The 52,040-nt window shown below is 63.9% G+C and carries 47 protein-coding genes (1 of these 47 only partly in view); 21 read left to right on the top strand and 26 right to left on the bottom strand.

Going from position 1 to position 52,040, the window contains the following annotated elements; translation table 11 throughout:
* On the top strand, positions 1–51 hold the final stretch of the coding sequence (locus A9762_RS11440; RefSeq protein ID WP_069342166.1) for an aldo/keto reductase. It extends 948 nt beyond the left edge of the window; only the last 51 of its 999 coding nucleotides appear in the window; its start codon lies beyond the left edge, outside the window; it ends in the stop codon at positions 49–51.
* An 86-nt stretch (positions 52–137) separates the two neighbouring features.
* Here A9762_RS11440 and A9762_RS11445 read toward each other — a convergent pair whose 3' ends face one another.
* On the bottom strand, positions 138–1,136 hold the full coding sequence (locus tag A9762_RS11445) for a sigma-54-dependent Fis family transcriptional regulator (RefSeq protein ID WP_371442813.1): 999 nt from the start codon (positions 1,134–1,136) through the stop codon (positions 138–140).
* Positions 1,137–1,437: 301 nt separating this feature from the next.
* Here A9762_RS11445 and A9762_RS11450 point away from each other — a divergent pair, with 301 nt between their 5' ends.
* A complete protein-coding gene (locus A9762_RS11450; protein WP_069342168.1) occupies positions 1,438–2,352 on the top strand; it encodes a LysR family transcriptional regulator in 915 nt (304 codons plus the stop codon).
* A 57-nt stretch (positions 2,353–2,409) separates the two neighbouring features.
* Here the strand turns inward: A9762_RS11450 and A9762_RS11455 are convergent, their stop codons facing one another.
* The 7 genes from A9762_RS11455 to A9762_RS11480 all read right to left on the bottom strand — a co-directional run bounded on the left by A9762_RS11455 (position 2,410) and on the right by A9762_RS11480 (position 10,954).
* Positions 2,410–3,636: a PLP-dependent aminotransferase family protein gene (locus A9762_RS11455; RefSeq protein ID WP_069342169.1), complete on the bottom strand. Its 1,227-nt coding sequence runs from the start codon at positions 3,634–3,636 to the stop codon at positions 2,410–2,412.
* A gap of 149 nt (positions 3,637–3,785) precedes the next feature.
* Entirely contained in the window at positions 3,786–4,277 is a 492-nt protein-coding gene (locus tag A9762_RS11460; RefSeq protein ID WP_069342170.1) for an SRPBCC family protein, read from the bottom strand.
* A 68-nt stretch (positions 4,278–4,345) separates the two neighbouring features.
* Positions 4,346–7,945, bottom strand: coding sequence for an amino acid adenylation domain-containing protein (locus A9762_RS11465; protein WP_069342171.1), 3,600 nt, complete (start codon positions 7,943–7,945; stop codon positions 4,346–4,348).
* 10 nt (positions 7,946–7,955) lie between these two features.
* On the bottom strand, positions 7,956–8,879 hold the full coding sequence (locus A9762_RS11470) for a diiron oxygenase (protein WP_069342172.1): 924 nt from the start codon (positions 8,877–8,879) through the stop codon (positions 7,956–7,958).
* Between the two features lie 150 nt (positions 8,880–9,029).
* Positions 9,030–9,815, bottom strand: a complete 786-nt coding sequence (locus A9762_RS11475) for a DUF3050 domain-containing protein (RefSeq protein WP_069342173.1) — start codon at positions 9,813–9,815, stop codon at positions 9,030–9,032.
* 186 nt (positions 9,816–10,001) lie between these two features.
* Positions 10,002–10,157 (bottom strand): hypothetical protein, encoded by a 156-nt coding sequence (locus A9762_RS28510; RefSeq protein ID WP_371442815.1) that lies wholly within the window; start codon positions 10,155–10,157, stop codon positions 10,002–10,004.
* Between the two features lie 32 nt (positions 10,158–10,189).
* Positions 10,190–10,954 carry an IclR family transcriptional regulator gene (locus A9762_RS11480; protein ID WP_069342174.1) on the bottom strand — a complete coding sequence of 255 codons (765 nt, stop codon included), beginning with the start codon at positions 10,952–10,954 and terminating at the stop codon, positions 10,190–10,192.
* A gap of 260 nt (positions 10,955–11,214) precedes the next feature.
* On the opposite strand from A9762_RS11480, the gene A9762_RS11485 reads away from it, so the two are divergent.
* The 3 genes from A9762_RS11485 to A9762_RS11495 all read left to right on the top strand — a co-directional run bounded on the left by A9762_RS11485 (position 11,215) and on the right by A9762_RS11495 (position 15,802).
* Positions 11,215–12,690, top strand: coding sequence for an aldehyde dehydrogenase family protein (locus A9762_RS11485; protein WP_069342175.1), 1,476 nt, complete (start codon positions 11,215–11,217; stop codon positions 12,688–12,690).
* Positions 12,687–14,318 carry an AMP-binding protein gene (locus A9762_RS11490; protein WP_240493518.1) on the top strand — a complete coding sequence of 544 codons (1,632 nt, stop codon included), beginning with the start codon at positions 12,687–12,689 and terminating at the stop codon, positions 14,316–14,318. Before A9762_RS11485 ends, A9762_RS11490 begins: the two co-directional genes overlap by 4 nt.
* Before the next feature lie 89 nt (positions 14,319–14,407).
* Entirely contained in the window at positions 14,408–15,802 is a 1,395-nt protein-coding gene (locus tag A9762_RS11495; protein ID WP_069342176.1) for an MFS transporter, read from the top strand.
* Between the two features lie 81 nt (positions 15,803–15,883).
* Here the strand turns inward: A9762_RS11495 and A9762_RS11500 are convergent, their stop codons facing one another.
* The 6 genes from A9762_RS11500 to A9762_RS11525 form a co-directional block, all read right to left on the bottom strand.
* Complete coding sequence (locus A9762_RS11500) at positions 15,884–17,545, bottom strand: iron ABC transporter permease (RefSeq protein WP_069342177.1); 1,662 nt, start codon at positions 17,543–17,545, stop codon at positions 15,884–15,886.
* A gap of 2 nt (positions 17,546–17,547) precedes the next feature.
* On the bottom strand, positions 17,548–18,486 hold the full coding sequence (locus A9762_RS11505; RefSeq protein WP_240493519.1) for an ABC transporter substrate-binding protein: 939 nt from the start codon (positions 18,484–18,486) through the stop codon (positions 17,548–17,550).
* Between the two features lie 39 nt (positions 18,487–18,525).
* The gene (locus A9762_RS11510) at positions 18,526–19,245 is read right to left on the bottom strand and encodes an ABC transporter ATP-binding protein (protein WP_069342179.1); all 720 of its coding nucleotides are present in this window, start codon (positions 19,243–19,245) and stop codon (positions 18,526–18,528) included.
* A complete protein-coding gene (locus A9762_RS11515) occupies positions 19,245–20,381 on the bottom strand; it encodes a porin (RefSeq protein ID WP_069342180.1) in 1,137 nt (378 codons plus the stop codon). Before A9762_RS11515 ends, A9762_RS11510 begins: the two co-directional genes overlap by 1 nt.
* Before the next feature lie 247 nt (positions 20,382–20,628).
* Positions 20,629–21,948, bottom strand: a complete 1,320-nt coding sequence (locus A9762_RS11520; protein WP_069342181.1) for an ATP-binding protein — start codon at positions 21,946–21,948, stop codon at positions 20,629–20,631.
* A gap of 3 nt (positions 21,949–21,951) precedes the next feature.
* The gene (locus A9762_RS11525; protein WP_069342182.1) at positions 21,952–22,656 is read right to left on the bottom strand and encodes a response regulator transcription factor; all 705 of its coding nucleotides are present in this window, start codon (positions 22,654–22,656) and stop codon (positions 21,952–21,954) included.
* Positions 22,657–22,932: 276 nt separating this feature from the next.
* On the opposite strand from A9762_RS11525, the gene A9762_RS11530 reads away from it, so the two are divergent.
* Both A9762_RS11530 and A9762_RS11535 read left to right on the top strand, forming a co-directional pair.
* Positions 22,933–23,862 (top strand): MipA/OmpV family protein, encoded by a 930-nt coding sequence (locus A9762_RS11530; RefSeq protein ID WP_170836228.1) that lies wholly within the window; start codon positions 22,933–22,935, stop codon positions 23,860–23,862.
* A 41-nt stretch (positions 23,863–23,903) separates the two neighbouring features.
* Positions 23,904–25,010, top strand: a complete 1,107-nt coding sequence (locus tag A9762_RS11535) for an SDR family oxidoreductase (RefSeq protein ID WP_069342183.1) — start codon at positions 23,904–23,906, stop codon at positions 25,008–25,010.
* A 117-nt stretch (positions 25,011–25,127) separates the two neighbouring features.
* Here the strand turns inward: A9762_RS11535 and A9762_RS11540 are convergent, their stop codons facing one another.
* From A9762_RS11540 to A9762_RS11550, 3 genes are all read right to left on the bottom strand, one after another.
* Entirely contained in the window at positions 25,128–26,036 is a 909-nt protein-coding gene (locus A9762_RS11540; protein WP_069342184.1) for a LysR family transcriptional regulator, read from the bottom strand.
* A 92-nt stretch (positions 26,037–26,128) separates the two neighbouring features.
* Positions 26,129–27,076 carry a carbohydrate kinase gene (locus A9762_RS11545; RefSeq protein ID WP_069342185.1) on the bottom strand — a complete coding sequence of 316 codons (948 nt, stop codon included), beginning with the start codon at positions 27,074–27,076 and terminating at the stop codon, positions 26,129–26,131.
* 105 nt (positions 27,077–27,181) lie between these two features.
* Positions 27,182–27,973, bottom strand: a complete 792-nt coding sequence (locus A9762_RS11550; protein WP_083253843.1) for a sulfite exporter TauE/SafE family protein — start codon at positions 27,971–27,973, stop codon at positions 27,182–27,184.
* Positions 27,974–28,118: 145 nt separating this feature from the next.
* Here A9762_RS11550 and A9762_RS11555 point away from each other — a divergent pair, with 145 nt between their 5' ends.
* Both A9762_RS11555 and A9762_RS11560 read left to right on the top strand, forming a co-directional pair.
* A complete protein-coding gene (locus A9762_RS11555; protein WP_240493520.1) occupies positions 28,119–29,060 on the top strand; it encodes a LysR family transcriptional regulator in 942 nt (313 codons plus the stop codon).
* Positions 29,061–29,339: 279 nt separating this feature from the next.
* A complete protein-coding gene (locus A9762_RS11560; protein WP_069342186.1) occupies positions 29,340–30,752 on the top strand; it encodes a methyl-accepting chemotaxis protein in 1,413 nt (470 codons plus the stop codon).
* Positions 30,753–30,853: 101 nt separating this feature from the next.
* Here A9762_RS11560 and A9762_RS11565 read toward each other — a convergent pair whose 3' ends face one another.
* The 5 genes from A9762_RS11565 to A9762_RS11580 form a co-directional block, all read right to left on the bottom strand.
* Positions 30,854–31,162 (bottom strand): hypothetical protein, encoded by a 309-nt coding sequence (locus A9762_RS11565; protein ID WP_069342187.1) that lies wholly within the window; start codon positions 31,160–31,162, stop codon positions 30,854–30,856.
* Positions 31,163–31,665: 503 nt separating this feature from the next.
* Positions 31,666–32,250, bottom strand: a complete 585-nt coding sequence (locus A9762_RS11570) for a hypothetical protein (protein WP_206093575.1) — start codon at positions 32,248–32,250, stop codon at positions 31,666–31,668.
* A gap of 143 nt (positions 32,251–32,393) precedes the next feature.
* The gene (locus A9762_RS28090) at positions 32,394–32,531 is read right to left on the bottom strand and encodes an entericidin A/B family lipoprotein (protein ID WP_039374867.1); all 138 of its coding nucleotides are present in this window, start codon (positions 32,529–32,531) and stop codon (positions 32,394–32,396) included.
* A gap of 132 nt (positions 32,532–32,663) precedes the next feature.
* On the bottom strand, positions 32,664–32,870 hold the full coding sequence (locus tag A9762_RS11575; RefSeq protein WP_039374866.1) for a CsbD family protein: 207 nt from the start codon (positions 32,868–32,870) through the stop codon (positions 32,664–32,666).
* Positions 32,871–33,011: 141 nt separating this feature from the next.
* A complete protein-coding gene (locus tag A9762_RS11580) occupies positions 33,012–34,529 on the bottom strand; it encodes a CHASE3 domain-containing protein (RefSeq protein ID WP_069342188.1) in 1,518 nt (505 codons plus the stop codon).
* 408 nt (positions 34,530–34,937) lie between these two features.
* On the opposite strand from A9762_RS11580, the gene A9762_RS11585 reads away from it, so the two are divergent.
* The 11 genes from A9762_RS11585 (at position 34,938) to A9762_RS11630 (ending at position 43,472) form a co-directional block, all read left to right on the top strand.
* Positions 34,938–35,114, top strand: a complete 177-nt coding sequence (locus tag A9762_RS11585) for a DUF1328 family protein (protein ID WP_042114863.1) — start codon at positions 34,938–34,940, stop codon at positions 35,112–35,114.
* Positions 35,115–35,138: 24 nt separating this feature from the next.
* Positions 35,139–35,300, top strand: coding sequence for a DUF1328 domain-containing protein (locus tag A9762_RS11590; protein WP_039374862.1), 162 nt, complete (start codon positions 35,139–35,141; stop codon positions 35,298–35,300).
* A 247-nt stretch (positions 35,301–35,547) separates the two neighbouring features.
* Positions 35,548–36,045, top strand: coding sequence for a bacterioferritin (locus A9762_RS11595; RefSeq protein WP_371442826.1), 498 nt, complete (start codon positions 35,548–35,550; stop codon positions 36,043–36,045).
* Between the two features lie 72 nt (positions 36,046–36,117).
* Entirely contained in the window at positions 36,118–36,759 is a 642-nt protein-coding gene (locus A9762_RS11600) for a response regulator transcription factor (RefSeq protein ID WP_039400349.1), read from the top strand.
* 13 nt (positions 36,760–36,772) lie between these two features.
* Positions 36,773–37,195, top strand: coding sequence for a response regulator (locus A9762_RS11605; protein WP_069342189.1), 423 nt, complete (start codon positions 36,773–36,775; stop codon positions 37,193–37,195).
* A 172-nt stretch (positions 37,196–37,367) separates the two neighbouring features.
* Positions 37,368–38,402 (top strand): methionine ABC transporter ATP-binding protein, encoded by a 1,035-nt coding sequence (locus tag A9762_RS11610; protein ID WP_069342190.1) that lies wholly within the window; start codon positions 37,368–37,370, stop codon positions 38,400–38,402.
* On the top strand, positions 38,392–39,045 hold the full coding sequence (locus tag A9762_RS11615; protein WP_039400341.1) for a methionine ABC transporter permease: 654 nt from the start codon (positions 38,392–38,394) through the stop codon (positions 39,043–39,045). The genes A9762_RS11610 and A9762_RS11615 overlap by 11 nt, the downstream gene beginning before the upstream one ends.
* 68 nt (positions 39,046–39,113) lie before the next feature.
* The gene (locus A9762_RS11620) at positions 39,114–39,926 is read left to right on the top strand and encodes a MetQ/NlpA family ABC transporter substrate-binding protein (RefSeq protein WP_069342191.1); all 813 of its coding nucleotides are present in this window, start codon (positions 39,114–39,116) and stop codon (positions 39,924–39,926) included.
* Positions 39,927–40,245: 319 nt separating this feature from the next.
* Positions 40,246–41,172, top strand: a complete 927-nt coding sequence (locus A9762_RS11625) for a DMT family transporter (protein WP_069342192.1) — start codon at positions 40,246–40,248, stop codon at positions 41,170–41,172.
* A 257-nt stretch (positions 41,173–41,429) separates the two neighbouring features.
* The gene (locus tag A9762_RS29425) at positions 41,430–41,483 is read left to right on the top strand and encodes a 4Fe-4S binding protein (protein WP_363322037.1); all 54 of its coding nucleotides are present in this window, start codon (positions 41,430–41,432) and stop codon (positions 41,481–41,483) included.
* A 48-nt stretch (positions 41,484–41,531) separates the two neighbouring features.
* Positions 41,532–43,472 carry a GGDEF domain-containing protein gene (locus A9762_RS11630; RefSeq protein WP_069342193.1) on the top strand — a complete coding sequence of 647 codons (1,941 nt, stop codon included), beginning with the start codon at positions 41,532–41,534 and terminating at the stop codon, positions 43,470–43,472.
* A gap of 86 nt (positions 43,473–43,558) precedes the next feature.
* On the opposite strand, the gene A9762_RS11635 is transcribed toward A9762_RS11630, so the two are convergent.
* The 3 genes from A9762_RS11635 to ubiD form a co-directional block, all read right to left on the bottom strand.
* The gene (locus A9762_RS11635; protein WP_069342194.1) at positions 43,559–45,175 is read right to left on the bottom strand and encodes an APC family permease; all 1,617 of its coding nucleotides are present in this window, start codon (positions 45,173–45,175) and stop codon (positions 43,559–43,561) included.
* 405 nt (positions 45,176–45,580) lie between these two features.
* Positions 45,581–47,098 carry an NAD-dependent succinate-semialdehyde dehydrogenase gene (locus tag A9762_RS11640; RefSeq protein ID WP_083253845.1) on the bottom strand — a complete coding sequence of 506 codons (1,518 nt, stop codon included), beginning with the start codon at positions 47,096–47,098 and terminating at the stop codon, positions 45,581–45,583.
* A gap of 378 nt (positions 47,099–47,476) precedes the next feature.
* Positions 47,477–49,027, bottom strand: a complete 1,551-nt coding sequence (gene ubiD / locus A9762_RS11645) for a 4-hydroxy-3-polyprenylbenzoate decarboxylase (RefSeq protein WP_069342195.1) — start codon at positions 49,025–49,027, stop codon at positions 47,477–47,479.
* Positions 49,028–49,596: 569 nt separating this feature from the next.
* Here ubiD and A9762_RS11650 point away from each other — a divergent pair.
* Positions 49,597–50,655, top strand: coding sequence for a lytic transglycosylase domain-containing protein (locus tag A9762_RS11650; protein WP_069342196.1), 1,059 nt, complete (start codon positions 49,597–49,599; stop codon positions 50,653–50,655).
* A 204-nt stretch (positions 50,656–50,859) separates the two neighbouring features.
* Here A9762_RS11650 and A9762_RS11655 read toward each other — a convergent pair.
* Positions 50,860–52,040, bottom strand: a 1,181-nt coding sequence (locus tag A9762_RS11655; protein WP_240493521.1) for a pyridoxal phosphate-dependent aminotransferase, incomplete at its 5' end; no start/stop codon positions are given.

Genomic DNA, 52,040 nt, shown 5'->3' on the forward strand with positions numbered 1-52,040 from the left:
TCTCGTTACAAAGCGACGGCCATGATGGCGCTGCTGGCCGATCCGGCATAAGGCAGAGGAAGTCAGGAAGGACGCAGCAGGGTAGCAAGACAGCAGTCAGGAAGACGGGCGGCACACATCGCCGCCCGTCGACGGGTTCAGCGTTCCGAGCCGAGCAGGACGTCGCTGCCCATGTCGCGCACGTGAGGAATGTGAAGTTCGCGCAGTTTGCGATAGAGCGACGTGCGGCAGATGCCGAGTTCGCGGGAGGCGGCCGAGATGTTCCAGCGCCGCGACGACAGCACGCGAATGATGATTTCGCGCTCGCCGTTGGCAATGGCCGAGAGCGTGGCGATCGGGGCAATCTGAATATTGCCGGGCAGGCTGGGCAGCGCGGTGACCGGCGCCGCTGCACGCGTGGCCGCAGATGTCGCGCTTTGCACGAGATTCGCCGGCAGATCGTGCACCCGGATCGTGTCGTCGCTTTTGACGGCGCACGCGTACTGAACCGCAGCACGCATTTGACGCAGATTGCCCGGCCACGAGTAGGAGAGCAGCAGCTCACGGGTTTCGTTGTCGAGCGATGCGAAGCCGGCGTTGCCGCGCGACTCCGCGACGATCATCGTATCGAGCAACCAGGCGCGGTCTTGCCGTAGTCGTAGTGGAGGTAGATGCACGATGCCGACGGCGACCCGATAGTAAAGGTCCTCGCGAAACGCGCCCGCCTGAACTCGTGATTCCAGGTTCTGGTGCGTCGCACAAATGAGTTGGAGATCGACGGGCACGGGGGTGGCGGAACCAATGGGCGTGACCTCCCGTTCGGAAAGCACACGCAGCAAACGCGTCTGTTGTGCGAACGGCATGTCGCCGATTTCGTCGAGAAACAGTGTGCCGCCATCGGCCTGCACGACCTTGCCTTTCATGCCGGTATTGAGCGCGCCGGAGAATGCGCCGCGTTGATAGCCAAACAGTTCGCTTTCGATGAGGTTTTCCGGGATCGAGCCGCAATTGACCGACACCATGCTGGCGCGACGGCGGGCGCTGTAGTCATGCAGCGCCCGTGAGAGGTATTCCTTGCCGGTACCGGTTTCTCCAAGAATCAGGATGGGAAGCTGGCGATCGATGAGCAGGCGGGCACGGGCAAGGGTCGCCAGCATCGAGGAGTCGTTACCGCAGAGCCGGTCGAGCGACGGCCTGGACGAAGACTGAAAGTTTGCGTTTGAACGGTCCAGCGGATCGTGGGCGTACATAGCGTCTCTCATTGACTTTATTGGAATTGGCGAGCGCTGCGTTTGGCGGCGCGAGATCGCATCGTGGCGAATGCCGTGGGGGGTGCTCCATAAAGCAAAACCAAGGATAGTTCGATTTTCGAGAGGTCTCCAATACCATATGATGCGATGACTGATACCGGTTCGCTATGAATAGAAACCGATGTTCTTTTAAGGGGGAGAAGGCTCCATGGAACTGAGGCAACTTCGCTATTTCGTAGTACTGGCTGAAACACTTCACTTCGGGCGCGCAGCGAACCTGCTGCATATCTCGCAACCGCCGTTATCGCGTCAGATCGCGATGCTCGAAGAGGAGTTGGGCGTTGTACTGTTTCAACGCACACAGCGCAGCGTCGCGCTCACCGCGGCAGGGCAGCGCTTCTACCGCGATGCCCGTTCTGTGCTCGCCACGCTCGATCAGGCACGCTCGCACGCACGCGCTGCCGAGGTCGGCGATTCCGGCATGCTTTGTGCCGGCTTCATGTTTGCTGTCGCGTGCAGTGTGCTGCCGGTGCTCACGCGCGCGTTTGCTGCGGCATTTCCGCGTATCGAAGTCAAACTCAGGGAAACGATTCCGACGGAACTGGCCGATCAGTTGCGCTGCGGGAAAGTGGACGTCGGCATCATGTATTCCTCCGATGCGACCGACGAGCTGTGCACGGAAACCATCTTTCGCGAGCCGCTGGTGGCGGCGCTACCCGCCGGTCATCGGCTTGCGGCCCGCACCGCGATCTCCATCGGTGAGCTGCGTGACGACGCTTTCATCATCTCGCCGCGAGAGGCGTCGCCGTTCATCCACAACACGATCACCGAGCACTGCCGTCAGGCGGGGTTTTCACCACGCGTGCGGCTCGAGACCAACTTCCAGCAAACGATCGTGAATCTCGTCGGACAGCGGCTGGGCGTGGCGCTCGTGCATAGCTCGATGCGCAGCACGCGCGCGGAGAACGTGCAGTTCGTGCCGTTGCTGCACGCGCCGCACATCGACGTGGCACTTGTGTGGAACGAGAAGAGCAGCAATCCCTGCGTGCCGCGCTTCGTGCAGACGGCGCAAAACCTCGGATTGTTCGAGCCGTCCGACGCCACGCTTCAGGCGTGCGCGTGAGACGCCGTCGTCACGGAGATTGCAGGCGTCGACGACGACGGCGTCCGGCGTGGGGCTTCAGGAGGTCGTGAGACAGGCTTCTGTCGTGCGAAGTCGCGCCTTGATGGCCTGTGCGAGACGTGCGATGCCTGTCTCGATCTGCGAAGGCGTCGCGGTCGTGAACGTGAGGCGCATCGTGTTGGCCTTCGGCGCGACGGCGTGGAACGACGCGCCCGGAATGAACGCGACGCCGCGTGCGAGCGCATCGTCGAACAGACTCGCGCTGTCGATACCGGCCGGCAACGTCACCCAGAGGAACATGCCGCCCGTGGGACGCGTCCAGGACACGCCCTCGGGCATCTGTTCGGCGAGGCATTTGAGCATGAGGACGCATTGCGCGCGGTAGCGCAGGCGAATGGCGTCGAGATGGGTGTCGTATTCGCCATCGGTCAACAGGGCGTGCGCGAGCCGTTGCGTGATGCCAGTGGTATGCAGATCGCTCGCCTGCTTGGCTTGCAGCAGCTTGCCCATCAATTCCTCGGGCGCGACGACGTAACCCACGCGCAAGCCGGGCGCGATGACTTTGGAGAACGAGCCGAGATGCACGACGCCATCCGGCGCCATCGAAAGCAGCGACGGTGGCGTGACACCGCTATAGACCAGCTCGCCGTAAGGGTCGTCTTCGACGAGCAGCAAGCCGTTGCGTGAGGCTTTCGACACCAGCGCGATTCGACGATCGAGCGCGAGAGTGCGCCCCGTCGGGTTCTGGAAATTCGGCTGGGTGTAGAGCAGTCGCGCGTTACGCATCGACGCTTCGTCCATGCGCTCGGGAAGCAGCCCGGCGGCGTCCGCAGGCGCCTCTTCGAAGACGGGCTCGTACTGGGCAAGCGCTTGCACGGCGCCGAGGTACGTGGGCGTCTCGATCAGCACGCGCGAGCCCGGATCGACGAGCACGCGTGCGACGAGATCGAGGGCCTGTTGCGAGCCGGTCGTCACGAGCACTTGCGAAGGACTGACGGCGGCGCCCTGACGCGTGAGCCGTGCGGCAATTGCCTCTCGCAACGGCAGGTAGCCCTCGGACGGCCCGTATTGCAGCGCCCCGACCGCGTCGCGTTGCAGAATGCGCTCGACCGACGCCTGAAGGCGTTCGACCGGCAGCGCATACGGCGAGGGCAGACCGCCCGCGAACGAGATGATGTCGGGCCGCTCGGCGACCTTGAGGAGTTCACGCAGCGCCGACGGCTGCATGCGTTGCGCGCGCGCCGCGAGTTGCCAGCGGCCGGCGGGCGGGAGATGTCTGTCCATGAGGCGGTCCGTGACGAAGCGAAATGAGGAGGGATCGCCCCCGCGGTGCGGCGTTTGGGGGCGAGAAGCGTGAGACGAATGCGCGATGCCTGCGAGGGAGATCGACGAGGAAGATCAACGTTGGCACCCGCGCTGGCACCGCCGAACGATCACTCGTTAAACATCTTGCGCAGGTTGTCCATCGCCATCTTGAGGAAGCCGACGGCGAAGGCGTCGAACGCCGGTTGATCCTTCGGATTGCCCGAACGCGCTTCGCCCACGATGCGATAGGTCGCCGTACAGGCCTTGTCGCCGCGCGGCACGACTTCCATCGACGCCCACATGTTGCCGATGTCGAACGTCGTGTAGATCAGCGTCCAGCTCATCGTCATGGCGTCGTCGTCTCGCGTGTTGAGTTGCTCCACGACCAGATCGCCGCCGGTGAAGTGCTTGTGACGCAGCGAGCGCGGCCCCGTCGCGGTGCCGGTCATTTGAATGTATTCCAGCCCCGTGACGAAACGGTTGTAACCGTCGAAGCGGCCCACGATGTTCCAGACGTCGCGCGCAGAGGCATCGAGGTCCGCAACGCCGGCGTGGACCGTCGTCGTCAGGTTGTGGATCAGCGTATCGGGTTGCAGTTCGGTGCGGACTTTTTTCAGCATGATGAACTCCTCGATAGGAAAAAAAGGGACTGCGCGAATATCAGTGGGTATGACGATTGGCCGGGCGATCAGGCGACGGATGCCGTCTCCGTTTCGCGTTCGGTGCGCCGGGTACCGCTGCCGCCCGGCTCGGGCAGGAATCCGCTGTCGATGAGATAGCGGAAGTGATGGGAGAGCAGGGCGTCATCTTTGCGCGGATACGCGATGCCCAGACGTTGAAGGGTTTGCGCGGTCTCCCGGTGGGCGATGCGCGCCATGTCGCCGATGTCCTCCTGACTGTCGTCGAGATAGAACGCGACCACGTCGAACAGCGCATTGCTCTCGTCGATGGACGTCAACCGGTTGCGCCAGTCGGCAGGCTCCTCCAGTGCGAGCGAGTAACCGCATTGCGCGAGCGCGCCGAGATAGTCCTCCCACGTCAGCGGCTGCGGGTTCTGGAGATGGAACACGCGCAGCTCGCGCTGCGGATCGGTCGTGCAGCGCACCATGGCGCGCGCAAGGAAGTCCACCGGCGTGAAGTCGAAGTCGGTGTCGCCGGCGGGCGCGGCGCCCAGTTGCAGCGAGCCTTTGACGAGCAGCAGAATGCGGTTGCGCGTCGGTTGGCACAGCCCCGTGCCCGCGACACCCGTGATGTTGCCGGGGCGCAGGATCGTGGCGTCGATGCCGCGCTCGGCCGCTTCCCAGACCAGATGCTCGGCCACCCACTTCGTCACGTTGTAGCCGTTGTTCACGAAGGCCGGGGCGTTGCGCGCCGGACCCTGCTCCAGCACGTGACCGTTGGCATCCACGGCGCTCGCGGCGGACAGCGTCGAGACGAAGTGCATCGACTTGTTGCGGAACTCGCAGGCGAGGCGCAGCAGTTCGAGCGTCGCGCCGACGTTCGCGTCGTACAGATACGGATAGTCGTAGACGTGGTTGACGTGCGCGCCGTTGTGATAGATCGCGTCGATGTCGTGGGCGAGCGTGCGCCAGGTCTCCGGCGACAGACCGAGCCGGGGCTGGGTCAGGTCGCCGAGAACGACCTTCAGTCGGGGATGTCCGGCGAGTGATGCCAGCCCGTTGGCCTGGAACGCCTGCGCCAGCCGCGCTTCCCCTTCCTTCTGGCTCGCGGCGCGCACCATGCAATGCACGGTCGCCGAGGTCTGCGCGATCAGCTCGGCGGCGATGAACGTGCCGAGGAAGCCGTTCGCGCCGGTAAGCAGCACCGCGCGTGCGCGATCCGCCACCGGACGCAGTCCGTCGACCGGACGGATGTCGTCGGGCAGCGCCATGTCGTCGAAGACCCGCTGCGGAATCCGTTCGCCCTTGTTCACGTCGTCGTTCGCGAGCAGCGAAGCGAGCGCACCGATGGTGGGGCGTTCCATGAAGCGCGCCAGCGGCGCGTTGCCGCCGAACTCCTTCTTGACGGCAAGCATCAGCCGCGAGACGAGCAACGAGTGGCCGCCGAGGTTGAAGAAGGAGTCGTCGCGGCCGATCTCGAACGGTTCGAGATCGAGCAGACGCGCCCACAGCGCACGCAGGTTCGTCTCGGTCTCGGTGAGCGGCTCCTGCGCTGCGGCGTCGGTCGGCAGCGCACGCTGCACGGACAGATGGGCGAGCGCGCTACGGTCGATCTTGCCGTTGTTGGTCGCGGGCAGTGCGTCGAGCACGACGATCTCGAACGGCACCATGTAGTCCGGCAGACGCGCCAAGAGCAGGTCGCGCAGCGCGTCGCCCGTGGCGCCGGCCGTCAGCGTGCGGGCGACGAAGCCCCGGATGCGCTTGCGGTCGTCGACCACGCAGGCGCATTGGCCGAAGAGACCGGTGGCCAGCGCCGCGGATTCGATCTCGCCGAGTTCGACGCGGAAACCGCGAATCTTGACTTGCGCGTCGCGGCGGCCGACGAAGTGCAGCAGACCGTCGTCGTCCCATTGCACGATGTCGCCCGTGCGATAGAGCTTCTCGTCGCGCGCCGAGGGCCAGGTGCCCATCGGGTCAGCGAAGGGATTCGGCACGAAGCTGCGCTCGGTGAGATCCGGGCGGTGCAGATACCCGTCGGCCACACCGGCGCCGGCCACGCACAGTTCGCCCGGCTCGCCGGACAGCGCGGGTTGTCCCGTCTCCGTGAGCACGTAGCAGCGCACGTTCGCGATGGGACGACCGATCAGGCGGTTGCTGTCACCGGCTTTGAGGCGCGCGATGGTGACGAGCACGGTGCACTCTGCCGGGCCGAAGATGTTGTGGAATTCGCGTCCCTGACTCCAGCGGGCGATCGTGTCGGGGAAGCACACGTCGCCACCGGTGAGCAGGTGACGCAGGGCCGGCCACTGCGCGTCGGGCATGACACCGAGCAAGGCGGGCGGCAAGAAGGCGTGCGTGACGGCTTCGCGTTCGATGAGCGTGCTGAGGTCGTCGAGCGCGTGGCGTTGCGCCTCCGTCGGAATCACCAGCGTCGCGCCCGCGAGGAACGTCGGGAAGATGTCGAGCAGCGAGACGTCGAACGCGACCGTGCAGAACTGCAATGCGCGGGAGCTGGCGTCGAGACCGATGTAGTCGCGATACCAGTGGCAGAAGTGAACGATGTTCCGGTGCGTGAGCATCACGCCCTTGGGCGTGCCCGTCGATCCCGATGTGAAGATCGTGATGGCGCAGCGACTGGCGCGGTCCTCGAAACGCTCCACCGGCCATGCCGTCACGCCGATGGCCACGTTCGCGACATTGAGCGAGCGCAGTCGGATGACCTTGATGTCCAGGCCGTCGAGGATGCTCGTGTCGAAATCGTCGTCGGTGATGAGGCAGGCGGCGCGGCTCTGTTCGAGAATCTGGCGCACGCGCTCGGGCGGGAACGACGGGTCGAGCGGCGCATAGGCCGCACCCGCGCCGATCGCGCCGAGGATCGCCGTGTACAGCAGCCGCGATTTGGGCAAGCGTACGGCGACGACATGCGGCGAACCGTCGTCCGGTGTGGTTTTCGGCAGGAGCGCGGCGAGATCGATCGCAAGCTTCATCGACGCCGCGACGAAGGTCCGGTAATCGACGTCGCCGTGTTCGTCGCGCAATGCGATGGCGGTGGGGGCCGCCAGTGCGCGGCGCGAGACCATTTCCGGCAGCGAAGGCTCCAGCGCGATCGTGCGGGCCGTTTCGTTGCTCGCATGCCAGCCGGTCAGACGGTGCAGATCGAGGGCAATGCTGCCCGGCGGCACTTCGGCGATGGCGCGCGAGGCGAGCGCTTCGGGCGTCAGGATGTCGCGGCCGAGCTGGCTGACGATATCCACGAGCATGGCTTCGGCTTCGGCATCGATTTGCGCGATGAGATCGGCGCCGCAACGCGGATTGCCGAAGTCGCATTCGGTCGTGGCCACATCGATGTCGCCCTTCGCCCCGGGCCATTGCCACGTGAGCGATGCGCGTGACGGCGGGAAGGCGGGCGCGAAGGCGCGGAAGGTGAGCACCTGCCGCGCAGTGCAGGCGATTTCCGGGGTGATGTCGCCACAGTCGATGCGCCACTCGACGGCGAGCGGCGCGGTGCCCGGCGTGGGGACGAACGCCCCCAGTTGCTCGGCCATCTCGGTGAGCGGGCCGCCCGTGTGGCTCAACGGGGTGACGTCGTGCCCCATGTCGTGAAGGGCGGCGAACAGACGCGCCCCGAGGCGGTTGTTGCCCGCAATGGCGAAGGAAATCGCTCTCATGACTCGTTCCTCACAGGTATTGCGCGATGGCTGCGCGCGTGGGCTCATGCTCGAGCAGGCCCGCCATCTTCAAGAACTTGCGGATGTTGACGATCATCGGATGCTGATTCGTGATCGGATACGCCCCGACCATGTCGTTCGCGATCTGCTCGCGCGTGGCGGCAGGCAAATCGAGCGTGTCGATCAGACGCCGGTCGAATTCGAGTTGAAGCTCGTTGGTGAGGTATTCGCGCAGGAAGAACGGCAGTCCTTTGCCGAGTTCGACGCGTGCCGTCTCGTCGATCTCCGACCAGTACAGCTTCACCAGATTGATCCAGAAGACCGAGTGGCGGCCTTCGTCGGCCAGATGGTCGGCCATCACGCCCTTGACCGAGCGCTTGAGCGTGGTGTCGCGCGAGAAGGCGGCGACCTCGGCCGTCACGGTGTTCTCGGAGATGGCGACACCGAGCAACTCCATGCCGGCGGCGTATTGCGGCGGCACGTATTCCATGGCGCGGGGAATCGCACGCGAGAGTTCGATTTCCTTGTTCTGCTCAATGGGGCCGATGCCGGTGCTGCGCTCGACCTGATCGAGGTAATCCATAGCGACGTACGCGTGGTAGTTCTCGTCGATGACCACCGACATGGCATCGCTGCGGCAGGCGAACGGGAACTCGAACGGGAAGCGCGACTTGGCGATGGCGAGCGCCGTGCGGTTGACGATTTCCGTCTCGAAGATGATGACGTCGTTGATGTACTTGTAGAAGCTTTGCAGCAGGATGTAGTCCTGCACCTCGCGACCGGCGTCGATCACGGCGGGATGTGCGTACAGCGGCTGGCGCTCGACCGGGTAGTAGCTCAGATCGTCGTCTTCGACGATGCGGCGCGGGCGCGAACGGATCGTGGCGCGTTGTTCCCATTGGTCAGCGTGGCTGACGTAACTCTGCAATGACATGGCGTTGCCTCGGAAGATGGGGGACGGCAGAGGGCATTCGACTGGCAGTTCCCGGCATGCGCTCGGGAAGACGGGGGCGGGACCGGCGTGCGCTGTGCGCGCAGACACCGGAACTTGGCCACCCGTCGAACCTTTTGCAGCCTTCGAAACTCAGGCAGCGACGGCTTCCTTTTGCGTCGCGACGATGTGCTCGTGCAGCCCGTCCCACAGACGCAGGCGTTCGTCGATGGCACGCAGTCCGGCTTCCAGCGCTTCGACGAGCAGACGTTCGTCGTTATGCGCGGACTCGACGATCATGGCGCGCGCGGCCGGGCCGTGTTCGCCGGAGTCCACTTCGATGTGACGTTCGAGATAGAAGGTCAGCAGCGGCACGCTCTTCGGGTCGATCTGCCAGCCGTCGAGCAGCGTGCGGAACATGTCGGGAATCACGTTCTCGCGGCCATAGAAGAAGTTGCCGAGCACCTGGTGGGTCTTGCCTTCATAGCAGGTGGCGAAGGTCGAATTGACGAATCGAAGCACGGGGGCGGGGGCTTCGACGGCGGCAAGTGCGGCGCTCACGCTATGACCGGCGACCAGCAGGTCGATGAGCTTTTCGATCTGACGCGTATCGGCACCCACATCGCGCATCGCGGCAAGGTACAGATCGAAGTGGCTCATCGGCCCTTGCGGCGTCTCGTCGCATTCCTCGCCGAGCACGATCTCGTTGATCAGGCGCGCGGCGTGGATGTTGCGCGGGGCGATCCACGGCAGCGTGATGGTCGTGAGGTCGGCCTGAAGGCGCTTGACCAGCGACATGAAGTCCCAGACAGCGAAGACGTGCCATTCCATGAACGTCTGCAAGCCTTGCATCGATTCGATGGAGTGAAATACCGGGTGATGTGCAAGCGTCGCGTGATGTTCCTTGATCTGACGTTCGAGATGTTCGATCTTGTCCACGATAGGCATCCTTGTGATAACGAAATTGAAATCAACCTGTGCGAGGGGGAATGCGGCGCGACTTTCACGTCGTCGCCCACAGGGATCAGCAAGTTCGGTGCCAGTGTCTCGAAACACCAGTATCTCGATGATTGGAAGGGATTTTCGAACGATCGCAGCGCGTACGAGGGGATGACACCTGTACAACTAATGGACAGGTGTGCACGCGGGTGTCGCGGTGGCGAAACGGGCGATCAGATACGCCGCCGTGCGTCCCGCCGAGCCGTTGTCTAGCCCGATATAGGCGATACGGCGCGAATGGGACAGATCGGACACGAGCGTGAGGGCCGCTACGGCCGCCACGTCCGCATCGCTATCAACGACCCCATCGCGGCTCAGTTACGGAACGTTCTCGCCGTCTCTTCGGCGGCGAAGCGAAGCTCCGGCTCGAAGGCGAGCAGATCGTCGAGCGTCAGCCTGCCGATGGGCGCCTGCACGGCGATGGCGGCGCACGCGCGATTGCGGTTGAGCAGCACCGGCACGGCAATCGCGATCAATCCCTGCAAGTGTTCCTGATTGTTGATGCCCATCTTGCGACGGCGTGTGTGTTGCAACTCCGTGCGCAGTGCGTCGCGATCGGTAAACGTCTGATCGGAGAAACGGCGTAGCGGCAGCGTGTCGATCAGATGTTCGCGCCGTTCCTTCGGCAAGAAACTCAGCAGCAATTTACCGCTCGCCGAGCAGTGCAGCGGGACATGCGATCCCGGTTGCAAATGCATGCGCAGCGGCCACTCCGTCTCCACACGATCCACGTAAATCACATCGTTGCCTGAGAGCATCGTGAGATTGCACGTCTCGCCGATGCTCGCGACGAGTTGTTGCAGCAGGCCGTGACGCGCGGCGGCCGGCCCGGTCTGCATCAAGACGTTCACGGCGAGCGCCCGCACGCGTGGCGAGCATTCGTAGCGCCGATCGTTGTCGCTTCGGGTGATGAGCCAGGCATCCTTGAGCTGGGTCAGGATGCGATGCACCGTCTGCTTCGGCAGACCGAGTGCGTTCACGAGATCCATCATCGACAGCGGACTGCCTGCGTCTGCCAGGGTTTCGAGCACGCGAAACGCACGCACTGCGGCTGCGTTCGATTGATTCGATGCCGTCATGTCGCCTCCTGAGGTCTAGCTTCGTCCCCTTGTCTCTTTGATGCCTTGCCCGCTTGGCAATCTCGTCGTTGCGTGCGGTGCTGAGCCTGATTGTGCATCGGTTTCATCGCTTTTGCGGACTTCATCGGTCCCGAATTTCGAGGCACCCTGTACACCCTCCGACCGTGTCCGGGTTGACCGGGAATTTGAGACCGGCGCCGCCACCGCGGTTGACTAGATTGGTTACGCGAACCCAATCGAAAAACCACAGGAGGCGTCTCATGAATTCACGGGCTCCCGGCGCGGTCATTGCGTCACAGAACCCTCGGTCGTTCCCCACGGATACGCACACTGGCGCACCCGACGTCGATGCCGTGGTCGGGCACCTGATCGCGCGGGCCAGACTGGCGCAGCGCGATTTCGCGGCGGGCGGGCAATCCGCGCTCGATACGGCAGCCAGCGCGGCGGCGTGGGCCATCATGGCGCCGTCGCGCAACCGGCAACTGGCGGAACTGGCCGTGCGCGACACCGGGCTCGGCAACGTCGACGACAAGATCCAGAAGAACTTCCGCAAGACACTCGGCCTGCTGCGCGATCTGCACGGACGCAAGACGCATGGCGTCATTGCAGAGGACACCCGCAAGGGCATCGTGGAGATAGCGCGGCCGGTAGGCGTCGTGGCGGCGATTACGCCATCGACCAACCCGGCGGCCACGCCGGCGAACAAGATCGTCAACGCGCTCAAGTGCGGCAACGCGGTGATCGTCGCGCCGTCGCCCAAGGGCTACAGCGCCTGCGCGTTGCTGCTGCGGTTCATTCACGCCGAGTTCGAGCGGGCCGGTCTGTCGCGGGATCTCGTGCAGATGCTGCCCGAGCCGATCAGCAAGGCGGCGACGGCATCGCTCATGCGCCAGGCGGATCTGATCGTCGCGACCGGATCGCAGGCGAACGTTCGCATGGCTTATACGAGCGGTACCCCGGCGTTCGGCGTCGGGGCGGGGAACGTGGCATCGATCGTCACGTGGAGTGCCGATCTTGCCGATGCCGCCGACAAGATCGCCCGCTCAAAAACCTTCGATAACGCGACCAGTTGCTCGTCGGAGAACAGCGTGGTGATCGAAGACGGTATCTACGGCGCCATGCTCGATGCGCTGCGTCGCGCGGGCGGCGTGTTGCTCGACGCCAGCCAGAAGCGCGCGCTGGCGCAGGTCATGTGGGTGGACGGCAAACTCTCGGGCCAGTGCACGGCGCAGTCGGCGCAACGCATTGCAGAACTCGCCGGGCTCCACGACGTGGCCGCGCAGCGTCCCACTTTTCTGATGGTCGAAGAGACAGGAACGGGCGCGGATCATCCGTTCTCCGGAGAGAAGCTCTCGCCGGTACTGACCGTCTATCGCGCGAAGGACTTCGACGACGCGACGTCGCTTGTCGCACGCCTCTACGACTACATGGGTGCGGGGCATTCGGTCGGATTGCACGGTGCGGACCCGGCGCAGGCGGTGCATCTGGGCGAAACGCTCCCGGTCGCGCGCGTGATCGTGAATCAGGCGCATTGCTTTGCCACCGGCGGCAATTTCGACAATGGTCTGCCGTTCTCGCTCTCGATGGGATGCGGCACCTGGGGGAAGAACAACTTCACCGAGAACCTCGGCTTTCGGCAGTATCTCAACGTCACGCGCGTGGCTTACCCCATCGCCGCCGAAGTCCCCGACGCCGACGATCTGCTCGCCGACTACTTCGGGAGATTCGGACGATGAACGCGCCCATGAATCCGGTCGCGACCGCCGCCGTCGTTACGGCGCGCGAGCCGATCGCCACGCCCGCCGCCACGTTGCGCGAACTGATCGACATGCAGGCGTCGGCGCACGGCCAGCGACCGTACGTGCTCGCTTTGACCGACGGGGAGGGCGAGGGCACGTCGTTGACGTTCGAGGCATTGCGCGACGATTGCCGTGCGCTCGCAGGTCGCTTTGCCGAAGCGGGGCTGCGCGAAGGCGACATCGTCTCTGTCTGTATGGGCAACGGGCCGCAGACGGCGCGCATCATCCTCGCCGCGATGTACAGCGGTCTGATCGTCAATCCCGTCAATCTGCTGTGCCAGCCGACGCAACTGCAATACATCGTCGAGCACTCGGATACGCGTGTGATCTTCGTCTCCGACGCGATGCTTCCGGCGGTGGTGCAGGCGGTGGAGGCCGCACGAGCGCAGGGCATGACGCGGCCTGTGGCGCTGGTGTGCACGTCGCCGGAGGCGTCCGGCTTGCCGGAGATCCAGGCGTTGGATGTGAGCCGCGCCGCTCCCTCGTTGGCCGGTAGCGACATTGCGTTGCTCATGTACACCTCGGGGACGACCGGCGTGCCGAAGGGCGTGCTGCTTTCGCATCGGAATCTGCTCGCCAATGCGGCCTTCATCAGTGCGGAGCATCGGCTGACGCAGGACGATCGCGTGCTGGCGTCGCTGCCGCTGTATCACATCAACGGTCTCGTGGTGACGCTGCTCACACCGCTGTTTCACGGCGGCTCCGTGGTGATGGCACCCCGCTTCTCCGCCCGTACCTTCTGGCGCGACGTCATGGCCACACGCTGCACGTGGATCAACGTCGTGCCGACCATCGTGGCGTATTTGCTCGACGGCGTGCACGACGGCGACGTGCCGGAGCGCGCCGCACTGGCTGGGCTGCGATTCTGCCGCAGCGCATCGGCGGCGTTGCCCGCCGATCACCATCGTGCGTTCGAGGCGCGGTTCGGCATTGGCATCATCGAGACGATGGGCATGACTGAGACGGCCGCGCCGGTCTTCAGCAACCCGTTCGACGCCACGGCAAGACGCATCGGCAGCATCGGATTGCCGTCGGGGGGCGAAGCGAAAGTCGTCCGGCGCGACGGATCGCAAGCCGAGCCGGGCGAGACCGGAGAGCTGGTGCTACGTGGCGCACAGGTCATGCGCGGGTATTACAAGCGGCCGGAGGAGACCGCCGGCGCGTTCACGGCCGACGGCTGGCTGCGTACCGGCGACCTTGGCTATCGCGACGACGACGGCTTCTTCTACATCACCGGGCGCGCCAAGGAGCTGATCATCAAAGGCGGCGAGAACATCGCCCCGCGCGAGATCGACGAAGCGTTGCTGCGTCACCCCGACGTGCTCGAAGCGGCAGCCGTCGGCGTGCCCGACCCCGCCTACGGGCAGGAGATCGTAGCGTTCGTCGTGCTGCGAGAGGCGGCGCATGCCGACGGCAATACGCCACCCGATGTGCAGGCACTTCGCGAGCACTGTCTGCAAACGCTTGGCCGCTACAAGACCCCCAAGGAGTTTCGTTTCGTGACGGAGTTGCCCCGTGGCCCGTCGGGCAAGGTGCAACGGCTGAAACTGCTGCAACCCTCGTGATTCACGGTGCCAGGGGGGCGATGTCCCCCGTCATGCAGGACACGATCGCACGCGCATGACGTGTGCGACGTAAATACATAGGAGACAACATGGACAAGCGTACCGGTCGCGTGAAGACGCGCCACATCATTCTTGCGGTCATGTGCCTGATGTATTTCATCTCGTACATCGATCGCGTCAACATTGCCGTTGCCGGGCCATTCATCCGACAGGAGATGGGGCTCACGACGGTGCAGCTCGGCCTCGTGTTCTCGGCGTTTGCCTATCCGTATGCCGCCATGCAGATCTTCGGCGGATGGCTCGCGGATCGCTACGGACCAAAGCTGGTGCTCACGGTGCTCTCGCTGATCTGGGGCGCGGCCACGCTTGCCACCGGATTTGCCGGCAGCATCGTGACGCTGGTCGTGCTGCGCTTCGTGCTGGGCATTGGCGAGGGCAGTGCGTTCCCCACGGCCACGCGCGCCTTCACTTACTGGATGCCTGTCGGTGAGCGCGGGTTTGCGCAAGGCATCACCCACAGCTTTGCGCGTCTTGGCGGGGCGATTACGCCGCCGGTCGTGCTCGCCATCGTGGTGGCGTTCGGCTGGCGCGAAGCGTTCATCGTGCTCGGTGTGGTGAGCCTCGCGTGGACCGTGCTGTACATGAAGGTGTTCACCAACACGCCGGAGCAGCACCGTCGCGTGACGCCACAAGAGGCTGCGGAGATCGGCTATCGATCGGGAGATTGCGAGCGGGCCAAGCGGGCGTCGACGCCCTGGCGAAAGCTCATCCGCCGCATGTGGCTCGTGACGTTCGTGGACTTTTGCTACGGCTGGCTGCTGTGGGTCTATCTGACGTGGATGCCGTCGTATCTGCGCGAATCGCAGGGCTTCGATCTCAAGCAACTGGCCTTGTTCACAGCGTTGCCGTTGCTTGCCGGTGTGGTGGGCGACACATTGGGTGGGGTCGTCTCCGACAAGCTTTACAAGATGACAGGCCGGTTGCGTTTCGCGCGGGTGTCGGTGCTTGTCGTCGGCATGGGCGGATCGCTGGCGTTCCTGTTGCCCATGACGATGGTGTCCGACCCGATGGTGGCGGTGCTGCTGCTCTCGTCGTCGTTCTTCTTCCTCGAAATCACCAACCCGGTGCTGTGGACGCTCCCGCTCGACATCGCCGGCAAGTATGCCGGCACGGCGGGCGGCATGATGAACACGGGCTTCGGGCTGGCGGGCATGATCTCGCCTGTGGCATTCGGCTATCTGATCGAGACGAGCGGCAGCTACAACGTGCCGTTCGCGATCTCGGCGGCGCTGCTCGGTGCTGGTGTCATTGCGGCGCTATTCATCGACACCAGCAAGACCGTCGACAAGGATGAGGAAGATGAAGCGGCCGCGCTGTCCGGCGAACGGATGGTGGCGGCTGGCGCGGCTGGTGCGACCACGATGTGGGTCGCGACCGGACCGCAGCGGCACCCGTTGCGGCGGCCGCTGCGCTGGCGCCGGTGATAGGGAGATTGCGTGGGCGACTGTGAGGTATGGACAGGGCAGATGGCAGTTGTGAGACTGCCATCTGCCCGTGCTCACCGATCAGGCGGCGCTCTCGCGCTTGCTGCCCAGCAGCGACGCCAGCATGAGCAGCGTGCCGCTCACCGCCATCGACACCACACCCATGGCCATGCCCTGACCGATGGAGCCCTGCTCGAACTGACGCCAGACGAAGATCGAGACGGTCTGCACGCCGCTCGGCGCCAGCAGCAGCGAGGTCACCAGTTCGCGCGAGGCGATGGCGAACACGATCATCAGCGATGCGCCGAGCGCGGGCATCACTAGCGGCAGCGTGATGCGTCGCAGCGTGACGCCCGCGGGCGCGCCATGCACGCGGGCCGCCGCTTCCAGCGAGGCCGCCATCTGACGCAACGCCGCGCTCGTGTATCGCACCGGATACGGCAGGAGCAGGCAACTGTACGAGAGCAGCAGGATGCCCCACGTGTTGTACGGCGTGACCGGCCAGAACGGCAGGTTCCAGGCGAGGATCAGGCCGACACCGACGACGATACCCGGCAGCGCATGCGGCAGTAGCGAGAGACCGTCGATCAGTACCCGTCCACGCATCGTCGACTTCACGACGCACCATGCACACAGGAATCCGAGTACGCCGGTGACCAGCGATGTGCCCAGTGCCAGCGACAGGCTCGTCGCCAGCGCTTCGAGCCCTTCCGCGCCCTGACCGAGCAACGCCGCGAAGTGCGCCGTCGTCAGATTGGCGATCGACAGACCGCCTGAGAGCGTGCCGGAGAAGGCCGTCGCCAGGATCGAGAACAACGGGGCGGCCGTGGCGAGCAACGCCACACCGCCGAAGCCGAGCATGACGGGGGCGTTCCAGCGACCCAGTTCACGGGGCGGCGATGCGATGGGCTTGCCCGTCTGCGTCTCGAAGTCCTTGCCCGCCGCGAGTCGATGCTGCAAGACGAACGCGAACAGCGCGAGCACGGCGAGCACCACGGACAGGATCGACGCGCCCGGCAGATCGATCGGCCAGTCGGCGAAGCGGCCTTCGATGGACGTGACGAGTACGGAGAACCCGGCACGCGCGCCGAGCGCGGCAGGGGCGCCGAACTCTTCGATGGCCATGGTGAACGCGAGCAGCAGACTGGCCGCGAACGCCGGTAACGCGAGCGGCAACGTCACGCGCATGAACGCACGCCATGCCGAGGCGCCGTGCACGCGTGCGACGTCGGCCAGTCGCGAGCCGGTCGTGGCCAATGCGCGCGAGACGGCGAAGTAGACGACGGGGAAGATGTTGAGCGTCATCACGAAGACGAGGCCCGGTAGCGAGAACAGGAACTGTCCGGCGTCGAGTCCGGTGAGTTGCTGGGCATAGCCGCCCGTTTGCAACAGCAGCATCCAGCCCAGTGCCGCGAGGTATGGCGGCACCAGAAACGGCAGCAGGAAGCACAGATCCCAGAGCCGTGCGCCCGGTACATGGAACAGACCGCGAACCGCACCGAGCGCGCCGCCGACCAGCGCCGTGCCGAGCGCCACCGACAGGCCCAGACGCAGCGTGTTGGTGACGAGCGGCAACGTGTCGCCATGCGACAGCGTTGGCCAGACAGCGGAAAAGGGCGCGCGCAGCGAGCCCTGTGCGAGGTACGGGAAGACTGCCTGTAACAGAACGAACGCGACCGGCAACGCCACCACGACGGCGAGCGCTGCAACGGTCGCCGTGGGAAGAAGTCGGAGCGATTTCACCGTTAGTGCTGGCCGTTGAGTTTTGCGAAACGTGCCAGCACTTCGGCGCGCGATGCGCTCGACGATTGCGCGTCGCCTTGCGGCAGCAGACGCAGATCCTTGAACGAGGCGCGTTTGATGGCGATGTCTTCGCGCGCCGGAATCAGCCACGCTTCGGCGACCATCTGCTGGCCTTCTTCGGAGAGCACGTAATCGATGAACTGACGCGCTTCGTTCTGCTGCTTCGACGTGTTCAGAATCATCATCGGACGCGGGGCGATGACCGTGCCGCTCGTCGGGAAGAGCACTTTCACGGCTTCACCGTTGGCCGCTGCCGCGTACGCGACGTAGTCGACCGCGCCGAACACGGCCGCCTTCGCGCCTTGCAGCACCGGGTTGAGCGCTTGCGCGTTCGGACCCGAGACGACCATGCCGTTTTGCTTGAGGTCGTCGAAGAGTTTCCAGGCTTCGTTGCCCAGACGCGCTTGCAGACCCAGCAACAGGTCGGCCGATGCGCCCGAGAGGGCCGGGTCCGGCATTGTCACGAGATTGCGATAAGCGGGCTTGGTGAGGTCGCGCCAGTCGTGCGGTTCCGGCGTGCCCGACTTGGCGTTCCACACGATGCCGAGCGCGGAGAGACCTTGCGCGACGTAGTGCGTTGTCTTGAACGGGGCCGGCACGCGCGAAGCGTTGGCGCTCTGGAACGGGGCGAGCCAGCCGCGCTTTTCCAGATCCTGTGCGGTATCCCACGAGGCCGAGATGAGCACGTCGGCACGCGGGTTGGCCTGTTCGGCTTCGATGCGGGCCATCACCTTGCCGGTCGTGGCCTGAAAGACATCGACTTTGATGCCGGTCTTCTTCTCGAAACCCGAAGCGAGTTTCTTGCTGAGGTTGCCGGGGCCGGCGGTATAGACGGTCAGCGCATGCGCATGTTGCGCGCCGACGCTTGCAGCAAAGGCCATGGTGAGTGTCGCGATAATTTTGCGGTGGAGCATTATGGGCTACCTCGTAATACGTTTGTCAACGCGCCCGTGGGCGAGGATCACGATCTGGTCGGCCAGCGCCTCGGCTTCTTCGCGGTCATGGGTCACATAGACAGCGGTGGTGCCCAGACGCGAGAGCAGCGCGCCGATATCGGCGCACAAACGCGTGCGCAGATCGCGGTCGAGGTTGGATAGCGGTTCGTCGAACAGCAGCAGACGGGGCGCCGAGACGATGGCGCGCGCGAGGGCGACGCGTTGCTGCTGGCCGCCGGAGAGCGCTTGCGGACGACGGTTGCCGAGACCTGCGAGGCCCACGAGCGAGAGCGCGTCTTCGACACGCTCGGCGCGCTCAGCGCGTTTCACGCCGCGCATCTCCAGCGGGAACGCCACGTTGGCGGCCACGCTCATGTGCGGCCACAGGGCGTAGTCCTGAAAGACCATGCCGAGCGAGCGCAATTCGGGGGCGTGGCACACGTTGGCGCTGGCAACCACCGTATCGTCGAAATGGATTTCGCCCCCGGTGGGGGCGAGCAGGCCGGCGAGCAGCTTGAGCAGGGTGCTCTTGCCGCATCCCGAGGGGCCGAGCAGGGCGGTCGTGGTGCCGGCCGGGACATCGATGTCGATGCCGTCGAGCACGCGCGCCGCACCGAAAGTCTGGTGCAGCGCGCGCAGCGACACGGACACGCCCGCGCGCGACGGCGTCGTGCCGTCTTGCGAAGGGCGGGTGTCGCTCGTCATCAGAACGTGTGCTTGATACCGGCCATCGTACCGAACTGGTTCTTGCCGGCGACCACATTGGTGCCGAAACCGTTCAGACCGAGATCGGAGCCGTTGCGGTTCACGACGTAGCCCAGGTTGAGGTAGACGTCGGTACGCTTGGAGAAGCTGTAGTCGGCGCTGACCTGGAACGACAGCGGATCACGGTTCGTGCCGTAGAAGTCCTGATACATGGCGGTGGCCGAGAGGTCGACCGCGGGCGTGGCGTGCCACGTCGAGCCGATCCAGTAGTAGCTCGACGCTTCCACCGGGCTCTTGTTCAGGGCCGAGAGGTGGATGGCCTTGGCGTTCAGGTAACGGTACCCGACGTACAGATCGACGCTTTGCAGCGAGTACTGCACGGCGGCGGCGATACGGCGGTCCATGTTGCCTTCGTACCCGCCGACCTTTGCGGTCATGGCGGCGTTCGGCAGCGTCGATCCACCGTTCTTTTGGTCGTAGGCGATCACGAACGACAGCGGGCCGTTGGCGTAGCGGATACCGGCATCGACGACCTGCGCGCGACGGTTGTCGCCCGGCGTGGTGCTGGCGGCGCCGAAGCTCACGTCGTCGTAGCCCTTCGAGTACTGGATCATGCCTTTGAAGTCACCGAACTTACCGGTGTAGCGCAGGCTGTTGTCCAGACGGTCGGAGAACGCCGTGTCTTGCATCTTGATGGCGTAGACGGCGTTGTTGAGCGGGTTGAACTTGGAAACCCAATCGAGGAACACACCGCCCTGACGGCCGATCGAGAAGGCGCCGACGGACTTGTTCGACAGGCCGACGTAGGCCAGACGTCCGAACTCGCGCCCGCCCTGAAGCGATTGACCGCTGGCGAGGTTAAAGCCGTTTTCGAGCAGGAAGAACGCTTTGTTGCCGCCACCGAGGTCTTCGGTGCCTTTGATACCCCAGCGCGAACCGGCGAGGTTGCCCGAGGTAATACGGGAGAGGCTGACGGTATTGCCGGCGGCGTTCTTGTCGGCGTTGGTAAGGAATTCGACACCCGAGTCGATCAGCCCGTAGAGCTGAACGTGAGACTGGGCCAGAGCGGGCATGGGCAGGCAGCTGGCGAACGCCAGACAGCCCCCGGCCGCCGCGATGCGGAGGTTGGGTTTCATGACAAGGTCCTCTTTGGGATTAAATTGAGCCGCCAATGTAAGCGGCCAACATGTCGTGAAAATGACAATGCATCGTTATCCCAACGGAAGGGGAGCGCATTCGGTTGGCCGACCTAGGAGGGCGTGGCGGCCGTTGAGGGGGATGAGGGAAATGAGGGGAGGGTGCGTTATTTAATTGCAGAAACTAACGAGAAACTCTAATTTTCTGCAATTAAATAACGCGACAAGCCTGTGATGCGGCCGACACTCACAGCGCCGGGCTGAACGGAGTCGAATGATTGGCCGGCAAGGTGATCGTAAAGCGTGCGCCGCCGAGGGGGGAGGTTTCGACGCCCACGCGGCCGCCGTGGAGCAGGGCGATGCGGCGTACGATGGCCAGCCCCAGACCGAAGCCTCCCGTCGCGCGATTGCGGCTACTGTCCAGACGATGGAACGGCTCGAAGATGCGGGTACGCTCCGGCGCCGGGACGCCCTCGCCATCGTCGTCGACGTAAATCACGATCTCGCCGTTCTCGCTCGTCTTCGCCCCGCAAACGATGCGTCGCGAGGTGTGCCGCATCGCATTGTTGAGCAGGTTCTGTACCGCCCGCGCCAACAGCTTCGGCTCGACCTCCACCCGATCGGCACCCGGCTCCGCCGCGATGTCCAGCGCAATGGAGCGCGCCGCCAGCACTTCCGTACAGTTCGCCGCCAGACTGTCGAACATCAGTCGCAACGACACCCACTGACGCGTCGGCGGTGCCGTGATCTGGTCCAGACGCGCGAGCGACAACAACTCGGTGACGAGTTCGTCCAACTCGCGAATGTCGCCCTTGAGCGCATTGATCCGGTCGTCGGCATCGGCGTCGTGACGCCGCTGCTGCAAGATCTCCAGCCCGAAATCCAGCCGTGCGATCGGTGTGCGCAGTTCGTGCGACACCGCATTGATCATGTCCTTCTGCGTCTTGATGGAACGCTCGATGCGATCAGCCATCGTGTTGAACACGCCCACCAGCGCCGTGAGATTCGAAAAGCTCGACACCTTCGCCCGTGAACTGAAATCGCCTTCACCAAAACGAATCGCAGCACGGTTCAGGGACTTCAGATCGGACCAGTACCAGCGCACCCACGTGAGGACCGCGATCAGCATCAGTAACGCCACCACCGCATAGGCCAGGTAGTTGATTTGCTTCATGCTCAGGTCGGTGCCGCTCGCGGAGGTCAATACCCACTGCGAATCGCGCAGGCGCATGGCGTAATGCTCGCCGTCGGTGCCGTTGACGATCGGCAATCCTGCTTCCAGTTCGTGGCGGAGATACTCACGCTCGACCGGAAAGTCCTTGAGCGGCTTGAGCTCCAGCGTGTCCTGCGTCTTCGATGCGAATTCGGCGATGAACTGCGGCCACTCGGACTCCGGGATGTCGGCAAGTTTCTCGTTGATGAGCCACGCGTAGCCGCCCAGTTGCGTCTGCGCCGAGCGGTTCATGGTGTCCATGAACAGATGGCCGAACGTGTAAGTGATGATCAGAATCGCGGCGACGACAGAGATGCCGACCAGCGCGTACAACTTCAAAAGCACGCGAAACATGCGTCAACTCTCCCAGGCGGACGGGCTGAACAGATAACCCCGGCCCCAAACAGTCTTGATGCGTTGCGGCTCGCCATCGGTGTCTTCGAAGCGCTTACGCAACCGGTAAATGCCCACGTCCACCGTACGATCGATGCCGTCGAATTCGATCCCGCGCAGTTGCTGGAGGATTTCATCACGCGTGACGACACGCCCCGCACCCCGCGCCAGAATCAGCAGCAGGCTGAACTCGTTCGATTTCAATTCGACGCTCGCCCCACGCCAGAACACCATGCGATCGCGCGGAACGATGCGCAACTGCCCGAAGGTGAGCCCGTCGTCGCTCTCGACTTCCACCTCGGCCATCGGCACGGCACGTCGCAACAACGCGCGCAGACGTGCGAGCAGCAGACGCGGCTCCACCGGCTTGACGACGTAATCGTCCGCGCCGACCTCCAGGCCGGCGACCTGATCGTAGGTGTCCTCGCGTGCCGTGAGGATGAGAATCGGCGTGGCGCTGATCGCGCGCAATTGGCGGCAGATTTCCATGCCGTCCATGCCGGGCAACATCAGATCTAGCACCACGATGTCCGGCGAAAACGCGCGAAAACGCTCCAGGGCACGCGAGCCATCGCCCACGACCGCCACTTCGAAGCGGTAGGCGTGCAGATATTCGGTGACGAGTGCGGCCAGACGCGCATCGTCCTCGACCAGCAAGACTCGGTACATGGCCGGTATTCCTTTCCTGTTGTGCGGTGCCGCACGCCATCGGCGGCACTCCGGTGAAGCGCATTTTACTGCCCGAAAGCCCCGCCGGGCGGACGTTTCAAACCTGCGAACAAATGAAAACATTTGTTCACAACTCTCCTAAATCGGATAACAGCCAAGCGGCGGCTTCTTTCCTACTATGCGATCACCTTGCGATCCATCCGTCTGCATCCGTCGATCGCAATGCCAACCCCCGCAATCGAAATTCAAACATTTATCGGATCTTGTAGGAGTGCCATGAAAATCCGCCACAGCAACTCAGCCCGCAAATCAACGCGCAACTCAGCGTGCGACCTTCGCACGGCGCAACGCGAGCAACGCCATCGTCATCTGCATCGGTTTGCAGCGGCCGGTGCGGCGGGACTGCTGTTCGCCGGTATCGCTTCGCAGGCGTATGCCGTCGAACCGGCACGCTACAGCGGCATTCAGCAGGATCAGAGCCTGCCGACCAATGCGTCGGACAGCGGCTATGAGTTCACCGTCGGCGGCGGTGTCGGCTATTCGCCCCGCTACATGGGCAGCGATGAATACCACGCCACGCCTGCGCTGAATCTCGCGTTGCAAACGCCTTTCGGCGTGTTCGTCGGACTGAGCGGCATCGGCTATCGCCTGTCGCTGCCCGCCGGTTTCTTCGTGTCTGCTGCGCTGTCGTACGACGGCGGTCGCAAGGACCACCCCAAGGGGCTCGATGCCGGTTCCGACAAGCTGCGCGGCATGGGCGATATCAAAGGCTCGCTCTTCACCACGCTGCAAGCCGGTTACGCCATCGGCGATCTGGCGGTCGTGAGTGTGGCGACCGACGTTCCGCTGACCAACCGCGATCGCGGCAACGTCTATCGCTTCGCGGTGGACAGCGTGGTCTATCAGTCGGCGGCAGATTCGGTCGGCGTTGGTGCCGCAGCGCATTTCGCCAGCGGCAAGTACGCGCAGACCTATTTCGGTGTGACGGCCAATCAGAGCCTGAACTCCGGCTACCGGCAATACGCGCCGGGCGGCGGTCTGTACGGCGTGAGCCTCACGGCCAACTGGACACACAAGTTCACCAAGCACTGGAGCACCACGGTCGCGGGCGGTGTGATGCGCTACACCGGCAACGCGTCGAAGAGTCCCATCGTTTTCAAGAAGACCAACTATCAGGTCGCCGCCACGCTCGACTACACGTTCTGACGTCGCGGTTTCGTTTCCCCTAGTGTTGCGAGGCCCAAGCCATGCGAATTCTCGTCACCGGCAGTACCGGTTTTGTGGGCGGCGCCGTTGTCGCCCAACTCCTCAAGGACGGCTTTGGTCCGTCGTTGTTGCTGCTCGTGCGTGCGCGTACCAGCAGCGACGGTCTTGCCCGCGTGCGCGCCGCCATGGACCGTTTTCGCGTCGCGCCCGTCCACCGGCTCACGCTGACCGAAGCGAATATCGTGTGCGGTGACCTTGCACAGCCGGTGACGTTCGACGACGACCCGCGCATGCGCAGCGTCACGCACGTGATTCACGCCGGTGCGATTGCCAGCTTCTCCGCGCATCCGCAGCTCGACACGGTCAACGTGAGCGGCACGCTGGCGCTCGCGCGTGCGGTGGCCGCGTCACCGGTGCTGGAGCGCTTCGTGCACGTCGGCACAGCCATGGCTTGCGGCGATTCGCTCTCGGGGCTTGTGAAGGAATCGCACGAACTGGCGCTTGCCGATCATCAGGTGGTCGCCTACACGGCATCCAAGGCGGAAGCCGAACGGCGTTTGCGCAAGGAATGGCCGGGCCTGCCGCTGGTGATCGCGCGGCCGTCCATCGTGGTCGGGCACACGCGTCTCGGTTGCGAGCCGTCGGGCAGCATCTTCTGGATGTTCCGGATGGTGCAGTTGCTCGGCGCCTTCACCTGTGGGCTGGATGACCGCCTCGACGTGGTGCCTGTCGACTACTGCGCCGATGCGTTGATCGATCTGGCGTTCCTGCCGCGTCTGCGTCACGACCTGTATCACGTGTCGGCGGGCGAGGGCAGTGCGCGCACCATCCGCGAGATCGAGGCGGCGCTGGCGAAGGCGCGTGGCGTGGCGCCGCTGGGCGAACGCTTCCGTCATATCGCAGACACCGAGATCGACCGTCTGACGCCTGCACTGGCGCGTCAGCTCGGACACGGCAACAGCCGTCTGATGGCCAAGGCACTGCGACGCTACGGCGCGTTCGCGGCGCTCGACTATGTGTTCGACAACCGTCGTCTGCTGTCCGAAGGCACGCCGCCGCCGCCGTCGGTCACCGATTACCTGGACGTGTGCGTGCGCTCATCCGAGTCGACGTCGGTGGCCGAGCAGATGGCGTGGGATTTCAAATGACATGAAAAAGGCTTGAAAACGATTTGAAGCAGGACCGGAGGAGGCCGGTTCGGCGCGCCGGTCCGGTTCGCGATGCGACGAGTGCCGTGCGGCGTACGATGGGGTCGTCGTCACGTGTCACCGCAAGGCGGCCGGATCGGTGGCGTCCCCTGCGAAGCATTGTGCGAGAAAGCGCTCGGTGGGGCGCGATAAGGCATCGGCATGCGGCACGAGCGCCGTCAGCAGGCGCTTGAGGCCATGCGGCGGATCGATGCGTACGGTGGCGAGCGCGGCGTCTTCATGGCGCATCGACATTGCCGAGACGAAACCCACGCCCATCCCCGCGCGCACCGCTTCCTTGATACTTTCCACCCCCGCCAGTTCGAGCGCCACCCGTGGCTCCAGCCCGGAGACCGAGAACGCGCGCGCGACCAGCGCCCGCACGCCGGACCCCGGCTCGCGCATGATGAGCGGATAGGCGGCGATGGCCTGCAACGAGGCCCCCTCGGGCGTCTGCGCCAGCGGATGGTCGGCGCGTGCAATCGCGACGATCTCGTCGTCACGCCACGGACGCACCGCAATCTCCGGCGACAACCCCGGCGGCACCGCGCCTTCGATGAAGGCCACGTCGAGCCGGTCGAGCTGCGCGACGATCTCGCTGGTGTTGCCGTCGATGATGTGCAGTGCCACGGCCGGGTAGCGCTGGTGGAATTCCGCGATGACGTATGGCAACAAGTAGCTCGCGGGCGTGGTACTGGCACCGATGTGTAGCGCGCCGGTCTCCAGCCCGCGCAGGCTGTCGCGCAGTGCGATCGCCTGACGGTAGTCCTGACGCAGCTTGTTGGCGTACACCGCGACCTGCTCGCCGACGGCCGTCAGGCGGATACCGCGTCCGTCACGCCGGTAGAGCGGCTCGCCGAACGACTCCTGCAACAGCCGCAACTGCCCGGAGACCGCAGGCTGCGACAGGTGCAGCGCCTGCGCCGCGTGGCTGATGTTGCCCAGTTCGGCCACCGTTGCGAATGTCAGCAATTGGTCCGGCGTCATATCGTCGAATTTATCGGCTATGGTGATGATTGGCTCTCATCATAGCCATTATTCGGATGATTGGCTTGAGTGGCTTGAGTGGCGAACGGCGCTCAGAGGGGACGTCGTGAGGCGATGAGCTGCTCGACCGCATCCCAGTCCGGCGCATGCGCGCCGGTACGGGTGCAGGCGAGGGCGGCCGCCGCCGCAGCGCGCCGCAAATGGTCGGTTACGGGGGCTTCAGGCGCGCGCGAGCGGCTGGCAAGCCACCCGCCGATGGCGGCGTCGCCCGCGCCGACGGTATCGGCCACATCCACGGGATAGGCGGGTTGGACGAGCGTCGTGCCGTCGGCCAGCGAGAGTCGCATGCCGCGCTCGCCGTCCGTCAGCAGGATGTCAGCCTGCGGCGCGAGGCGACGCACGTCTGCCAGTGCATCGACGTCGGTCCGCGCGGGATACAGGCCGCGCAGATCCTCCACGGACAACTTGAGCCACGTGGCGAGTTTCGCCATGCGTGCGAACGTCGCGAAGTAGTCCGGTCCCATCAGATTGCGAAGATTCGGATCGAAGCTGATGGCGACGCCGCGCGCGTGCAATTGCGCCGCGAGGTCGAGCAACGTGCCCGCCAGCGGCTCGCGCACGAGGCTGATGCAGCCGAAGTGGGCGACACGGGCGGCGTCTTGCCAGCCATCGGGCAGCGCGCCTGGATCGAAGGCCAGATCGGCGGCGCCTTCGCCAAGAAAGAAGTACGCGGGGGGATCGTGACGATGCACGACGGCCACGAGCGGTGGCGCATCGACAGCTTGCCAATAGCGCTCGTCCAGTCCGGCGTCACGGGACAGGGCGAGCAGTTCGGTGCCGAATGGGGCATGTGTGCTGATCGCGCCGCCGTAACCCGTTGCTACGCCCATCGCAGCGCTCACGCGTGCGACGTTCCAGCACGCACCGCCCGCGCGACTCACCCATTGGCTATTTTGCTGGCCTTGGCGACCCTCGGCGTCCGGCTGGCGAATCAGATCGGTAAGGGCTTCGCCGAAAACCAGCAAGGCAGGAAGGGACATGACGGGGGGCGTCGCGAGACGATCAGGGGAGAACGGCCGTCAGCATAACCGACCCTCGCTGATCGAACCGCGCGAACCGACATCGCGAACCCACAGCGAGAACGGTCAGTGACTGCGGATCAGCAACGCGATACCCGCTGCCAGCACCACGACATTCACTGCTTTCACGAACTGCTGCCGTGAAAGGCGCAGCGTGATGTGCTTGCCGACCCACATGCCGACGACCATTGCGGGAACGAGCGAGACCGCGGTGACGAGCATCGACACGTCGGCATAGACCCCCGCGAACAGGAACAAGGTGGCGCGCACGAGGGTGCTCAGACTGATGAGCGTCGCCTGCGTCACGCGCATGGCTTCGACACGCTCCAACCGGCTCGTCAGATAGATCGCGAAGACGAAACCGCCGCTACCGAACATCGCCCCGAACATGCCGCCGAGCGCGCCGAACGGCACCGCCCACGCCTGCGACAGACGCGATTTCGCGCGTGGGCCGATCAGCGCAAAGATCGCGTAGGCGCACACGAACCACGCGAGCGCCCGCAGCAGAACGTCAGGGCGCAGGTGCAACAGCAACGCGCCGCCGATCAGGCTGCCCAGCACGAGCGCGGGTACCAGACGTTTGAGTTCGTCTGTATCCGCCGCGCGCGCGTTGCGCACCACGTTGCCCGACGCTGCGCCGAAGTCGAGCAGCGCGAGCATCGGCACGATCTGCGCCACGGGCATCGCGTAAGCGAGGATCGGGCTGGCGACGAGCGCCGTGCCGAAGCCCGCGACGCCGAAGATCACATACGCGACGACCAGGGCGGCGCTCATCAGCAGCCAGTGGCCCGGCGTCGGAAGGGCGGCCGTCAGCGTAGCGAGGGTGTCGGGCAGGGCGGTGGACAGCGTTGAAAGCATAGTGGCGAAGGGACGTTTCGACAGACGTCAGGACGAGAAGCTGCGGGCCGCGTAGACCGAGAGCACGCGGGTTTTCCGTCAGCTTAGGGCCGCGTGAGGGTGTCGCGCCAATATAGAATGTGGCGATATTCGATCTCGAAACGGCATGGTCATGGTGTCGCTGCGGCAGTTGCGGTATTTCCTCGAAGTGGTCGACGCGGGCGGTTTCAGCGCGGCGGCGGAGCGTCTTTTCGTCGCGCAATCCGCACTGAGCCGGCAAATCTCCGAACTGGAGCGGGAATTGCAGGCGGTGCTGCTCGAACGCTCCTCCAAGGGGGTGACGCTCACCCCCGCCGGTCGCACGTTCGTGGGCGAAGCGCGACGCGTGCTTACCGAACTCGAAGGCTCCGTGGCGCTCACCCGCAGTGTGGCGCGCGGCGAGCAGGGCACGGTGCGACTCGCGCATTCCAGCTCGGTGCCGTTTGCCGGGGCGCTGCCATCGGCGCTATACGAGCATCTGCGCGCGCATCCCGGGGTGAACGTCGATATCTCGACGTTGTCGTCCGAGCAGCAGCAAGACGAGATCGAAGCGGGACGGATCGACGTCGGACTCGTTCGATTGCCGGTACTGCGCCCCGCGCCGACGCTCGTTTGCGAGACGATGGCGCGCGAGCGTCTGCTATTGCTCGTGCCGAAGGGGCATGCGCTGGCGTCAAGAGCGTCGGTGAGCGTGGCGGCGCTTGCTGCGGAGCCGTTCGTCTCGCTGCCGCATCGCGAGCGCGGCGGGTTGAGCTATCGCGTGGCGCAGCTGTGCCAGCAACATGGATTCTTCCCCACGGCTGCCGTGGCTACCTCGCGCAAGGCGACGCTCGTTCATCTGGTCGCGGCCGGCTTCGGGGTTGCCATCGTGCCTGAGAGTCTGGCCGCGCTGGCCGGATCGGACGTCTGCCGCGTGGCGCTGGAGGAAGCCGATGCCGACAGCGAAGTCGCCCTGCTGCGCCGCCGCGATGCCGGGGATCTGGTCATCGCCGTGGGCGAGGCTTTGCGCCGTGCGGTGGCGGGGGCCAATAGCGTCAATAGCGACGATAGCGTCGCTGCCGCGTCCTGACGCTGCCGTAAGTCCCGCGTAAGCCGTGCGTGAGAGTGTGGCCGCATAACATCGAAAGCGTCGAAAGTGCGGGGAAAACAAGGCCTGAGTGGGTGAAAACCACGCGAAGAAACCCTCAAGTCGGCCGTTTTTTCTCCCGTTATACTTTTCGACACAGGGTCAACAGAGGCCCGAACGTGTGGCGCAGACGTCTACCCGGCGTTTTACGTTTTTCGGCAGTTCCGGCGACCGTCCCGCCCTCGTCATAACAAGCAGATCAGAGATGCGAGGAGACTGACGATGGGGCTATTCACGCGCTCAAGGGGAGCCGCGCAGACCGTCAACATCATGAGCGAGGTGGCCGCCAATGCGGGCACCCTCGGGGTGGAGTTGTGCGATATCGCCGGTAACGTCGATGAAATCGCCGTCCGGATCAAGCGACAGGCCGAAGTGTTTCAGGAGCTTCGTCGCGCAGCCACCGACACCAGCGAAGGCAATCAGCGCATTGCCAGCGCAGCACGTGAGGCGCGCGATGTCGCCGACCGCGCGAGCGCCGAAATTTCGGCATCGCGCAGCACGGCAGACGCATCGCTTGCGTCGATCCACGGGCTGGTCGAAGGCGTTTCCGGTATGGCGGACGAGATATCGGGGCTGCGCGAAGCGCTCGATCACGTCGGCAAAGTGGCCGAAGGCATTTCCGTCATCGCCCGGCAGACGAACCTGCTTGCCCTGAACGCGGCCATTGAAGCGGCGCGCGCCGGTGTGGCGGGACGCAGCTTCGCCGTCGTCGCAACGGAGGTAAAGCTACTCGCGAGCAAGACCGCCGAGGCCACGCAGCAGATCGAGCACACGCTCGCTGCGCTAGGCGAGCGTACCGAACGTCTTATGCGCGAGAGCAATGCCAACGTCGCGCGCGCCAACGATGCCCGCGAAGGCACGCGCGCCATCGCCAGCGTGATCGAGACGGCAGGCAGCGCGCTCGACACGTTCGATCGTCAGGCGGGACAGATCGCGCAGGCGAGCGAAGCTATCGAAAACGAATGCAGCACGCTCGCAGCGCACGTCGATGAGATGGCCGATGGTGTGACGCATTCGGCCGATCACGTCGAAAGCGCGCGTGAGCGTATCAACGGTCTGCTGTCGGTATCCGAGCACCTGATCGGCCTGATTGCCGAGGCGGACGTCGAAACCGAAGACACGCCGTTCATTCGCGCGGTGCGTCGCGCAGCCAGGCAGGTCGGGGAAAGTTTCGAGGCGGCGCTGGCCAAGGGGAAGATCAGCGAGCAGGAACTGTTCGACCGGCGCTACGAGCCGATTCCCGGATCCAACCCGCAACAGTTGATGGCGCGCTTCACGCGCTTTACCGACGAGACACTGCCCGCGATTCAGGAGCCGCTACTCGGCATGAACGAGCGCATCACCTTCTGTGCGGCCGTCGACGAGAATGGTTATCTGCCCACGCATAACCGCAAGTTTTCGCAGGCGCCGACGAACGACCCGGTCTGGAACGCCGCGCATTGCCGTAACCGACGGCTGTTCAACGATCGCACCGGGGCGGCAGCCGGACGCAATACCAAACCGCTGTTGCTGCAAACGTATCGTCGCGATATGGGCGGCGGCGAGTTTGTCGTGATGAAGGATGCATCCGCGCCGATTTACGTGAACGGGCGGCACTGGGGCGGTTTCCGGATCGCTTATCGCGTGGCGCGCTGACACATTGCACCCGCAAGTGTCATAAACAAAACGCGCCGCCGACATTGCCGTCGGCGGCGCGTTTTCCATTCGATGCCGGATGTGCCTGGCTCGGCCGTCGATCAATAGCCGTACCAGCGGCCATGACGCCAGTAGCCACGACCGTAATAGCCACCGTACGGACGACCGTAGTACACCGGCGGCGGGCCGTAATAGGCCGGCGCAGGTGCCACGTAGACGGGCGGCGGCGGTGCGACGTAGACCGGCGGGGGCGGCGCGACGTACACCGGGGCCGGCGCATAGACCGGGGCCGGCGCGATCAGCGGTACACCGATACCGATCCCGACCGAGACGTGAGCCTGCGCCGTTCCGATCGCACCCGCGGCGAGCGCGACCCCGGCGATGGCAAGGGCGGCAAACTTGGTTTTCATGACATTTCTCCTGCGGACTTGGCAGCGTACTGATGACAGCGCCCGAACGGCACCATGCCGCTCGACGCGCCCGGTGCCCGCCGGCACCCTGATTCGTCAGATTCCTTGGCTTTACTTTACTGAAGTTCCGAAACGCGGTCCTGTCGCAATTGTTGCAAAGTATGCGAACCGGGGCGGTGTGGGGAACGTTCGGGCGTAGAAAAGCGGCCGCCAAACGTGTGTATCAGGCCCCTATTCTATGCAGAATCAACGCTTTGCGCTGGTTTCGGTTGACATCGCCCCGCCACGCACCGACCGCGCAGAGCGTGTCGTTGCGCGACACTTGTTACATTCATTTACATGGCGATGGCGGCGTGTCGCACAAAAACAGCGGGCGAATGCCACTTGCGCAGCATTCGCCCGTTGCCGGCGTCCAGCGATACTCGCGTGGGACGCCGTCTCCTCCCTGCCAAACCTGGGTGACCGTTCGCGAAAATTTGGGGAAATTTCGGAGACGGCCCTGCTTACTGGTGATAGCGCGTCTTGGCTTCGGCGACGCAACTGTCCTTGCTGTTGCCCGTCAGGCTGTCGCAACGCTCCATCGCGGCCTTGTACTCGGCCTTGTTGGCATCGGCGTTGGCATCCTGGCGTGCGGCCATGGTGTCCTTCGACGATTCACGGCTGGTGCGCATGACCTTGGCGTCGCCATAGGCCTTGGTCTTGGCGGCGTCGGCGTCCTTCACGCAGACATCCTTGTCGTTGCCCTTCTTGTCATCGCAACGCAGCTTGGCGACGCTGTAGTCGGCATCTGCCTTGGCGACGGCGGCATCGTAGCGCGCCTTGGGCGTTTGCTTGTAGTCGGCTTCTGCGTTGGCCTTGGCGATCTTCTCCTTGCCCTTCGCATCTTCGACACAGATCTTCTTCGCGTTGTCCTTCATGTCGTCGCAACGCGCGGCGGCAGCCTTGTAGTCCGCTTCGGCGGATTTCTGCGCGGCGTCGTACCGGTCCTTGGCGGCGGCATCGGCCGCGCTGGCTGCCGTGGTGCTCAGCATGCCTGCTGCCGCGATGCAGGCGCAGGTCAGGACATTCATGGCGATTCGATGTGACATCTCAGAGTCCTCCTTGGCTGGGGATTTGGCGAGCATGAGGCGCGACGTCGAGCGCCGCGTATTGTGGATCCGGGGGATCCGGTGTGTCGCTGGGGGCAACCGGGGGATGCGCCACGCCAGGGGGCGGCGTGGCGCGGCAATCGTTACTTGTTACGGTCGGCGGCGCCCTGAATGGCTTCGCCTCCCTTCTCGACGTCCTTACCTGCGCCGTGGATGGTGTTGCAGCCGGCGAGGCCCAGTGCGAAGCCCGAAAGCAGAGCGATGGCGATCAATCGTTTCATTTTGATTTCTCCTTGGAGAGATGTTGTCGTTCGAGGCGCATGGGAAGCGCGAGGGGAGGACCGTGGCTCACCTCCCGGCGAGCTTGGCCTGCGTGAGCGGCCCGAGGGCGCTATGGGCGCCGCGACGCCGGATTACCAGAGCTTGTGCTGGTTGTTCCACGTGTCGACTTCGCGCTCGGCATCGGCCTTGGCCTTACCGTAACGTTCCTGAATCACGCCGACGAACTTGTCGCGATTGCCTTCGATCTTGAGCAGATCGTCGTCGGTGAGATTGCCCCACTGCTTCTTTGCTTCGCCCTTGAGCTGGTTCCACTTGCCCTTGATCAGATCCGAGTTCATAGCAACTCCTTATCATGGTGGGTAGGGTTCACATACCGCGCCCCGCAGGGCGTTGGCAGGTGATTCCATGGTAGGGAGTGCGAAGTGTTCGCGCTGTCAGCCGCGCTTTCGTCGCGGTGTAGGCGGAGTCGGGTTGGACTGTCAGTGCATTCCGACTGGCGGGTGCGGAGGCTGCGCCGGCGTGCCGGACGACGGCTCGCCGGTCTTATCGTCGGTGGGGGCGGTGGCGGCGTTCGAGGCGTTGGTCGTCGACGGTGCTTGAGTGACAGGACTGACCGGACGCTCGGTGTGCTCGGTGCTTTCCGTCACTTCTGTGGCGATTTCGGGGGCGTCTGCCGGATTGCACAGCGGCAGCACCACCTGAATTTCGGTACCGAGCCGCTGCGGCAGCGAATGGATGTCGATGCGTCCGCCCTTGGCAGATACGCGCTGACGCATGCCAAACAGGCCGTGCGTTTTGGGCTTGTTGAACTGATCGGATGTGAGGCCGATACCGTTGTCGATGACTTCGAGTCTTACGCGCTGGTCGTCGCACGCCAGCGCTACGCGCACCTGCGTGGCACGCGCGTATTTGCCTGCATTCGTGAGCGCCTCCTGCGCCACGCGGAACAGCACGATGGCCGTCGACTCGGGTAATGCGAAGTCTTCTTCCGGCAGATCGAGATCGAGTTGCCAGTGCTGCTGATCGGCCGTCTCTTCGGAGAGCGAGCGCAGGGCCGTGACGAGTCCGAAGTTGATCAGCACGGTCGGGCGCAGGTTCTCGATGATGCGACGCTTTATCTGAATGCCGGAGTCGAGATTGCGCTGCGCACGTGCGAGCTTTTCTGCAATGACCGGATCGACGCTGCGCACCTTGTGATGCACCCACGTGACGTCCATCTTGCACGCGGTGAGAATCGCGCCCAGTTCGTCGTGCAATTCGCGCGAGAGGCGCGTCTTTTCATCTTCGCTGACGTTCTGCAAGTGAGTGGCCAGCTCGTCGAGCTGTTCGGTGCGCTCGCGCACGAGGCGGTCGAGATGCGCCTGCTGCTCGTGCAGTTGATCGCGCGCCAGTTGCTCCTGCCGCATCTGCTTGCCGAGCGAGCGGAACAGCAGTACGAACAGCAGAATCGTCAGCACCGAGAGGGCCCCGGCACTCACGGCCGAAATAGCCTGATCGAAGCGGCCGTCGTCCTGCGCCGTGCGCGCCCGCGCCAGTTCGCGGTTGTACAGATCGGTGATGCCGGTCTGCACGGGCTCCATTGTCCCGATGCCCAGTCTCGAGGGGGAGAGCGCTTCGTCGAGCGACATCTCGCCCTGCGTGACGGCCGCACGCGCGGTATCCATCGCCGTAATGCGCTCGGAGAAGACTTTCATGACCCGCGCGAATTCGCGTGTGGCCTGATCGTCGCCAACATCCTGATAGTGCTGGATGATGAGTGCCGAGAGATCGCGAATGCGTCGCACGGCCGAGAGATACGGATCGAGATACGCCGGATTGTTCGTGAGCAGATAGCCGCGCTGACTTGCCACCACGGTCGATGTGCGCGCAATGATCTCGTTGAGTTCGTTGGCGGCCATCATGTTTTGCAGCGCGCTTTCGTAAGTGGACGCGAGACGGCGGTGCGCCGATTCCAGCCCGATCAGACTGCCGACCGTGATGACGATCGCGGCGATCATGGCGATGATCCAGCTTCTGCGACGCAACCAGGACGTAAATCGGGGCATTGGGAAATGGGGGCCTTGATTGGCGTTGATAGGGGATTGGCGGGCGTATGTCGAAGTGCGGCGATGGCCTTCCTGCCCGATATCGTGCGACGTGCAACAGCATAAGACGACGTCGGATGCTTCGATAATACGGCGAAAACTGCACCTTTCGGGCAATTGTCAGCCAATTCCTACGCAAAAACCAGCGCCGCGCGGGCAGTCCCGTCAGCGGCGTTTTTCTACTATTCATTCAGCGCCCTGTGGTTCACGCGCTTCGTATGTGGGCGATCAGGATCATCGATCCCCCCAGATACGAGACGTGCCAGCCATGGGGAGCCGGAAAAGTCTCCGGGAAATGAAGCAATAAACAAGGAGAACGCCATGTTGAAGTGGGCTTTGTTGTTCGCACTGATCTCCATCGTCGCCGGCCTGTTGGGCTTCACCGGGATCGCTGCGGGTGCGGCCGGGATCGCGAAGATTCTGTTCGTTCTGTTCCTGGTCCTGTTCGTGATCTTCCTGCTGCTTGGATTGACCGTCGCCAAGAAGATCGTCGACTAGCCATCACCATTCAAGGAGGTTGCGATGCTTCACTATGCCGTCGTTTTTTTCGTGATCGCGTTGATTGCCGCAGTTTTCGGCTTTACGGGAATCGCTGCGGGTGCCGCCGAGATCGCGAAGATCCTGTTCTTCATCTTCCTGGTGATCTTTCTGGTCACGCTGCTCTTCGGGGTGGTCCGACGATAGTCACCGTCAGGGAACGCGGGGCGGCAATGGCCGCCCTTCGCCATATCCGGCGCGCGCGTTCCCACGGTTCCTATGGTTCCCATCGTTCCCTTCGTAACCCCGTCCGACGCACAAACCGCTACAGGAGGATTCGCCAATGCATACCGCCAAGCAAGCCAAACAGCACGCCAAGCGCACCAAGCACGCGATGACCGGTAATGGTCACAGCCAGCACGCGGGTGATGAATTCGAAATCGACGTTCGCGCCATGCGCGAGCGTGCCCGTGAGCACCTCGATGACGGTGCTGTCACGGAGGACTACCGCGCCGATCGCGACGCGGTCGTGCATATGCTCAACGATGCGCTCGCGACCGAACTGGTCTGCGTGCTGCGATACAAGCGTCACCATTTCATGGCCACCGGTATTCATGCCGAGCCGGTAGCGGCCGAATTCGCCGAGCACGCGGCCCAGGAGCAGGATCACGCGGATCGCATTGCGACGCGCATCGTGCAACTGGGCGGCGAGCCCGATTTTTCCCCCGACAGCCTGTCGTCGCGCAGCCACGCCGAATACGTCGCCTGTACCAGCCTGCGGGACATGATTCGAGAAAATCTCGTGGCAGAACGTATTGCGATTGAGAGTTACCGCGAGATGATTCATTATTTGGGCGACCGGGATACCACGACGCGTCGTATGCTCGAAGAAATCCTCTCTGTCGAGGAAGAGCATGCCGACGATATGCGGGATCTGCTCGACCGGGAGTGACGGCCATGGCACGCGTACCGAAATCGTTCGAGCGCGGTCAGCAGGCCGACGGGGACAGTCTCTGGAGCTTAGATGTCACTGACAATAAAAATCCTGATTGCCGACGATCACGCCATCGTTCGTACCGGCTTCAAGCAATTCATCGCCGACGAGTCGGATATGGAGGTGCTGGGCGAGGCCGCGAGCGGGGACGAGGTGATTCGTGCCGTGCGAGAAACCGAATTCGATGTCGTGCTGCTGGATATCGCCATGCCTGACAAGAACGGCATCGACACCCTGCGCGTGATCAAGCAGTTGAGACCCGAGCAGGGTGTCCTGTTCTTGTCGACCTATCCGGAAGCGCAATACGCGGTGAATCTGCTGCGCGCCGGGGCCGATGGCTATCTGATGAAGGACGCGGCGCCCGAGGAAATCATCCGGGCGATTCGCACGGTCGCACGCGGTCACCGTTATGTCAGTGAAGTCACGGCGGACCTGCTGGCGCAGAAGCTCGACAAGCCGGTCGACGAACCGATGCACGAGCAGCTCTCGGAGCGCGAGTTTCAGGTGTTCTGCAAGCTCGCTCAGGGGCGTACGCCCACTGAAATCGCCGACGAGCTGCATTTGTCGGTGAAGACCGTCAGCACCTATCGTGCGCGGGTGCTGGAAAAGATGCATTTGAAAACCAATGCCGACCTGACGCTATATGCGCTCAAGAACGGCTTGATAAGTTGATAGAGAGGCTGTCATGTCAACCGGGAACGCGGCAACGCTTACGGGGTCCCGCTTGCCCTTGAAGGTGCTGCTGATCGAAGATTCGGCGGTGATTCGCGAGAGCCTGTCCGAAGCACTCGGATCGACCGGGATGCTCGAGGTCACAGGTGTGGCGGAGACGGCCGATGACGCGGTTCGCACCCTGGAAAGCGATTCTTTCGACGCGGTCATCGTCGATATCCAGCTCCGGCGCGGCTCGGGCATGGACGTCCTGTCGTATCTGCACGACAGCGGCATGTTGGAAAAGCTCATGGCCATCGTCCTGACGAATTACGCCCTGGCGACGTACCGCAAACGCTGCCAGCAACTGGGTGTGCAGTACTTTTTCGACAAATCGCTGGAGTTCGACCGGGTCATCGAGGTACTCGACGAATTTGCGACCGGCCGGCAGGCCTGAATTCGCCCGTTGGCGGTCGTCGATTCCTTACCTCCTAAAATCCATATAAAGAGATCAAATTTTATTATTTTCAACTATTTAGGCGCATGGGCTAGAATGTCGCCTTTGCGCTAAATAGAGTCTTGGCGGCGGCACTGCGGGCGGTTTTGCAGTGGGGCTGCTATTTTTTTGCATGATCGAACTCCAGAACATTACCCAGCGTTTCGCTGGACCCAAGGGGCCGATCGACGCGCTTTCCAATATCAGCCTGTCGATCCAGCGTGGCGAAGTCTTCGGCATCATCGGCCGAAGCGGCGCCGGCAAGAGCACGCTCGTGCGTGTCATCAACCTGCTGAACCGTCCGAGCGACGGCACGGTGCGGGTCGACGGTCAGGATCTGACGTCGTTGTCGGCGGACGACCTGCGTCAGGCGCGTCGCCGCATCGGTATGATCTTCCAGCATTTCAACCTGCTCAGCTCGCGCACGGTCTATCAGAACGTGGCGCTGCCGCTCGAACTCGCGGGCATGTCGGCCGCCGAGATTCGCGGCAAAGTGCTGCCGTTGCTGGAGCTTGTGGGCCTGACGGCGCAGAAGGACCGCTACCCGTCGCAGATCTCCGGCGGCCAGAAACAGCGTGTGGGCATCGCCCGCGCGCTCGCCAGCGAACCGCAAGTGCTGCTCTCGGACGAAGCCACGTCGGCGCTCGATCCGGAGACGACCCGCTCGATTCTCGAACTGCTCAAGCGGATTAACCGCGAACTGGGCCTGACGGTCGTGCTGATCACGCACCAGATGGAAGTCATCAAGCAGGTCTGCGACCGCGTCGCTGTGCTCGATGCCGGTCGCGTGGTGGAGCAGGGGGCCGTGATCGACGTATTCCTGCGTCCGCGTCACGATGTGACCCGTGCGTTGATCGGCGACGTGATTGCGCAGGAGTTGCCCGCAGGCGTGCGCGAGCGCGTGGCGTCGCGCATTGGTAACGGTCACGATCACCTGTACCGGCTGGCGTTTTCGGGCGCGGGCGTCGACCAGCCGTTGCTGTCCGAGGCGATTCGCCGCTACGAACTCGATTTCAACATCCTGCATGGCCAGATCGACGAGATCCAGGGGCAGGCATTCGGATCGCTTGCCGTGATGGCGGGCGGCACACCGGCCCGTGTGGCTGAAGCCATGGCGTTCCTCGCCAGTGAAGGCGTGGTTGTCGAGGAGCTGAGCCATGTGGAGTGAAATGTTCGATCTGTTCGTCTCGTCGTTCTGGGAGACGCTCATCATGGTCGGGATCTCGGGCCTGATCGGTGCTGTCGTGGGCGTGCCGCTGGGCGTGCTGCTGTATCTGACGGACCGTAACGGCGTGTTGCAGAACCTGCCGACCAACCGCATCGTCGGGATCCTCGTCAACGCCGTGCGCTCCACGCCGTTCATCATCTTGCTGGTGGCCGTGATTCCGTTCACGCGACTGATCGTCGGGTCGTCCATCGGCACGATGGCGGCAGTGGTGCCGCTCACGATCGCCGCGGCCCCGTTTGTCGCGCGTCTTGTGGAAACGGCCCTGCGTGAAGTCGATCGCGGCCTGATCGAGGCCGCCCAGTCGATGGGCGCGACGACGGGTCAGATCGTCATGAAGGTGCTGCTGCCCGAGGCGCTGCCCGGCATCGTGGCCGGTCTGACGATCACGTTCGTGAGCCTGGTCGGTTATTCGGCAATGGCCGGCGCCATCGGCGGCGGTGGTCTGGGCGATCTCGGGATTCGCTACGGGTATCAGCGCTTCCTGCCGGAAGTCATGATCACCGTCGTGCTGATCCTGATCGTTTTCGTGCAACTGGTGCAGACGTTCGGCGACTGGCTGGTGCGTCGACTGAGCCACAAGTAATACGTCCCACATAACAATGTCGCCGGGCCGACGAGTCCGGCACTTCATTCACACACGCGAGGTTTTCCATGCAACGTCGTACGCTTTTCAAGCTGCTGGCAGGAGTTGGTGCCGCTACGGTTTTCGCCACGCAATTCGCGGCTACCGCGACGGCGGCTGACGCTGTCAATCTGAAGGTCGGTGTCACGGGCGGCCCGCACGCCCAGATCTTCGACGAAGTGAAGAAGGTCGCGGCCAAGGACGGCCTGAACATCAAGGTCATCGAGTTCAGCGATTACGTGCAGCCGAACGCGGCCCTGTCGTCGGGCGATCTGGACGTGAACAGCTACCAGCACCAGCCGTACCTCGACGCGCAGGTGAAGGATCGCGGCTACAAGCTCGAATCGATCGCCAAGACCGTGATCTTCCCGATGGGCATCTATTCGAAGAAGATCAAGTCGCTGGCCGATCTGAAGACGGGCGACAAGGTGTCGCTGCCGAACGACCCGACCAACGGCGGCCGTGCGCTGCTGTTGCTGCAAAAGCAGGGTCTCATCAAGCTGCGCGCCGACGCCGGTCTGAAGGCAACGCCGATCGACGTGGCCGAAAACCCGAAGAAGCTGAAGTTCGTGGAACTGGACGCCGCCCAACTGCCGCGCTCGCTCGACGACGTCGCCGTGGCCGTCATCAACACCAACTTCGCGATGGAAGCCGGTCTGAACCCGAAGAAGGATTCGATCGCCATCGAAGACGCCAATGGCCCGTACGCCAACGTGCTCGTGATTCGCTCGGCCGACAAGAACAAGCCGTGGGTGGCCAAGCTGATCAAGGCTTACCATTCGCCGGAAGTGAAGGCATTCATCGAGCAGAAGTTCGGTGGTTCGGTCGTGACGGCCTGGTAATCGGTCATCGTGCGCAAACGCATTTGAGGACGCTGGGGGACGGTTCACCGTCCGACGGCGAGCTCTGCGGAAACGGCAACGCTTTACGGCGTTGCCGTTTTTTTTGACCTCGTCAAGGCGGTCGATTCGTGTTTGGACGCAAAGCGGGTTGCCGCGGATCAGGCGCGGTAGCTTTCGACCCGAAGCCGCCTTTCGGCGTAGCGGCGATCCACATTTAACGCCAAGCTGAAGCATTCGTGCCGGGGGCGCTCGCATAATCCACCTCATCCGGCGCCTCACAAGCCGCGTGGATCCCGACCCCCTTCATGGCGAGAACGAATTGGCGCAAACACGCACGACCGCGACGAGCGAACCCAACGCCTTTCTTGATCTGACGTTGCTCCTGACGCTTTCGACCCTATGGGGCGCGTCCTACACATTTATCAAAATCGGCGTCGCTACGATTCCTCCGCTAACGCTCATCGCGGCGAGAACGTTAATTGCCGGATCGGTCTTGCTGCTCTGGATGCGAGTTCAGCGTATTTCAATGCCGCGCGATCCCGCTGTATGGCGTCGTTTCTTCGTGCAGGCGTTGTTGAACAGCGTCGTTCCTTTCACGCTCATCGCATGGGCCGAGCGTTCGGTGGACGCGGGTTTGGCGACGATCCTGAATTCGGCCTCGCCGGTCATGGCGTTTCTCGGAACATGGCTTATCACTCGCCACGAACGAATGACAGTGCGCAAGTCGTTCGGCGTCGTCTCGGGGCTTGCCGGGATATGCCTGGTCGTTGGCGTCAGCGCATTCGGAGGACTCGGGCAGCAGCTGGTTCCACAACTGGCGATCGTTACAGCGACGGTTTGCTATGCCGCGGCGGCGATCTACGGACGGTCCTTCGCTGGCCTCTCGCCAGCCATTCCTGCTGCGGGTTCGCTGATTGTCGGTGCGACCCTGCTCGTCCCTGTCAGTCTGCTGGTTGACCGTCCCTGGACACTCCATCCTTCGTGGCAATCCCTGATGGCGCTTGCGGCACTCGCCCTCTTTTCTACCGCGATCGCGTTCGTGATTTACTTTCGACTCGTACAAACACTCGGGTCGGTCGGTACCACCGCGCAAGCCTATCTGCGCGTTCCCATCGGCGTCGCGATAAGCGTCGTGTTTCTCGGGGAATCGCTATCTACGTCAGCTTGGCTGGGACTCGCGTGTGTCGTTGCCGGGGTCGCCGCCATGACGATCCGGACGTCGTCGGAATCCAGAAACGCCATTTGACCGGGATCTTCGCAGCGCTGCCTTCCTGGCACGCGTAAAGCCATCGCCCAAGACGGCTGCACCAATGCCGTTTATTGGTGAGGCATCGTCCCGGTATTTGTGGCAATTCCGATGCTGTCACAGTTTTGTCAAATAACGGCGATAGCCTGAACGGCAAGTAAAAGAGGGTGCCCACGGGCACCGTCACAAGACGCGGATATGGGCCAAAGAGCAGCGACCGCACGCGAAGCACGGGGAACGGGTGAGACTTCATCGGGGTGGAATGCCTGCGGTGCGTACGCGTGTGCCCGTCAGATGCCCGCACAACGTAAAGCTGTTTGCATGATGCCGGCGCACCGCACCGACTTACGGAGTCTCAGTTGAACCCTCTCCCGCCTGCCGCAGTTGCCGGGATACGTCCGCAGGACCGCTTTGGCACCGCCCTGGCGGCGCACGATGCACAATCGGCGCCCGCTGGCTCGACTTCCCTATCCCCATCTCCTGCCGCTGCTTCTGCATCGACGGCACCTTTCGTCGAACCTGATGAAGTGTCGTTGCTTGCCGAGCTTTGCGAAGGCATTGGCCTGACCTGCGTTTTCCAGCCGATTCTCGACTTCCGGACGTCGGAAGTCGCCGGTTACGAAGGACTGGTGCGCGGGCCAGCCGGTACCTCGATCCATTCGCCGATGGCGCTGTTTGCCGCGGCACGCCGTCACGGCCTGCTCGGACCGCTCGAACTCGCCTGTCGTCGCACGGTGCTGCGGGGTTTCGTCGAGCAAGACCTGCCCGAGCGTCTGTTCCTGAATATCGGCCCCGTGACACGCGCATTGCCTGGCGGCGGGGTGAGCGAATCGCTCGGTCTGGACGAGACGTTCGCCATGCTCCAGTCGTTCCGGCTACCGCCCGAGCGCGTGGTGCTCGAACTCACGGAGCACGCGCCGACACTGGATCTGGCGAGCACGCGCGCGTCGCTCACGGCGTATCGCGCGCTGGGCTTCGAAGTGGCGCTCGACGATATGGGCGAGGGCTACGCGAGCTTGCGTCTGTGGTCGGAGCTGCGGCCCGATTACGTCAAGATCGACCGGCACTTCGTCGATGGGATCGACACCGACACCGTCAAGCTTCAGTTCGTGCGCTCGATGCGCCAGATTGCCGAGACGAGCGGCACGCGTGTGATTGCCGAGGGCATCGAGCACGCCGAGGAGCTTCAGGTCGTGCGCGATCTGGGCATCTTCCTCGGACAAGGCTATTTCATCGCGCGTCCCGAGGCGCAGCCGCAGCGCGCGATTACCGCTAACGTGCAGGAAGTGGTGAACGAGCGTCGCGCGTATGTGCATCAGCAACCGAGCCAGTTGGGCGCGGGCAACGTGACGCTTGAGCGCATTGCGTCGTACGTGGCGCCGGTGTCGCCGGACACGCGCAGCGAGGACGTCGTGGCCCGCTTCGAGAGCGACCCGGCGCTGGAAGTGCTGCCGGTGGTGGAGCGCGAGCGGGCCGTCGGGTTGATCGGACGGGCGTCGCTGATCGGGCGGTTCGCGCGTCCGTTCACGCGCGAACTGTACGGACGCAAACCGTGCTCGGCGGTGATGGAACCGCGCCCGCTGACGTTCGACAAGGCGGCGCGCGTCGAGGACCTGAGCCGAATGATCGCGGAAGGGGCGAGTCGTCAGATTGCCGCCGGTTTCATCGTGACGGATCAGGGGCGTTACTTCGGCGTGGCGCAGGGACACGCCCTGATGCGCCACATCACCGACATGCAGCTCGACGCTGCACGTTACGCCAATCCGCTCACGCTGCTGCCGGGCAACGTGCCGATCGACGACTACATGGATCGCATGATCGGTGAGCGTCAATCGTTCCACGCGTGCTACGTCGATCTCGATAACTTCAAGCCGTTCAACGACGTATTCGGCTATCGGCGCGGCGACGACCTGATTCAACTCGTCGCCCGTGTGTTGATGGCCGTGCGCAATCCCGAGCGTGACTTTCTCGGGCACATCGGCGGTGACGATTTTCTGATTCTGTTCCGCAGCCCGGACTGGGAAGCCCGCTGCCGCGAAGCGCTCACGCGTTTCGGCGAGGCAGTGACGGAGTACTTTCATCCGGATCAGATCGCGGCCGGTGGGTTTGAGGCGGAGGATCGTCGCGGCATGGTCATCTTCCATCCGATCACGAGCCTGTCGATCGGTGTGGTCGCCGTCACGCCGGAGAGCTTCCCGTCTCATGTGGAAGTGTCTGCCGCCGCAGCCGATGCGAAGAAGATGGCCAAGCGCGCGCTCGGCAACAGCTTGTTCATCGAGCGTCGGCGGGCGCATCGGTAAAGCGCGGCTCGCTGTCGCCGTCCGCCATGAAAAAAGCCCGCCGGTTGGCGGGCTTTTTCGTTGGATGACGCGTGACGCGCTGTGCCTCAGTGAGACAGCGCGGGCATGCCGTCCATGCTGGCGGCGTCCTGCTCACGTTCTTCCGACAGATACGGGGTACGCCAGCCGGCCTTCACACCCCAGTGATAGAACGCCAGCGACAGCAGCGCGACGATCGCCATGTCCCAGCCGTACGGCAGCAGACCGAGGCCGCCGAATTCCTTGCTGCCGATGTACGAGCACAGCGCCATGCACGGCAGGTAACCGATGAGCCACCACGAGGCCTTGAGGTCGCGGCCGAAACCCTGCCACTTGTCCTTCGCCTGATAGTAGAAGTAGACCGGCAGCGCCACGATCACCAGCACGATGATCTGGCCGGTGAGCGGCCAACGCGCCCAGTACAGGATCAGCGACGCGCACACGAACGCGAACGGCGCGATCAGCGACAGGCCCGGCAGGCGCAGCGGACGGTGCATGTCCGGCGCCGAACGGCGCAGCGCCATCACACTGATCGGACCGGTGAGGTACGAGATCACCGTCGCCACCGAGATCACGGCAGCGAGCGAATCCCAGCCACGGAAGAAGAACATGAAGACGAACGAGATCGCGAGGTTGAACCACATCGCGGGACGCGGCACGCCGTACAGCGGATGCACGCGGCCGAAAATCGCCGGCAGGGTGCGGTTGCGCTCCATCGCGTAGATCATGCGGCTCGTCGTGGCCATGTAGGTCGTGCCGGTGCCGCTCGGGCTGAGGAACGCGTCGAAGTAGAGCACGATCGCCAGCCAGTTCAGGCCGAGGGCAATCGCGAGTTCGGCGAACGGCGAGCTAAAGCTCACCATGTGCCAGCCGCCTGCCAGTTGTTCGGGCGAGAGCGCGCCAATGTAGGCGACTTGCAGCAGCAGATAGATGACGGTAGCAAGCAGGATCGAACCGACCACGGCAAACGGGATGCTGCGCCCCGGGTCGCGTGCTTCACCCGCGAGGTTCACGGGGCTCTGAAAGCCGTTGAACGCGAACACGATGCCCGACGTAGCGACGGCGGTCAGCACGGCCGACATGCCGTTCGGCGCGAAGCCGCCATGCTCGGCGATGTTGAAGTTGCCCGGGTGGAAACCGGCGACCATCAGACCGGCAATGGTCAGGGCCGGAATCGCGAACTTGAACAGCGTGATCGCCGTGTTGGCGCGCGCGAACAGCTTCACGCCCCAGTAGTTCAGCATGAAGTAGACGATGACGAGCAATGCCGACAACGTCAGACCGCTCGTGGTGAGCGTGCCGTCCACGAACAGGGCATGCGCCCAGTCGTACGGCCACGTGCTCATGTACTGGATCGACGCTTCGGCTTCGATGGGAATCACCGAGACGATGGCGATCCAGTTGGCCCACGCGGCGATGAAGCCGACGAGGCTGCCGTGCGAATAGCGCGAGTAGCGGACCATGCCGCCCGATTCGGGGAACATCGCGCCGAGTTCGGCGTAGGTCAGGGCGATGGCAAGAATCACGACGGCGCCGATGAGCCACGCGAGCAGTGCGGCGGGGCCGGCGATCTTGGCGGCCTTCCAGGCACCGAACAGCCAGCCGGAGCCGATGATCGAGCCGAGACCGGTCAACATCAGGGCGAACGGCCCGATGTTGCGCATGAGGGATGGGTTGTTGTCCATTCTGTCTTCTCCACGCCCGGGGGGAGCAAACGGCCGCCCGGGAGTCGGGAAGGGCACGTTGCGCGAGGGCGGACACGCCGGCAGGCCATTCACCGTCACAAGGAGCATGACGGCGCGGGGGTAGCGCTGACGGACGCGACTTCTGTTGATCGGCTTCGCGAAAAACTACCGGGTTCCGATGGCACCGCAGGGGGAGCATGCGGCCCCCGAAATGGGGTCGGAGTCGCCGTTCGCGAAAAAAAGCGCGATTCTACCCGAGCCGGCGCGGGTCTGTGGGACTTTGTAACACTTTCACAATGGCATCCCGTTTGCCGACGTTAGGTCGAATTGGGCGCAAGCCAGTCACGGCGCGGCTCGCGCCGTGAGAATCCAACTATTACAGATTGTTAAAGGGTCAGATAAAACTCAGAGGCCGGCGAGGCAGAGATATTTCATTTCAAGGTACTCGTAGATGCCGTACTTCGACCCTTCACGCCCGAGACCGGACTGTTTGACGCCGCCGAACGGCGCGACCTCGTTCGAGATCAGCCCCGTGTTGATGCCGACCATACCGGCCTCGATACCCTCGGCCACGCGCCAGACGCGTCCGACGTCCCGGGCGAAGAAGTACGAGGCCAGGCCGAAGTCGGAGGCATTGGCCAGACGGATACCGTCCGCTTCGTCCTTGAACCGGAAGACGGGGGCGACCGGGCCGAAGGTTTCCTCCTGCGCGACGAGCATGTCAGCGCTGGCGTCGGCCACCACGGTCGGCTCGAAGAAGCGGCCGTGCAGCACCTTGCCGCCGACGGTGACGCGTCCGCCCTTGGCGACGGCGTCTGCCACATGGCGCTCGACCTTGGTGATGGCCGCGTCCTCGATCAGCGGGCCGATCGCGACACCCGGCTCGAAGCCATTGCCCACACGCAGTTTGCTCACAGCGGCGGTGAGCTTTTCGACGAAAGCATCGTAAATGCCGTCCTGTGCGTAGATGCGGTTCGCGCAGACGCACGTCTGGCCGGCATTGCGGAACTTGGAGGCGATACAGCCATCGACGGCAGCATCGACGTCGGCATCGTCGAAAACGAGGAAGGGCGCGAGCCCGCCCAGTTCGAGTGCGACTTTCTTGATCGTCGGCGCGCATTGCGCCATGAGCTTCGCCCCCACGGAGGTCGAACCCGTGAAAGAGAGATGGCGCACGCGAGGGCTGGACGTGAGGACGTTACCGACATCCGACGAGTTTTTCGACGTCACCACATTGAAGACGCCCTTGGGCAATCCCGCGCGATCCGCAAGTTCTGCCAGCGCGAGCGCGCTGAGCGGGGTGAGACGCGCAGGCTTGACCACGATGGTGCAGCCCGCTGCGATGGCCGGTGCGATCTTGCGGGTGATCATCGCGATCGGGAAGTTCCACGGCGTGATCGATGCGCAGACCCCGATGGGCTGTTTGAGGACCAGCAGGCGCTTGCCGCCTTCGGGCGAGGCAAGTACGTCGCCGTCGATCCGCTTGGCTTCCTCGGCGAACCACTCGATGAACGACGCCCCGTAGGCGACTTCCCCTTTGGCTTCGGCGAGCGGCTTGCCTTGCTCGGCGGTCATGATGGCGCCGAGGTCGTCCTGCGCCTGCATGATGAGGTCGAACCAGTGACGCATGATGCGCGCGCGTTCCTTGCCGGTCTTGCTGCGCCATTCCGGCAGGGCGGTTTCGGCGGCCACCAGCGCGCGTTCGGTCTCCTTGGCGCCAAGGTCGGCTACGTGGGCGATCTCGGAGTCGGTCGCCGGATCGTTGACGACGAAGGTGGCGTGGGCGTCGGCGGGTGTCCAGTCGCCATCGATGTAGGCGTCGGACTTGAGCAGTTCGGGGTCTTTCAGGCGGGCCAGGGCAGGATGCGCTTTGGACGCAGCGCTGGATTGCCGGGAGGTATGAGGCGGGCGGGATGATGACACGATCGGCTCCTTTCGATAGCCGTGCGGTGCGCTCTGGGGAGGCGGCGCCGCGCGGAGGACGGAAATAGCAACGAAAGCGGTAATGAAAGCGGTAACGGACGCAGTAAAGGACGCGGTAAAGAGCGCAGGGACAGAAGCCGCAGGTAACGAGACGAATGACCCGAAGGATCACGAGACGAATGCGGGATTACGGCCTGCACGGCTGACCTGTCCGTAGGCTGCCAGCTTACTCCAGCCGTGCGAGGCGTTCGTGACGGCCGCTGCGAACCCCATCCATCAAGGACTCGGGGGGATTGCGTCAACAGGCGGCACCAATGAAAACGCCGGCAGCCCGACGGGCGCCGGCGTTCGGCATGGCAGAGGATCGCGATGCCTGTTTTACAGACCGAGATCCTTATATAGCGCGGCCATGCGTGCGTCCACGTCGGCGGTCATTTCAATCGGACGCCCCCATTCGCGCGAAGTTTCCCCCGGCCACTTGTTGGTCGCGTCGATGCCCATCTTCGAGCCAAGCCCCGCCTTGGGCGAGGCGAAATCGAGATAGTCGATCGGGGTCTGGTCGACGAGGGTCGTATCGCGCGTCGGATCCACCCGCGTGGTGATGGCCCAGATCACTTCCTTCCAGTCGCGAATATCGACGTCTTCATCCACCACCACGATGAACTTCGTATACATGAACTGGCGCAGGAAGCTCCACACCCCGAACATGACCCGCTTGGCGTGCCCCGGATACGCCTTCTTCATCTGCACGATGGCCATCCGGTAGCTGCAACCTTCGGGCGGCAGGTAGAAGTCGGTGATTTCCGGAAATTGCTTTTGCAGCAGCGGCACGAACACTTCGTTGAGCGCGACACCGAGCACGGCCGGCTCATCGGGCGGCTTGCCGGTATAGGTCGAGTGATAGACCGCGTTGCGGCGCATCGTGATGCGCTCGATCTTGAAGACCGGGAACCACTCCTGTTCGTTGTAATAGCCGGTGTGGTCGCCGTAGGGGCCTTCGAGCGCGTGCTGATAACCGGCGGTGGCGCCTCGCGACGGCGCCGGCGGCGCACCTTCGGGCACGACGGGCGGTTGTTCGGACGGGTAAATGAAACCTTCGAGCACGATCTCGGCGCGCGCGGGCACGCGCAGCGATTCGAGGCCCGGCGTGACGCACTTCGCCAGTTCGGTTCGGCTGCCGCGCAGCAAGCCGGCAAATTGATACTCCGACAGCGTATCGGGCACGGGCGTGACTGCGCCGAGCATCGTCGCCGGATCGGCGCCGAGCGCCACGGCAATCGGGAACGGTTTGCCCGGGTTGGCCTGCGCGAACTCGCGGAAGTCCAGCGCACCGCCTCGGTGAGCGAGCCAGCGCATGATGACTTCGTTGCGGCTGATCACCTGCTGGCGGTAAATCCCGAGGTTCTGACGCTTGCGGTGCGGCCCCTTCGTGATGACCAGACCCCACGTGATGAGCGGTGCGGCATCGCCGGGCCAGCAGGTCTGGATCGGCAGGCGCGAGAGGTCGACTTCATCGCCTTCCCACACGATCTCCTGACACACCGGACTGCTCACTTCCTTGGGCGCCATGTCCCACACGGCCTTGGCCATGCCGAACAACTTGCCGGCGTCCTTCAGGCCGCGCGGCGGCTCGGGTTCCTTGAGTGTCGAGAGAAGGCGACCGATATCGCGCAGCGAACTCAGCGCGTTGTCCCCGTCGTCGACACCCATGCCGAGGGCGACACGTTCAGGGGTGCCAAACAAATTGGCGAGCACCGGCATGTCGTAACCGGTCGGCCGCTCGAACCAGAGGGCCGGACCCCCTGCCTTGAGTACGCGATCGGCAAGCGCGGTCATCTCAAGCACCGGCGAGACCGGCACGTCTACGCGACGAAGCTGGCCGGATCGCTCCAGTTGCGCGGTGAAGTCACGAAGATCGAGATATTTCATGAAACAAACCGTTACCAAAAATTTTTACGAAATTCATACGGCCGGAGTAAACGGTCGTTTGAAATCGATGAAAGTTGGGAGAACACCCTTGTAAACGCGGGGTGAGGCACGGCATTTTACCGGCCAAGGTGTCCGAACGTCACGGCAAAACAGCCGTTGCAAATTACTTTTAGTAATCATTTCGACTAATAATAGTATTGACGGTTTATATATCACTGCTACAATCCGCCCGTTGAATCCAGAAAGGCGGCTTCGATGACGGGTAGGCCGACCCGCTCAAGCTTAGCGACAACTACAACATCGACGTGGATTTTCAGTGGCTGGTTTTCTCACCGAGGTCGGGAAGCCAGTGTTTTAGGAAGCAGCGCGAGCGATAGCTCGTCAGCGCCGGAGACCTGAACAGGTCGGCGCGCTGCGGCGGTAGCGGCATCGTCCATGACAAACACGATGCACCGCCTCGTTCCATATGCCGTAAGTAAGCGCTTCACGGGATGCCTGGCGGGCATACCGGCTTACTTCCTTACGCCCCGGGGCCACCCCGTGGTGACGGCGTAACCGGAGTACGTAGTATGAAGAAGTCTGGTTTATCACCCTGGCTACTGGCCGTGTTCGCTGCGCTTCGCGCAAGCGGGGCGGCAACGGTAGCCGTGGCTCGCCGCGATTGGCGTCGCCTGGCATGGCACGGCGGTCGTGTTGGACTGTATACGTCCAGCGCGGTCGGTCTGGTTGCCGTGGTCGGCACGCTGGCGCTGTGGGCCCGACCGACGTGGCGCGCCGATCTGGCGTCGCGCGTGGGTCCGCTGCTCGAGGCAGCCACCGGTACGGCCAATGCGGCCGGCCAGGGCGCCAACGGCGGCACGCTCGCACAGGGCACCCCGTCCGACTCGACGATGATGGCGCAGGCTGCGCAACACGTCCCGTCGGCTGCGGTTCTCGCAGCTTATATTCCGAACCAGCGTGTGGCGGCCGATGCGCGTGCCACCAAGGTTCTCGACACGCGCGAGCAGATCGCCGTGGCCGACTATCTCGCACGCCGCTATCGCGTGGCGGGTGACGTGACGGGCAACCTCGTGCGCGCGGCTTACTCGACCGGCAAGGAAGTGGGTCTCGATCCGCTGCTGTTGCTCGCCGTCATGGCAATCGAGTCGGGCTTCAACCCGTACGCGGAAAGCACCGTCGGTGCGCAGGGCCTCATGCAGGTCATGTCGAAGGTGCATCAGGACAAGCTCGAATACTTCGGCGGTCCGGAAGCGGCACTGCACCCGCTGGCCAACATCAAGGTCGGCGCGTTGATTCTGAAGGAATGCATCGCACGCGGCGGTTCGCTCGCCGGTGGTCTGCGTCTGTATGTCGGGTCGACCAGCGCCGGTGACGGCGGCTACGGTGCCAAGGTGCTCGCCGAGCGTGATCGTCTGCGTGGCGTGTCCATGGGACGCAAGGTCTCGCCGAACGAGCCGCAGGCGCCGGTGATGGTCAGCTCGGCCAAGCCGGTGGCGAAGCCGGTCTCGACCGGCAGCAAGTCGGACGCCTCGACGGAATCGGTGCCCGCACCGGCAGCGTCGACGTCGAACGGCAAGGCGGCTTCGGCCACCAAGCCGCTCGAAGCGGACGACAGCACGGCGGCCTGATTGGCCTGATTGCCCCCGAGCGACCTGAAAGGGTCGACGACCTCGCGTGATGCGCCACGGCCGGCGCATCCATCGGCCTGCGATGCTATCTATATAGAAGGGCACCGCGACAGCCAATAAAAAACCCATCGAAGCGATTCGATGGGTTTTTTTGTTTGGGCGACGGTAAGACGGTATGGCCGCCGGTGTGTCGACAGCGCGGGTTCAGCCCGCCGCGAACACCTTGCCGATCCGGTCCATGGCCTCGTGCAGCTGTTCGAGCGACGTGGCGTACGACAGGCGGATGTACTGACGCGGCTCGGCAAAGCCGAAGTCGAGGCCCGGCACGAGCACGACGTCTGCCTGTTGCAGCAGCGATTGTGTCAGGCGATCGCTGTCACCGGCATCGCGGTGAGCGACGCCCGTGCAGTCGGCGTACACGTAGAACGCGCCATCCGGCATGACCGGTACCTTGAACCCGAGCTGCTCCAGCGCCGGCACCACGTAGTCGCGACGCTGACGGAACGCTTCCTTGCGCTCCTCGTAGATCGCCAGGGTTTCCGGGAGAAAACACGCCGTTGCCGCATGTTGTGCCACGGCAGACGGACAGATGAACAGGTTCTGCGCGAGCTTCTCGAACGTCGGCACCATGGCCGGCGGCACCACCAGCCAGCCCAGACGCCAGCCGGTCATGTTGAAGTACTTCGAAAAGCTGCTCACGACCAGCACGTCGTCGCCGAAGCTCAGTGCCGTGGTGGGCTTCCCGTCGTATGAGAGCCCCTGATAGATCTCGTCGACGAGCGTGAAGCCGCCGCGAGCACGTACCGTCTTGACGATACGTGCCAACTCGTCCGTCTCGATGGACGTGCCCGTCGGGTTCGACGGCGAGGCAAGCAGCACGCCCTTCGTCTTCGCACCCCAGTGCGACTCGATGCGCTCGGCCGTCAGTTGAAACCGTTCCGCGGGGCCCGACGGAATCAGCACGGGCTTGCCGTCGAACGTCGAGACGAAGTGACGATTGCACGGATAGCAGGGATCCGGCATCAGGACTTCGTCGCCGACACCCACCAGCGCCGCACAGGCCAGCACGAGCGCGGCCGATGCACCGGCCGTCACGACGATGCGCGACGGATCGACATCCACACCGTAGAAACTACGGTAGTAGCCGGAGATCGCTTCACGCAGCGCGGGAATGCCCATCGCGCCGGTGTACTGCGTCCGGCCGTCGCGCATGGCCTTCGCGGCCGCTTCGATGACGGCTTCGGGCGCCGTAAAGTCCGGCTCGCCGATCCCCATGTGAATCACCCGATGCCCGGCCTTCTCGCGTAGTGCGGCCTGCTTGGCCAGCTCCATCACGTGGAAGGGGGCGATATCGTCGACGCGTTGCGCAAGTGTCAGCGCGGGAG

It is taken from the genome of Pandoraea sp. ISTKB (genome assembly GCF_001721285.1).
Lineage (GTDB): Bacteria > Pseudomonadota > Gammaproteobacteria > Burkholderiales > Burkholderiaceae > Pandoraea > Pandoraea capi.

Excerpts from the sequence above, each read along its gene's own strand:
- A9762_RS11445 (WP_371442813.1), bottom strand. The coding sequence starts at position 1,136 with ATGCTGGCGACCCTTGCCCGTGCCCGCCTGCTCATCGATCGCCAGCTT.
- A9762_RS11450 (WP_069342168.1), top strand. The coding sequence starts at position 1,438 with ATGGAACTGAGGCAACTTCGCTATTTCGTAGTACTGGCTGAAACACTT.
- A9762_RS11455 (WP_069342169.1), bottom strand. The coding sequence starts at position 3,636 with ATGGACAGACATCTCCCGCCCGCCGGCCGCTGGCAACTCGCGGCGCGC.
- A9762_RS11460 (WP_069342170.1), bottom strand. The coding sequence starts at position 4,277 with ATGCTGAAAAAAGTCCGCACCGAACTGCAACCCGATACGCTGATCCAC.
- A9762_RS11465 (WP_069342171.1), bottom strand. The coding sequence starts at position 7,945 with ATGAGAGCGATTTCCTTCGCCATTGCGGGCAACAACCGCCTCGGGGCG.
- A9762_RS11470 (WP_069342172.1), bottom strand. The coding sequence starts at position 8,879 with ATGTCATTGCAGAGTTACGTCAGCCACGCTGACCAATGGGAACAACGC.
- A9762_RS11480 (WP_069342174.1), bottom strand. The coding sequence starts at position 10,954 with ATGACGGCATCGAATCAATCGAACGCAGCCGCAGTGCGTGCGTTTCGC.
- A9762_RS11485 (WP_069342175.1), top strand. The coding sequence starts at position 11,215 with ATGAATTCACGGGCTCCCGGCGCGGTCATTGCGTCACAGAACCCTCGG.
- A9762_RS11490 (WP_240493518.1), top strand. The coding sequence starts at position 12,687 with ATGAACGCGCCCATGAATCCGGTCGCGACCGCCGCCGTCGTTACGGCG.
- A9762_RS11495 (WP_069342176.1), top strand. The coding sequence starts at position 14,408 with ATGGACAAGCGTACCGGTCGCGTGAAGACGCGCCACATCATTCTTGCG.
- A9762_RS11505 (WP_240493519.1), bottom strand. The coding sequence starts at position 18,486 with ATGGCCTTTGCTGCAAGCGTCGGCGCGCAACATGCGCATGCGCTGACC.
- A9762_RS11510 (WP_069342179.1), bottom strand. The coding sequence starts at position 19,245 with ATGACGAGCGACACCCGCCCTTCGCAAGACGGCACGACGCCGTCGCGC.
- A9762_RS11515 (WP_069342180.1), bottom strand. The coding sequence starts at position 20,381 with ATGAAACCCAACCTCCGCATCGCGGCGGCCGGGGGCTGTCTGGCGTTC.
- A9762_RS11520 (WP_069342181.1), bottom strand. The coding sequence starts at position 21,948 with ATGTTTCGCGTGCTTTTGAAGTTGTACGCGCTGGTCGGCATCTCTGTC.
- A9762_RS11525 (WP_069342182.1), bottom strand. The coding sequence starts at position 22,656 with ATGTACCGAGTCTTGCTGGTCGAGGACGATGCGCGTCTGGCCGCACTC.
- A9762_RS11530 (WP_170836228.1), top strand. The coding sequence starts at position 22,933 with ATGAAAATCCGCCACAGCAACTCAGCCCGCAAATCAACGCGCAACTCA.
- A9762_RS11535 (WP_069342183.1), top strand. The coding sequence starts at position 23,904 with ATGCGAATTCTCGTCACCGGCAGTACCGGTTTTGTGGGCGGCGCCGTT.
- A9762_RS11540 (WP_069342184.1), bottom strand. The coding sequence starts at position 26,036 with ATGACGCCGGACCAATTGCTGACATTCGCAACGGTGGCCGAACTGGGC.
- A9762_RS11545 (WP_069342185.1), bottom strand. The coding sequence starts at position 27,076 with ATGTCCCTTCCTGCCTTGCTGGTTTTCGGCGAAGCCCTTACCGATCTG.
- A9762_RS11550 (WP_083253843.1), bottom strand. The coding sequence starts at position 27,973 with ATGCTTTCAACGCTGTCCACCGCCCTGCCCGACACCCTCGCTACGCTG.
- A9762_RS11555 (WP_240493520.1), top strand. The coding sequence starts at position 28,119 with ATGGTCATGGTGTCGCTGCGGCAGTTGCGGTATTTCCTCGAAGTGGTC.
- A9762_RS11560 (WP_069342186.1), top strand. The coding sequence starts at position 29,340 with ATGGGGCTATTCACGCGCTCAAGGGGAGCCGCGCAGACCGTCAACATC.
- A9762_RS11565 (WP_069342187.1), bottom strand. The coding sequence starts at position 31,162 with ATGAAAACCAAGTTTGCCGCCCTTGCCATCGCCGGGGTCGCGCTCGCC.
- A9762_RS11570 (WP_206093575.1), bottom strand. The coding sequence starts at position 32,250 with ATGTCACATCGAATCGCCATGAATGTCCTGACCTGCGCCTGCATCGCG.
- A9762_RS28090 (WP_039374867.1), bottom strand. The coding sequence starts at position 32,531 with ATGAAACGATTGATCGCCATCGCTCTGCTTTCGGGCTTCGCACTGGGC.
- A9762_RS11575 (WP_039374866.1), bottom strand. The coding sequence starts at position 32,870 with ATGAACTCGGATCTGATCAAGGGCAAGTGGAACCAGCTCAAGGGCGAA.
- A9762_RS11580 (WP_069342188.1), bottom strand. The coding sequence starts at position 34,529 with ATGATCGCCGCGATCGTCATCACGGTCGGCAGTCTGATCGGGCTGGAA.
- A9762_RS11585 (WP_042114863.1), top strand. The coding sequence starts at position 34,938 with ATGTTGAAGTGGGCTTTGTTGTTCGCACTGATCTCCATCGTCGCCGGC.
- A9762_RS11590 (WP_039374862.1), top strand. The coding sequence starts at position 35,139 with ATGCTTCACTATGCCGTCGTTTTTTTCGTGATCGCGTTGATTGCCGCA.
- A9762_RS11595 (WP_371442826.1), top strand. The coding sequence starts at position 35,548 with ATGCGCGAGCGTGCCCGTGAGCACCTCGATGACGGTGCTGTCACGGAG.
- A9762_RS11600 (WP_039400349.1), top strand. The coding sequence starts at position 36,118 with ATGTCACTGACAATAAAAATCCTGATTGCCGACGATCACGCCATCGTT.
- A9762_RS11605 (WP_069342189.1), top strand. The coding sequence starts at position 36,773 with ATGTCAACCGGGAACGCGGCAACGCTTACGGGGTCCCGCTTGCCCTTG.
- A9762_RS11610 (WP_069342190.1), top strand. The coding sequence starts at position 37,368 with ATGATCGAACTCCAGAACATTACCCAGCGTTTCGCTGGACCCAAGGGG.
- A9762_RS11615 (WP_039400341.1), top strand. The coding sequence starts at position 38,392 with ATGTGGAGTGAAATGTTCGATCTGTTCGTCTCGTCGTTCTGGGAGACG.
- A9762_RS11620 (WP_069342191.1), top strand. The coding sequence starts at position 39,114 with ATGCAACGTCGTACGCTTTTCAAGCTGCTGGCAGGAGTTGGTGCCGCT.
- A9762_RS11635 (WP_069342194.1), bottom strand. The coding sequence starts at position 45,175 with ATGGACAACAACCCATCCCTCATGCGCAACATCGGGCCGTTCGCCCTG.
- ubiD (WP_069342195.1), bottom strand. The coding sequence starts at position 49,027 with ATGAAATATCTCGATCTTCGTGACTTCACCGCGCAACTGGAGCGATCC.
- A9762_RS11650 (WP_069342196.1), top strand. The coding sequence starts at position 49,597 with ATGAAGAAGTCTGGTTTATCACCCTGGCTACTGGCCGTGTTCGCTGCG.